General features: G+C 60.7%; 45 protein-coding genes (2 of these 45 cut by a window edge). 25 read left to right on the top strand and 20 right to left on the bottom strand.

Annotated elements, in window-relative coordinates; all coding sequences use genetic code 11:
• The 13 genes from WHX55_RS02290 to glnE all read right to left on the bottom strand — a co-directional run.
• Positions 1-163, bottom strand: partial view of a PIG-L family deacetylase gene (locus WHX55_RS02290; protein ID WP_353741968.1) — the 5' end (the start) only. 1,280 nt of this gene lie to the left of the window's left edge; 163 of the gene's 1,443 nt are visible here — the first part of the coding sequence; the start codon lies at positions 161-163; its stop codon lies off the left edge, out of view.
• An 8-nt stretch (positions 164-171) separates the two neighbouring features.
• Positions 172-1,068: an antimicrobial resistance protein Mig-14 gene (locus WHX55_RS02285; RefSeq protein ID WP_150756755.1), complete on the bottom strand. Its 897-nt coding sequence runs from the start codon at positions 1,066-1,068 to the stop codon at positions 172-174.
• Positions 1,068-2,198 (bottom strand): glycosyltransferase, encoded by a 1,131-nt coding sequence (locus WHX55_RS02280; RefSeq protein WP_150727925.1) that lies wholly within the window; start codon positions 2,196-2,198, stop codon positions 1,068-1,070. Before WHX55_RS02280 ends, WHX55_RS02285 begins: the two co-directional genes overlap by 1 nt.
• A complete protein-coding gene (locus tag WHX55_RS02275; RefSeq protein WP_150727926.1) occupies positions 2,182-3,939 on the bottom strand; it encodes a carbamoyltransferase in 1,758 nt (585 codons plus the stop codon). The genes WHX55_RS02280 and WHX55_RS02275 overlap by 17 nt, the downstream gene beginning before the upstream one ends.
• A 164-nt stretch (positions 3,940-4,103) precedes the next feature.
• Positions 4,104-4,439: a YceK/YidQ family lipoprotein gene (locus WHX55_RS02270; protein ID WP_150727927.1), complete on the bottom strand. Its 336-nt coding sequence runs from the start codon at positions 4,437-4,439 to the stop codon at positions 4,104-4,106.
• 227 nt (positions 4,440-4,666) lie between these two features.
• The gene (locus WHX55_RS02265; RefSeq protein ID WP_353741967.1) at positions 4,667-6,118 is read right to left on the bottom strand and encodes a lipopolysaccharide kinase InaA family protein; all 1,452 of its coding nucleotides are present in this window, start codon (positions 6,116-6,118) and stop codon (positions 4,667-4,669) included.
• On the bottom strand, positions 6,118-6,870 hold the full coding sequence (locus WHX55_RS02260; RefSeq protein WP_150754783.1) for a lipopolysaccharide kinase InaA family protein: 753 nt from the start codon (positions 6,868-6,870) through the stop codon (positions 6,118-6,120). Before WHX55_RS02260 ends, WHX55_RS02265 begins: the two co-directional genes overlap by 1 nt.
• Positions 6,867-7,601, bottom strand: coding sequence for a lipopolysaccharide kinase InaA family protein (locus WHX55_RS02255; protein ID WP_150754782.1), 735 nt, complete (start codon positions 7,599-7,601; stop codon positions 6,867-6,869). Before WHX55_RS02255 ends, WHX55_RS02260 begins: the two co-directional genes overlap by 4 nt.
• Complete coding sequence (gene rfaP, locus WHX55_RS02250) at positions 7,601-8,407, bottom strand: lipopolysaccharide core heptose(I) kinase RfaP (protein ID WP_150754781.1); 807 nt, start codon at positions 8,405-8,407, stop codon at positions 7,601-7,603. The genes WHX55_RS02255 and rfaP overlap by 1 nt, the downstream gene beginning before the upstream one ends.
• On the bottom strand, positions 8,408-9,529 hold the full coding sequence (locus WHX55_RS02245; RefSeq protein ID WP_150727932.1) for a glycosyltransferase family 4 protein: 1,122 nt from the start codon (positions 9,527-9,529) through the stop codon (positions 8,408-8,410).
• A complete protein-coding gene (waaC, locus tag WHX55_RS02240; protein ID WP_353741966.1) occupies positions 9,529-10,590 on the bottom strand; it encodes a lipopolysaccharide heptosyltransferase I in 1,062 nt (353 codons plus the stop codon). Before waaC ends, WHX55_RS02245 begins: the two co-directional genes overlap by 1 nt.
• Before the next feature lies 1 nt (position 10,591).
• Positions 10,592-11,626: a lipopolysaccharide heptosyltransferase II gene (gene waaF, locus WHX55_RS02235; protein ID WP_150727934.1), complete on the bottom strand. Its 1,035-nt coding sequence runs from the start codon at positions 11,624-11,626 to the stop codon at positions 10,592-10,594.
• 307 nt (positions 11,627-11,933) lie between these two features.
• Complete coding sequence (gene glnE / locus WHX55_RS02230) at positions 11,934-14,873, bottom strand: bifunctional [glutamate--ammonia ligase]-adenylyl-L-tyrosine phosphorylase/[glutamate--ammonia-ligase] adenylyltransferase (RefSeq protein WP_353741965.1); 2,940 nt, start codon at positions 14,871-14,873, stop codon at positions 11,934-11,936.
• 383 nt (positions 14,874-15,256) lie between these two features.
• On the opposite strand from glnE, the gene aceE reads away from it, so the two are divergent.
• From aceE to msrA, 5 genes are all read left to right on the top strand, one after another.
• Positions 15,257-17,902: a pyruvate dehydrogenase (acetyl-transferring), homodimeric type gene (gene aceE / locus WHX55_RS02225; protein ID WP_353741964.1), complete on the top strand. Its 2,646-nt coding sequence runs from the start codon at positions 15,257-15,259 to the stop codon at positions 17,900-17,902.
• 11 nt (positions 17,903-17,913) lie between these two features.
• Complete coding sequence (gene aceF, locus WHX55_RS02220) at positions 17,914-19,848, top strand: dihydrolipoyllysine-residue acetyltransferase (RefSeq protein WP_353741963.1); 1,935 nt, start codon at positions 17,914-17,916, stop codon at positions 19,846-19,848.
• Between the two features lie 272 nt (positions 19,849-20,120).
• Entirely contained in the window at positions 20,121-21,515 is a 1,395-nt protein-coding gene (locus WHX55_RS02215; protein ID WP_353741962.1) for an alkaline phosphatase D family protein, read from the top strand.
• A gap of 228 nt (positions 21,516-21,743) precedes the next feature.
• Complete coding sequence (locus WHX55_RS02210) at positions 21,744-24,437, top strand: EAL domain-containing protein (protein ID WP_353741961.1); 2,694 nt, start codon at positions 21,744-21,746, stop codon at positions 24,435-24,437.
• 199 nt (positions 24,438-24,636) lie between these two features.
• A complete protein-coding gene (gene msrA, locus WHX55_RS02205) occupies positions 24,637-25,302 on the top strand; it encodes a peptide-methionine (S)-S-oxide reductase MsrA (protein WP_353741960.1) in 666 nt (221 codons plus the stop codon).
• Between the two features lie 158 nt (positions 25,303-25,460).
• Here msrA and rlmJ read toward each other — a convergent pair whose 3' ends face one another.
• The 3 genes from rlmJ to putP all read right to left on the bottom strand — a co-directional run bounded on the left by rlmJ (position 25,461) and on the right by putP (position 28,777).
• A complete protein-coding gene (gene rlmJ, locus WHX55_RS02200) occupies positions 25,461-26,300 on the bottom strand; it encodes a 23S rRNA (adenine(2030)-N(6))-methyltransferase RlmJ (RefSeq protein WP_150714677.1) in 840 nt (279 codons plus the stop codon).
• 232 nt (positions 26,301-26,532) lie between these two features.
• A complete protein-coding gene (locus WHX55_RS02195; protein ID WP_353741959.1) occupies positions 26,533-26,856 on the bottom strand; it encodes a hypothetical protein in 324 nt (107 codons plus the stop codon).
• A 436-nt stretch (positions 26,857-27,292) separates the two neighbouring features.
• Entirely contained in the window at positions 27,293-28,777 is a 1,485-nt protein-coding gene (gene putP / locus WHX55_RS02190; protein ID WP_150754772.1) for a sodium/proline symporter PutP, read from the bottom strand.
• A gap of 461 nt (positions 28,778-29,238) precedes the next feature.
• On the opposite strand from putP, the gene putA reads away from it, so the two are divergent.
• Positions 29,239-33,189 carry a trifunctional transcriptional regulator/proline dehydrogenase/L-glutamate gamma-semialdehyde dehydrogenase gene (gene putA / locus WHX55_RS02185; RefSeq protein ID WP_353741958.1) on the top strand — a complete coding sequence of 1,317 codons (3,951 nt, stop codon included), beginning with the start codon at positions 29,239-29,241 and terminating at the stop codon, positions 33,187-33,189.
• 257 nt (positions 33,190-33,446) lie between these two features.
• The gene (locus WHX55_RS02180; protein WP_353741957.1) at positions 33,447-35,249 is read left to right on the top strand and encodes an acyl-CoA dehydrogenase; all 1,803 of its coding nucleotides are present in this window, start codon (positions 33,447-33,449) and stop codon (positions 35,247-35,249) included.
• A gap of 120 nt (positions 35,250-35,369) precedes the next feature.
• Here the strand turns inward: WHX55_RS02180 and WHX55_RS02175 are convergent, their stop codons facing one another.
• The 3 genes from WHX55_RS02175 to WHX55_RS02165 form a co-directional block, all read right to left on the bottom strand.
• The gene (locus WHX55_RS02175; protein WP_353741956.1) at positions 35,370-37,307 is read right to left on the bottom strand and encodes a methyl-accepting chemotaxis protein; all 1,938 of its coding nucleotides are present in this window, start codon (positions 37,305-37,307) and stop codon (positions 35,370-35,372) included.
• A gap of 100 nt (positions 37,308-37,407) precedes the next feature.
• Positions 37,408-37,710 carry a cell division protein ZapA gene (locus WHX55_RS02170; protein WP_353741955.1) on the bottom strand — a complete coding sequence of 101 codons (303 nt, stop codon included), beginning with the start codon at positions 37,708-37,710 and terminating at the stop codon, positions 37,408-37,410.
• Complete coding sequence (locus WHX55_RS02165) at positions 37,707-37,916, bottom strand: hypothetical protein (protein WP_095943263.1); 210 nt, start codon at positions 37,914-37,916, stop codon at positions 37,707-37,709. Before WHX55_RS02165 ends, WHX55_RS02170 begins: the two co-directional genes overlap by 4 nt.
• Before the next feature lie 130 nt (positions 37,917-38,046).
• Between WHX55_RS02165 and WHX55_RS02160 the strand changes: the two genes are divergently transcribed.
• From WHX55_RS02160 to trxC, 6 genes are all read left to right on the top strand, one after another.
• Positions 38,047-38,280: a hypothetical protein gene (locus tag WHX55_RS02160; RefSeq protein WP_353741954.1), complete on the top strand. Its 234-nt coding sequence runs from the start codon at positions 38,047-38,049 to the stop codon at positions 38,278-38,280.
• Positions 38,281-38,494: 214 nt separating this feature from the next.
• Positions 38,495-38,920 carry a M10 family metallopeptidase C-terminal domain-containing protein gene (locus WHX55_RS02155; protein WP_150754765.1) on the top strand — a complete coding sequence of 142 codons (426 nt, stop codon included), beginning with the start codon at positions 38,495-38,497 and terminating at the stop codon, positions 38,918-38,920.
• A 317-nt stretch (positions 38,921-39,237) separates the two neighbouring features.
• Positions 39,238-40,980 carry a potassium/proton antiporter gene (locus tag WHX55_RS02150; RefSeq protein ID WP_150726623.1) on the top strand — a complete coding sequence of 581 codons (1,743 nt, stop codon included), beginning with the start codon at positions 39,238-39,240 and terminating at the stop codon, positions 40,978-40,980.
• A gap of 34 nt (positions 40,981-41,014) precedes the next feature.
• The gene (gene mscK / locus WHX55_RS02145) at positions 41,015-44,365 is read left to right on the top strand and encodes a mechanosensitive channel MscK (RefSeq protein ID WP_353741953.1); all 3,351 of its coding nucleotides are present in this window, start codon (positions 41,015-41,017) and stop codon (positions 44,363-44,365) included.
• A 48-nt stretch (positions 44,366-44,413) separates the two neighbouring features.
• Positions 44,414-45,877 (top strand): protein adenylyltransferase SelO, encoded by a 1,464-nt coding sequence (gene selO, locus WHX55_RS02140; protein WP_353741952.1) that lies wholly within the window; start codon positions 44,414-44,416, stop codon positions 45,875-45,877.
• A 73-nt stretch (positions 45,878-45,950) separates the two neighbouring features.
• Positions 45,951-46,385, top strand: coding sequence for a thioredoxin TrxC (gene trxC / locus WHX55_RS02135; protein WP_077432334.1), 435 nt, complete (start codon positions 45,951-45,953; stop codon positions 46,383-46,385).
• Positions 46,386-46,513: 128 nt separating this feature from the next.
• On the opposite strand, the gene WHX55_RS02130 is transcribed toward trxC, so the two are convergent.
• Positions 46,514-47,284 (bottom strand): ParA family protein, encoded by a 771-nt coding sequence (locus WHX55_RS02130; RefSeq protein WP_116262928.1) that lies wholly within the window; start codon positions 47,282-47,284, stop codon positions 46,514-46,516.
• Between the two features lie 355 nt (positions 47,285-47,639).
• Here WHX55_RS02130 and WHX55_RS02125 point away from each other — a divergent pair, with 355 nt between their 5' ends.
• The 12 genes in view from WHX55_RS02125 to WHX55_RS02070 are tightly spaced (at most 9 nt apart) and all read left to right on the top strand, a layout consistent with a single transcriptional unit that may run on beyond the window.
• Positions 47,640-48,365, top strand: coding sequence for a beta-ketoacyl synthase chain length factor (locus WHX55_RS02125; RefSeq protein WP_353741951.1), 726 nt, complete (start codon positions 47,640-47,642; stop codon positions 48,363-48,365).
• Positions 48,341-49,150 (top strand): lysophospholipid acyltransferase family protein, encoded by an 810-nt coding sequence (locus tag WHX55_RS02120; protein WP_150754760.1) that lies wholly within the window; start codon positions 48,341-48,343, stop codon positions 49,148-49,150. Before WHX55_RS02125 ends, WHX55_RS02120 begins: the two co-directional genes overlap by 25 nt.
• Positions 49,131-49,391 (top strand): phosphopantetheine-binding protein, encoded by a 261-nt coding sequence (locus tag WHX55_RS02115; RefSeq protein ID WP_223447485.1) that lies wholly within the window; start codon positions 49,131-49,133, stop codon positions 49,389-49,391. Before WHX55_RS02120 ends, WHX55_RS02115 begins: the two co-directional genes overlap by 20 nt.
• A gap of 9 nt (positions 49,392-49,400) precedes the next feature.
• Positions 49,401-49,655: an acyl carrier protein gene (locus tag WHX55_RS02110; RefSeq protein ID WP_007992314.1), complete on the top strand. Its 255-nt coding sequence runs from the start codon at positions 49,401-49,403 to the stop codon at positions 49,653-49,655.
• Entirely contained in the window at positions 49,652-50,197 is a 546-nt protein-coding gene (locus WHX55_RS02105; protein ID WP_150754759.1) for a hypothetical protein, read from the top strand. Before WHX55_RS02110 ends, WHX55_RS02105 begins: the two co-directional genes overlap by 4 nt.
• On the top strand, positions 50,194-51,873 hold the full coding sequence (locus WHX55_RS02100; RefSeq protein ID WP_353741950.1) for an AMP-binding protein: 1,680 nt from the start codon (positions 50,194-50,196) through the stop codon (positions 51,871-51,873). The genes WHX55_RS02105 and WHX55_RS02100 overlap by 4 nt, the downstream gene beginning before the upstream one ends.
• A complete protein-coding gene (locus WHX55_RS02095; RefSeq protein WP_353741949.1) occupies positions 51,866-52,600 on the top strand; it encodes a glycosyltransferase family 2 protein in 735 nt (244 codons plus the stop codon). Before WHX55_RS02100 ends, WHX55_RS02095 begins: the two co-directional genes overlap by 8 nt.
• Positions 52,597-53,538: a glycosyl transferase gene (locus WHX55_RS02090; RefSeq protein ID WP_353741948.1), complete on the top strand. Its 942-nt coding sequence runs from the start codon at positions 52,597-52,599 to the stop codon at positions 53,536-53,538. The genes WHX55_RS02095 and WHX55_RS02090 overlap by 4 nt, the downstream gene beginning before the upstream one ends.
• Positions 53,519-55,063, top strand: a complete 1,545-nt coding sequence (locus WHX55_RS02085; protein ID WP_353741947.1) for an aromatic amino acid ammonia-lyase — start codon at positions 53,519-53,521, stop codon at positions 55,061-55,063. The genes WHX55_RS02090 and WHX55_RS02085 overlap by 20 nt, the downstream gene beginning before the upstream one ends.
• A complete protein-coding gene (locus WHX55_RS02080) occupies positions 55,056-55,481 on the top strand; it encodes an acyl-CoA thioesterase (RefSeq protein ID WP_150754754.1) in 426 nt (141 codons plus the stop codon). The genes WHX55_RS02085 and WHX55_RS02080 overlap by 8 nt, the downstream gene beginning before the upstream one ends.
• Positions 55,478-56,182, top strand: a complete 705-nt coding sequence (locus tag WHX55_RS02075; RefSeq protein WP_353741946.1) for an outer membrane lipoprotein carrier protein LolA — start codon at positions 55,478-55,480, stop codon at positions 56,180-56,182. Before WHX55_RS02080 ends, WHX55_RS02075 begins: the two co-directional genes overlap by 4 nt.
• Positions 56,166-57,671 carry the 5' portion of a hypothetical protein gene (locus tag WHX55_RS02070; RefSeq protein ID WP_353741945.1) on the top strand. The gene runs 834 nt beyond the window's last position, so 1,506 of the gene's 2,340 nt are visible here — the first part of the coding sequence; it begins with the start codon at positions 56,166-56,168; the stop codon falls past the right edge of the window. Before WHX55_RS02075 ends, WHX55_RS02070 begins: the two co-directional genes overlap by 17 nt.

The following is a 57,671-nucleotide window of genomic DNA, read 5'->3' as shown; positions in this document are numbered from 1 at the left end:
CGGCAAACCAGGCTTCATGGGCAATCCAGCCCAGAACCGCCAGCACCAGCGGCAACCACCAGGCCACCAGCACACCGATGACGATCAACAGCACCAACGCAATCAGCAGGCCGATACGTTTATTGCGCCGATGGCGCTTGAGCAGTTGCTGTTTGCGGCTCATGGCTTGGCTCATACGGTGAAGACCGGCACGGGGTTGCACCAGCGATCCTTGTATTCACGGTCGGCGCGACCGAAGGAAAAGCGCAACGGTTTGTCCTGCGCCCGGGCATGCTCCCAGGCGCTTTGCGTATTGAGGAAACTCAGCACGCTGCCGGGGCTGAACTCGCGAGTTTCGGGATCGACTCCGCCGTTGATGTACTCGACGCTGATCCACTGCGGGGTTTCGACGCGGTACACCAGTTGAATCGCAATCGGCGCATCGTTGAGGAAAATCACCGAGCCGATCAGCAACTCGCGCAGCAACTCGATGACCTCGGCCATGCGTTCGGCACCCGTCGCCGGGAAGCCCCAGCGGCGCTGGAACAGGTCGCAGTAAATCGCCGCCAGCTCAGTGCTGGAAAATTCGGACACCGGCCGCACCACGCCACCAGCCTCTTCCAGCAAGCGCAATTCGCGGCGTTGGTTATAGCGAAATTTTTTCGACAGTTCTTCGGGTGTGCGGGCCATGGCCAGTTGTTCGGTTTGCAACTTGATGCCAGTGAAACGGCCTTCGTTCAGCGCCGACAGATACCGCGCACGATGGCGCAAAGGCGCCTGGGTATCGGCAGCGGCCGGCAGGATGATCTCGGCGTTGCCCAGGTCGAACAGACCTTTCTTGCCGCGTCGCTTGAGCACGTCCTTGGACAAGGCCAGGTCGCGGCCCCAGGTCGGGATCGCCGCCTTGACCTCATCACCCTGCACCCAGGCCAGGTAACGCACCGGAATGTCGGCCAGTTGCGCCAGCCGCTCGACCACCACGGGATGAGTCGCGACGCTGCCGCCATAACGCTGCCAGGTTTCGGCGTAAGTCGAGGCGTCGACTACCGCCCAGCCACGCTCGCGCCAGCCTTGAAATCGGTTGAGCATCAGCCCCTCTGTGCCAGTTCGGTAACGTGCGGCAAGTGCCAGAAAGCATCGCGCACTGCGCGATCGGAGAAGCGTTCGCGCAAGCGCTCGAGCATCAACTCGGCACACTGCCGGCGCTGCTGATCATCCATGCCGACCAGATGTTGCAGCCCTTGGGCCAGACGCTCGGCATCGCCCAACGGGAACAGGATGCCCACGCCTTCGACCACCTCTTTCGCTCCACCGCACGCTGTGGCCAGCAAGGGAACGCCAGCGGCCATGGCCTCCAGCAGCACCATGCCGAACGGTTCGTGATCGGAACTCAAGGCGAATACGTCGAAGGCCCGGAAGTAGTTACGCGCATCCGGCACCTGACCGAGGAACAGAACCCGGTCTCCGATGCCCAGCTCCCGGGCCTGTGCCTTGAGGTTCTCCTCCAGGCGCCCCTTGCCGAGAATCACCAGCTGGCTGTTGGCCGGCAACCCCGGCAACGCCTCGGCGAAACCCTGCAGCAATGTGGCCTGGTCCTTATCCGGATGCAGTCGTCCGACGTTGCCGACGATCCACGCATCTGCCGCCAAACCGAGGGTTTCCCGGGCCTCGCGAGCCGACACCTGGGTCGCCTGCAAGGCGTCCACGTCGATACGGTTGTACAAGGTCTGGATCCGCGAAGCCGGCCACTTCGGCAGGCATTGGCGCATGTCGTCGCGCACGGCGTCGGACACGCCGAGCAAACTCAGACGCTTGCGGAATATATGCGCGAACAGTTTGCGGCTGCCACGTTTGTAATCGTCAAAAGCGTGATGCACGCCAATCACCGGCAACGACGTGCCGAGCAAGGCGATATAGATCGGCTTGAAGCGGTGGGCGACGCAGAAACTGAAGTTGCGCGACGCGGCGATCTTGCGCAGATCGCCGATGGCCCCCAGCTTCAGGCCACGAATGGCCTTGGAGCTGTACTCCATGAACAGCACTTCATCGGAAGCACAACCCGCGGCGACTTCGGCATCGGCAACCCCGGTGAGAAACACCGTGGTCACTCGATAACCGGTCCCCGCGAACAGGCTGGCGTACTGCCGTGCGCAGTCCAGGAACGGCCCGTCATAGCCGTGGCAGAACTGCAGCACATGACGTTCAGCCGAACGTGTCATAGGCGTTCGCGCCCTCTTTGACCACCAGAATGTCTTCCATGATCAGATACTGTAGATCCGAACCGAAGAACATGTTCAGCGCATCGGTCGGCGAGCAGATCATTGGTTCGCCGCGACGGTTGAGCGAGGTGTTGAGCGACACGCCGTTGCCGGTGAGCACTTCCAGCGCTTTCATCATGTCGTAGTAGCGCGGGTTGTATTCGCGCTTGAGCACCTGGGCGCGGGAGGTTCCGTCTTCATGGACAACTTCCGGCACGCGGGTCTTCCACTCTTCCGCCACTTCGAAGGTGAAGGTCATGAACGGAGCCGGGTGATCGATCTTGATCATCTGCGGCGCCACGGTGTCGAGCATCGACGGGCAGAAAGGCCTCCAGCGCTCGCGGAACTTGATCTGGTGGTTGATCCGGTCAGCCACGCCCGCAATGCTCGGGCAACCGATGATCGAACGACCGCCCAAGGCGCGCGGACCAAACTCCATGCGGCCCTGGAACCAGGCCACCGGGTTGCCATCGACCATGATTTTGGCGATCTGCTCCGGCATGTTGTCGAGCTTGCGCCAGGTCGGTTTATTCTCGTGACGGGCGCAGGCCGCGATCACGTCTTCGTTGCTGTACGACGGGCCGAGGTAGACGTGCTCCATCTTCTCGACCGGTACGCCACGGGCGTGGGACACATACGCCGCCGCGCCGACTGCGGTACCGGCGTCGCCGGACGCAGGCTGTACGAACAGCTCTTTGACGTCGTCACGGGCAATGATTTTCTGGTTGAGCTTGACGTTCAACGCACAGCCACCGGCGTAGGCCAGCTTGCCGGTTTCCTTGAGCACGTCGCCCAGGTAGTGGTCGATCATCTGCAGCGAAATTTTTTCGAACAGCGCTTGAATGCTGGCGGCATAGTGGATGTAAGGCTCATCGGCGATGTCGCCTTCGCGCTTGGGACCCAGCCACTCGATCAGCTTCGGCGAGAAGTAGTAACCCTTGCCCTTCTCTTTGTAGCGACGCAGGCCGATGACGTTGGCGTAGTCGGTGTTGATCACCAGCTCGCCGTTTTCGAACGAGGCCAGGCGCGAGAAATCGTATTTGCTGGCGTCGCCGTACGGCGCCATGCCCATGACCTTGAACTCACCGTCAAGCATATCGAAGCCGAGGAACTCGGTGATCGCACCATACAGGCCGCCGAGGGAGTCCGGATCGAAGAATTCCTTGATCTTGTGGATCTTGCCGTTTTCGCCATAACCGAAGAAAGTCGTGGCGTACTCGCCCTTGCCGTCGATGCCCAGGATCGCGGTTTTCTCTTTGAAACCGGAGCAGTGATAAGCGCTGGAGGCGTGGGCCAGGTGGTGTTCGACCGGCTCGATCTTGATCTTCTTCGGATCAAAACCCAGTTGCTCCAGGCACCAGACGATCTTGTTGCGATAGCGCTTGTAGCGACGGTTGCCCATCAGGATCGCGTCGAGTGCACGGTCCGGGGCGTACCAGTAACGCTTGGCGTACTGCCAGCGGGCCTTGCCGAACAGGCTGATCGGTGCGAATGGAATCGCTACCACGTCGACATCGGACGGCTTGATACCGGCCTGTTCCAGGCAGAATTTCGCCGATTCGTAGGGCATGCGGTTCTTTGCATGTTTATCGCGTACGAAGCGCTCCTCTTCAGCCGCCGCGACCAGCTTGCCGTCGATATACAGGGCTGCGGAAGGATCATGGCTAAGGGCGCCGGACAGGCCAAGAATCGTCAATGCCACAGGGGTCTAGCCTCTTTAGTCTGCATGCAGGCGCAAGCGCCTCAAAATTAATGTGCCCTCGCAAGGGGCGAGAGACAGCTAAAGGGCGGGATTATAGCGTAAAAGCAGCGGCAAGCCTCTAGCCGCAAGCGGCCAGCAACTGCGGCGGGAACCTCGCGGCATTTTTATCCGCGCGCAGGTCGCCAATAGATGGAAATATTGCCGTCCACGCTTTGCCGGTAAATCGTGTATGGCAAGACAACGGTATCCAGCGCGCCAGACAGGGCCAGGTCCACCAATATGAGTGGTACAAGGAAACCCGTAGGGTCTGGCGGCGCATTTAATACACAGAAGTCGTAAGCCAGGCCGCTGTAGACCCGGGGAATGGACTGGCAATAGGTCTTTTGCCGGCGCAGCCCCTGCGCTGCGTCGGCTTCATCCTGCAGGACGGTGGCGGCGGTTCCGCAGCCCATTAGCGACACTGATAAAACACCCAATGAAACTGCCATTTTGATCGTCACAGCCTGACCTCCGAGAACGTCAGGCAAACTAGCATCGGGGCGATTCGGGCCACAGGTCATGACTTCCGAAGATCGCGTAGGACGGTTCACAAGAACCTGTCTGCTTTTCTGGTTGGCCTTGCGGGCCTCTTCGCGAGCAGGCTCGCTCCCACATTTGGACTGAGGTGTTCACAGGTTTTGTGTTCACCACCAATCCCTGTGGGAGCGAGCCTGCTCGCGAAAAGGATTCAGCCAGCGCTGGAGATGTCCTTCGGCAACCGCCGATCAATGACCTGATAAAGGGCGCTGCCTTCAGGCCAATTGCGCATGAACCGCGCGCGATCCCTTGCATACGCCGGGGCGAAGCTGCCGAGGGAGCCGTGTTGGCACATCGAATCGAGGTCGATCAACGCCCAGCGATCCTGCTGCCAGAACAGGTTATGCCCCTTGAAGTCGCCATGGCTGATGCGTTCGCGAATCAACTCGGCAAACAGATGATCCAGCGCCACCAGCTCGGCTTCTGGTGCATCGCCACGCTCAACATACGGCGCAAAACGCTCAATGATGTCCGGCCCCGGCAGGTACTCGGTGATCAGGTAAGCCCGGCTGCGCAGCCATAGAAAACGCTTTTCCAACAATGCCAGCGGCTTGGGCGAGGCAATCCCGAGGAACGCCAGGCGATTGCCTTCGCGCCATGAATGCCAGGCCCGGCTCGGGCGCCAGAAACGCTTGAGCCAGTGGGCAAAACCCTTGATGTTGTAGCGTTTGATCACCAGCGTGCGGCCATCCACCTCGACCTTGCCGACACTCGCCGCACCGCCGGTTTTGTACAGATGCCCCTGATCGAGCAAGGCATCGGCCCGCTCCAGCACAGGCACCATTGACGACACTTCCTCGCGACGGATCGCCTGCAAGCCGAAGGCCCCGCGCTGGACGCTGAACAGCGTGCACTCGCGGCCGACCTTGATCAGGAAGTCCTTGAGACGCCAGCTGCGGACCTTGTCGATCTGCTTCTGCAACGCTTCCATGGGCAAGGCGTGCTCGCCGTTGCTCAGCAGGTAATACACCAGCAACTCTTCAATGAAGGGTTCGATCGACTTCGGCAACTGGGCGAAGAACACCCCGAGGTTTTCCAGAACTTTCTGCCGTGACAGCGGCTGGCCTGGCGTCTCACAGCAGATGCCCGCGCCATCGATCAGGTACAGACGACCGCCCTGGCGCAGCAAGTTGTCCAGGTGCAGGTCTTCCTGCCACAGGCCCTTGCGGTGCATCTGACCGATCGCGCCCAACGCTTCGGCCAGCACCGCCCCTTGTCCATCGGATAGTACGGGCTGCTGCTCAACCTGCTTCCAGGTGTCGCCCAGGCTTTCGGCATGCTCAAGGAAATCAAACAGCAGCCAGCCACCCTCGCCATCCTTCAGACCATCAGCCAACAGCTGCGGCGTGGTCAGCCCCTGGGCAGACAGCAGGCGCACGCCGTCCAGCTCACGCTGAAAATGCCGTGCGGCCTTGCTGCCGACCAGCAATTTGGCCAACACCGGCCGGCCACGCCAGACGCCAGCACCGACATAACGCTGCCCCGGCAACACCCGCAACAGGCTCAGCAGTTGCAAGTCGGCGGGGCCGGCGGCGTCGGCCAGCGAAACGTTCAACGGCAAGCTTGGGGTGCGGCCGGCAGACTTCAGTTCGGATAAACGCATCAGCGCGGCCTCTTCTGGCTGCGCCGCGCGGTCAAACGCTGCAGCCAGCTGTCGATCAGCGAGCTGTCCTGCGGTTGATCCAGATAGGCGGCCAGCAATTGCCGCAGTTGCGACTCGCCCCACTCGGGCGCGCGACGCGTCAGCGGTTCCAGGTCCTTGATTCGGTCACGCTGCCCGTACAGCAGCGGCCGGGTCTTTTCCAGATCTATCAATTGAGCCTGATAGCCATTGCCGGTGGCGCGCATGAAAATGTGCTTGGGATAGAAACAACCATGCACCTGGCGTGCGGCGTGCAGTTGCCTGGCCAGTTCGCCACTGGCCTTGAGGATTTCCGAGTGCTGCTCAGGGCTCAATTGAGTCCAGCGCTGCAACAGCGAGTCGAGGTCGTCCCAACCGTCCAGGGCGCGGGTCAGCAGGATCGCGCGGACCTCGCCATTGACCTTGCGCTCCCCGTAGAACACCGCTTGCAGCGCCGGAATGCCCATCTTCCGGTAACGGGAGATGTTGCGAAACTCGCGAGCGAAACTCGGCTCGCCGAACGGCGCGCGCAAGGTGCGGGTCAGGTAGTTGCTTTGACGCTTGAGGTAGAAACCATGACCTTCCAGATCCAGCCGAAACACGCTGCTCCAGCCGCCGCGACCGGTGTTGGGTTCGTCCACCGCATCGAGCTGTTTGGCCCAGAGCGCCTCGAACGTGCCGAGGCCATGGCGCTCAAGCAGCGCACGGTCTTCAGCGGCCAGAAAATCAGTCATTCGCGTCCCTCGAAAAATCTCACCACGTGCCGGATGCGTTTCTTGTCCGAAGCATTGAGCCGGGTCCGGTTGCGGTATTGCAGGTAAAAGCGCAGGCGCTGGGTAGCCGACAGTTGATACTTGGCGACCTTGTCCAGGCACGCCAGATCCTTGGTAATACGGTACTTGAGCCAGAAACCGCGCCAGAAATCGCCGTTGGGGCAATCGATCAAAAATACTCGAGCCTCATCGTCGATCAGCAGGTTGCGCCACTTCAAATCATTATGGGTGAAGCGGTGGTCGTGCATGGTCCGGGTGTATTGGGCCAGCTGACGACTGACGGTATCGACCCAGGCACGATCCGACAATTTCGGATCGCGCCGCTCGGCCAATGCCGACAAGTCTTCGGTACGCGGCAGCTCCCGGGTAATCATCGCGCCGCGAGCGTAGGCCGCACCGCGTCGTTCCAGTCCCCAGGCCACCACTTCGGCAGTGGGGATGCCCCACTTGGCGAAGCGCTTGAGGTTCTGCCATTCCATCTTCACCCGAGGCTTGCCCAGGTAACGCCGCAAGCCTTTGCCAGCGCCCACATACCGTTTGACGTAATAGTTGACGCCATTGCGCTCGACACGGATGACCTCCGAGAGCACGTCACTGGTCAAACGCTCGCCTTGCAGCGCAAACACAGCCTCAAGGCTGCCAAAGTCATCGGCCAGCTCGCTGTAGGCCGGATCCAGTTTCCAACCCGACATCAGAGCGCATCCCCGTATCGCTGTTTACGCTCGTAGAGCTTGTTGGCCTTGCCGTCGAGCCAGCTCAGCAGCCCAGCTTCTTCGCTCAGGATCTGACGCAGCGGCTGCTGGAAATAGCCCTTGAGGAAACGCAGCTTGTCGCGGCGGGTCAGGCCAATGTCCAGGGCCGAAAAGTACAGGGCCGCCAGATCCTTGTTACGCCAGCGCGAGGTGATCGTCGGGCGGGTCTGGGCGCGGTGCAGGTCGATTACCGAAAGCTTGAAGTCATCAAAGGTCACCGGCTTGTCGGTATGCAGCAGGAAATGGCAGATGTAGCAGTCGCGGTGGTTGACCCCGGCGCGGTGCATCATGCCGGTCATGCGTGCGACTTCGGCGATCAGCGCGCGCTTGAGTTTTGGCTCGGGCGGTTGCTGGGTCCAGTTGATACTGAAGTCTTCGAGGCTGACCGTGGGCGCCAGCTCTTCGGTGACGATGAACGAGTGCTGGTCGGCCGGGTTGCTGCCCTTTTCGCCATACGCGACGGCGGTCATGGTCGGCACTCCGGCTTCCTGCAGGCGCTGAATCGCCTTCCACTCCTGACCGGCACCCAGTACAGGAAGCTTGGCAGTGAGCAGGTTCTTGAAGATTTCGGCCCAGCCGATGCCACGGTGGATTTTCACGAAAAACCCGTTGCCGTCGACTTCCGTGCGTAATGTCCGGCGCGCTTCCAGTTCGCGGTACACCTCGCCCTTGAGCCCCTCGACTTCGGCGAACGGGTCGCGTCCGGCCCAGAGGCTTTTGAACGGTTCAGCCAGCATCAACTTCATTTAAGCGTGCTCCGCCAGAATCACATCGGCCGCGTGCTGCGGCATGCTGTAGAGGTCGGCCGTTTCGGCGAAGGCCAGACCATTGCGGCTCCAGGCCGCCCTTGCTTGAGCGTCGTTCAACATGCCGGTCAGGTACTGCGTCAGTTGTGCCTGATCGAACGGTTCGTCCAGCACCAGGCCCGCATCGGCCTCGGCGATGTAATGGGCGTAACCGCACACTGCACTCACCAGCACCGGCAGGCCGGCCACCAGGGCTTCGAGCAAAACCGTGCCGGTGTTTTCGTTGTACGCCGGGTGGATCAACAGGTCGGCACCCAACAGGAAACGCGGGATATCGCTGCGCCCCTTGAGGAAGGTGACGTTGTCGCCCAACCCCAATGTCGCGCTCTGCATCTGGAATAACTTGGGGTCGTCCTGGCCGATTACAAACAGGCGAGTGCGCTTCTTCAGATCAGCGGGCAATGCCGCCAATGCCTTGAGGCTGCGATCCACGCCCTTGGTCTTGAACCCGGAGCCGATCTGCACCAGCAGCAGTTCGTCGTCCTTGAGATCGAATTCAGAACGGAACCCTGCGCGAATTTCATCGGCATCGGCCGGCCGGCGACGATCCTGGGCAATGCCCGGCGGCAGCAGGTGGAAGCGTTCCAGCGGCGTGTCGTAATGCTTGATGAACAGCGGTTGCTGGACTTCGGAAATCATCAGTACTTCGGTCTTCGCCTCTTTGGCGAACACCGCCCGCTCGTATTCGGCGAAGTGGCGATAGCGACCCCAGCGGCGATACAGCGAGTTACGCAGGTTCTGCGCCTTGTCTTCGAAACAGCCGTCGGCGGCGTAGTAGACGTCCAGGCCCGGCATCTTGTTGAAGCCGATCAGGCGGTCCACCGGGCGCTTGGCCAGGTCCGCCTCCATCCATTCGCTGAGCTTCTCGTTGCGGCGATGGTTGAAGAACGCCTTGACCGGCGCCACCAGCACTTCGAAGCCCGGCGGTACGTCGCCTTCCCAGATCAGCGTGTAGACGCGAATCTGATGGCCGCGCTTCTGGCACTCCAGGGCAATGCGCATGAAATCGCGCTGCAAGCCACCAAAGGGAAAGTATTTGTACAGGACAAATGCCAATTGCATCAGCGCAGCTCCTCAGCCATTAACAACGTGCTCAGTCGGCTGGCGACACGCTCGGGATTCAGACGCGTGAAGCACAGGGGCCACTCGCGTTTCAGGTCAAACTGACGGCCATCTTCGGCCGTCGGTTGGTAAGTGCATTTCTTTTGCAGGCACGGCGCGCAAGGGAAGTCGCTGGCCATGTGAATCTGCACTTTGCCATAGGCGCCGGTCAGGCCCGGGTTGGTCGGGCCGAACAGCGACAGCGTCGGCACATCCAGTGCGGCGGCCAGATGGCCCAGTCCGGTGTCCACCGCCACGCAGGCCTGTGCACCCGCCAGCACCTTGCCGACACCGGCCAGGTTCAATTTTGGCAACACTTCGGCGTGTTTGAAACCGGCAGCGATGCGCTCGGCCCGGGCTTTCTCCAAGGCATTACCCCACGGCAACTTCACCCCGACGCCCAGGTAGCCGACCCGTTCGGTCAGCTCGCGCCAATAGGCTTCGGGCCAGTGCTTGGTGTCCCAGGTGGTGCCATGCAGAAACACCACGTACGGATTTTTGCGCGGCAATTCCACCAGGCGTTCGACATTCAAGCCGTAGTCACCCAGGCCTTTGGGCAAGTCATAGCCCAGCGCGATGGCGAACAACTGACGCACTCGCTCCACCGCGTGCTGCCCACGGGCAACGGCCAGGCGTCGATCGTAAAAGCGCGCAGCGATGGGCTCGCGCGCCGAGTTTTTATCGAGGCCGGCCACCGGGGCCTTGACGTAACGGGTCAGCCAGGCGCTTTTCAGCAAGCCCTGGGCGTCGATCACCAAGTCATATTGGGTGGCGCGAACGCTTTGCTTGAAGCGCTTCCACTCACCGCTCTTGATGGTCTGCCAGATGTTTTTGCGCCAGCGACGGATCGCCACCGGAATCACCTTGCCCACCGCCGGATGCCAGGTCGGGATCTCGGCAAAGCCTTCTTCCACCACCCAGTCGAATTTGATGCCGGGAATCGCCCGTGCCGCGTCGGTCAACGCCGGCAACGCGTGAATGACGTCGCCCAGCGAAGAAGTCTTGATCAACAGAACCCGCAAGCTATTTGACCTCGACCGGAGTGCCTTGCAACCGCTGCAAGGCTTCGTTCACCGCTTGCGGCATGAGTTGGCGCAGGCAGTTGTAATGGCCGAAACGGCAGGTGCGATCGAAGCACGGGCTGCACTCGATGCCCAGGCGTACGATTTCGACATGCTCGGCCAACGGTGGCGTGAAACCCGGCGACGTCGACCCGTAGACCGCGACCAGCGGGCGGTTCAGCGCGGCGGCGACGTGCATCAGGCCGGAGTCGTTGGACACCACCGAATCTGCACAGGACATCAGGTCGATGGCTTCGGCCAGCGAGGTGCCGCCACTGAGGTTCACTGACTCTTCACGCAGGCCGGGAATCAGCCGCGCGCGGATGTCTTCGCCCACGGCATGGTCGTTTTTCGAACCGAACAGCCAGACTTGCCAGCCTTCGCGGATCTTCGTTTCGGCAACCTTGGCGTAATGCTCGGACGGCCAGCGCTTGGACTCGCCGAACTCGGCGCCGGGGCACAGGGCCAACACCGGGCGGTCGAGGGCAAGGCCGAACTTGGCCAGTGCAGCTTCGCGGGTAACCGGGTCGATCTGCAGCGCCGGACGCGGATAGGGTTTTGGCAATTCAACGCCCGGCTCGCAAGCCAGGGCCATGAAGCGCTCGATCATCAGCGGATAACGATCCTTGTCCAGCGTGCGCACGTCATTGAGCAGGCCATAGCGAAACTCGCCACGCCAGCCGGTGCGTTTCGGGATGCCGGCAAAGAACGGCACCAGCGCCGACTTCAGGGAGTTGGGCAACAGGATCGCCTGGTCGTACTGGCCAGCCAGGGATTTGCCGATGCGCCGACGCGTTGCCAGTTCCAGGACACCGTGACCGAGCGGAAAGCTCAAGGCCTGGCGAACTTCGGGCATGCGCTCAAGAATCGGCCGGCTCCACTCGGGGGCCAGCACGTCGATTTCGCATTGCGGGTGGCGTTGTTTCAGACACTGGAAAAGTGTCTGCGCCATCACCATGTCACCGACCCAACTGGGCCCAACGATCAGAATTTTCATGTGGTTTCCATAAACGAACCGGGGAGGCCTACGCCTCCCCGCCTCGAGAATCTCTGCGGGAGCACGGCGGCTTGCGATGGGTCATCACCCTCAACATTGCTGTCGACTGTCACTCCGCTATCGCGAGCAGGCTCGCTCCCACATTGGGTATTGGTGTACCTCGATCCGCATGACACTGCAGATCTACTGTGGGAGCGGGCTTGCTCGCGAAGGGGCCGTCATATCCGACATTTCTATCGACTGACACACCGCCTTCGCGAGCAAGCCCGCTCCCACATTTGAATCTCTTCGCTCCAACCGGCGCGTTTCAGCTTAGCCCCAGCTCACGCCAGATCCGCATGACCTGCAGCCGTTCGTCCGCGAACTGGTCGCCCGGAATCACCCCCGGGTCCTTCTGCAAGGCCTGCCGGTGGGCGGCGGAGCGGTAAGCTTTATACGCTTCACGCAACAGGCTGGCATCTTCGACGGGCATCAGCCCTTCATGCTCCAACTCTTCCAGAATGCGGATATTGTCCGTCCAGCGCAGCAATGGCGGGTGTGTTTCGGACCACGCCAGAGCCGCGTATTGCACCATAAATTCAATATCGACGATACCTCCGGCGTCCTGCTTGATATCGAACGGCGCCGTGGCTTCGAAGGCATTTGCCCCGGTGCCGGCCGCGGTGCTCTTGCTGCCCAGGTTATCGCGCATCTTGGCGCGCATCTCGCTGACCTCCTGGCGCAGGGTCGGCAGATCACGCGTCTTGCCCAATATCGCAGCGCGGACTTTCTCGAAGGCCTGGCCGACATCCTGACTGCCCACCAACACCCGCGCCCGCACCAGCGCCTGGTGTTCCCAGGTCCAGGCTTCGTTCTCCTGATAACGGGCAAACGCCCCCAGGGAGCTCACCAGCAAGCCCGACGCACCGGACGGCCGCAGACGCATGTCCACTTCATACAGCTGCCCGGAGTTGGTCTGCGCCGTCAGCAAGTGAATGATCCGCTGCCCCAGCCGGGTGAAAAATTGCGCGCCATCGATGGGTTTGACGCCATCGGTTTCAGCCTGCGGATCGCCGTCGTGGATGAACACCAAGTCCAGGTCCGAACCATGCCCGAGTTCCAGGCCGCCGACTTTCCCATAACCGACAATGATGAAGCCGGGATCGCACAAGGTGCCATCGGTGCGCAGCGGCGTGCCGTACTTGGCCACGGTCTGACGCCAGGCCAGTGCCAGCACTTGCTCCAGGATCGCTTCGGCGAGCCAGGTCAGGTAATCGCTGACTTTCATCAGCGGCAGGCTGCCGGCGATTTCCGAGGCGGCCACCCGCAAGCGGTGCGCCAGCTTGAAATGACGCAGGGCTTCCATTTGCTGCTCGAGGTCGTCCTCGGGGATCCGCGTCAGGCGCTCGCGCAACTCGGCCGCCAGTTCTGGCGCCAGTGGCGGCTTGAACAGCCGGCCTTCGTTGAGCAATTCGTCGAGCAGCAGCGGGAAACGGGTGATTTGCTCGGCGATCCACGGGCTCGCCGCGCACAGCGTCAGTAACCGTCGTAACGCACTGGGGTTCTCGGTCAACAGCACCAGGTACGCGGAACGACGAGCCACGGCTTCGACCAGCGGCAGCACCCGTTCCAGTACCAGGTCCGGATTGTCATGTTCCACAGCCTGTGCCAGCAAACGCGGAATAAAAGCATCGAGACGTTCGCGCCCCAGACGCTGCATTGCCCTCAATTGCGGGCTACCGCGCAAGCCAGCCAGGGCTCTCAAGGCTTTGGGAGCATCCTTGAAACCGCCCTCCTCCAGTTGGCGGCAAGCGGCCTCATCGTCCTGGGCCTCTTCCCACAGCGGCAACCACTCGCCGCCAACCACCACTTCGCTTTCAGCGCCCTGCTCTTCATCGGGATCGGCGATCACCTGCCCGAAGTGCCAGGCCACGCGGCCGCGCCAATACATCAGTTGCTCGTGGAAGGCCGTCCAGTTGGCGAAACCCAGCATAAAGGCAATGCGCGCCTGATCCTGCTCGCCATTGGGCAACATTTGCGTCTGGCGATCGGCAATCGCCTGAATCGCGTGTTCGGTGTAACGCAGGAATTCGTAACCTTCACGCAGCTCGCTGATCACGGCCGGCGGCAGGTAACCCTGGCCTTCCAGCGTGCTCAGCACCTTTAATAGTGGACGCTGCTGCAAGCTCAGATCGCGGCCGCCGTGGATAAGCTGGAACGCTTGGGCAATAAACTCGACTTCGCGAATACCGCCGGAACCAAGCTTGATGTTGTCGGCCATGCCCTTGCGCCGCACTTCCTGCTGGATCAGCTGCTTCATGGTGCGCAGCGCTTCGATGGCCGAGAAGTCCAGGTAACGCCGGTAAACGAATGGCCGCAGCATGTCTTGCAGTTGCGCCCCGGCCACCTGATCGCCGGCCACCACCCGCGACTTGATCATCGCGTAGCGTTCCCAGTCGCGCCCCTGATCCTGGTAATACTGCTCCAGCGCATTGAAGCTCAGCACCAGTGCGCCCGCCGAACCGTAGGGACGCAAGCGCATGTCGACGCGGAATACAAAGCCGTCGACGGTCATCGGGTCCAGGGCCTTGATCAGCCGCTGCCCCAGACGAATGAAGAATTCCTGGTTATCCAGCGCGCGTTTGACGCCGACGGTTTCGCCACCCTCGGGATAGGCGAAAATCAGGTCGATGTCCGACGACAGGTTCAGCTCCACGGCACCGAGCTTGCCCATGCCGAGAATGACCATCTGCTGCGGCTCGCCACTGCGCCGGCCGGTCGGCACGCCGAACTGCTGGCAATGTCGCGTGTACAACCATTGATAGGCCTGATCGATGCTGGCATCGGCCATGTCCGAGAGGTCGCGGCAGGTCTGGATCAAATCAGCCTGGCGGGTCAGATCGCGCCAGATGATCCGCACTTGATGGCGTGCACGCTGGCGGCGCAAGGCGCGACCAAGCAGATCGTCGGTCTCGGCCACGCTCACGGCGGCCGCGATCTGCCCGCACAACTCACCGGGAGCGAAGCGACGGTCCAGTTCGCCGGACCGCACCAGTTCCAGCAACATCAAAGGGTCACGAACACACTGTTCAATCACGAAATCGCTGGCGGCGGTGACGCGGGCAAATTGTGCCCAGCGTTCCGGCGTCCAGGCAGACAGCCCGTGGTCATCGTCCAGAGCGGCGACGGCAGCCCGGAACGACTGCTCGGCGCGGGTGACAAACGGCAGGAGAATGGCGGGCAGTTCGGCAAGCGAAGGGAGGCTCATGGTCTATCCTTGATCGGCGTACAACAGACTGCATGTAGTGGTTTGCGAAAACCCACTACCTGAGGGAGTGTCGAACAAAAGTTAGAAATAGCTGAAATTTCTTTAATTTTGGCAGCCAGCATCAAGCTTTTACCTTCTGTAGTTGGAAAAAGACCAACCTTAACGATTATTCTCACAACGCAGCCGGTGGCCACAAGCCGCTCTTCTGTAGTTTTACTACTCGTATATACATTAGCCGGGCTGAAATGCCGGAAGATTTGTAGTAAAACTACACGCCGCCGGAACAACCTATCGGCAATCCAAGAATTTATATCGTCTGCCCACAAGGCCAGTCGCAAACTCAGGCAACCGATTCTGGAAGCCTTTCCGCCCTGGAGCAAGCCATGCAAGACCTCGATCCCGTCGAAACCCAGGAATGGCTGGACGCCCTGGAATCGGTTCTCGACAAAGAAGGCGAAGACCGTGCTCACTATCTGATGACCCGTATGGGTGAACTAGCGACCCGCAGCGGTTCGCAGTTGCCTTACGCCATCACCACGCCTTACCGCAACACCATCCCGGTAACCCACGAAGCACGCATGCCTGGCGACCTGTTCATGGAACGCCGCATTCGCTCGCTGGTACGCTGGAACGCGATGGCCATGGTAATGCGTACGAACCTGAAAGATTCTGACCTCGGCGGTCACATCTCCAGCTTCGCCTCCAGTGCGACCCTGTATGACATTGGCTTCAACTACTTCTTCCAGGCCCCGAGCGACGAACACGGCGGCGACCTGATCTACTTCCAGGGCCACACCTCGCCAGGCGTTTACGCCCGTGCATTCATGGAAGGCCGCATCACCGAAGACCAGATGAACAACTTCCGCCAGGAAGTCGACGGTCAGGGCCTGTCGTCCTACCCGCACCCTTGGCTGATGCCTGACTTCTGGCAGTTCCCGACCGTATCCATGGGTCTGGGCCCGATCCAGGCGATCTACCAGGCACGCTTCATGAAGTACCTGGAACACCGCGGCTTCATCCAGCCAGGCAAACAGAAAGTCTGGTGTTTCCTGGGCGACGGCGAGTGCGACGAGCCGGAATCCCTGGGCGCAATTTCCCTGGCCGGCCGCGAGAAGCTGGACAACCTGATCTTCGTCATCAACTGCAACCTGCAGCGCCTCGACGGCCCGGTTCGCGGCAACGGCAAGATCATCCAGGAACTCGAAGGCGTGTTCCGCGGTGCTCAGTGGAACGTGACCAAAGTCATCTGGGGCCGTTTCTGGGACCCACTGCTGGCCAAGGACGTCGACGGCATCCTGCAACGCCGTATGGACGAAGTCATCGACGGCGAGTACCAGAACTACAAAGCCAAAGACGGCGCGTTCGTGCGTGAACACTTCTTCAACACGCCTGAACTCAAGGCAATGGTCGAAGACCTGTCCGACGACGAGATCTGGAAACTCAACCGTGGCGGCCACGACCCGTACAAGGTCTACGCGGCGTACCACGAAGCGGTCAACCACAAAGAACAACCGACCGTTATCCTGGCCAAGACCATCAAAGGTTATGGCACCGGTGCCGGCGAAGCGAAAAACACCGCGCACAACACCAAGAAGGTCGATGTCGAAAGCCTGAAGTTGTTCCGCGACCGCTTCGACATCCCGGTCAAGGACGATGAACTGGAAAACCTGCCATTCTTCAAACCGGAAGAAGGCAGCGCCGAAGCCCGTTACCTGAGCGAGCGCCGTACCGCACTGGGCGGCTTCGTACCTCAGCGTCGCGCCAAGAGCTTCAACATCCCGACTCCGCCACTGGACACCCTCAAGGCGATCCTGGACGGCTCGGGCGACCGCGAAATCTCCACCACCATGGCCTTCGTGCGGATCCTCGCGCAACTGGTCAAGGACAAGGAAATCGGCCCGCGCATCGTGCCGATCATCCCGGACGAAGCCCGTACCTTCGGTATGGAAGGCATGTTCCGTCAGCTGGGCATCTACTCCTCCGTCGGCCAGCTCTACGAGCCAGTCGATAAAGACCAGGTGATGTTCTACAAGGAAGACCAGAAGGGCCAGATCCTCGAGGAAGGCATCAACGAAGCGGGCGCCATGAGCTCCTTCATCGCTGCCGGTACTTCGTACTCCAGCCACAACCAGCCGATGCTGCCGTTCTACATCTTCTACTCGATGTTCGGCTTCCAGCGTATCGGCGACTTGGCATGGGCCGCCGGCGACAGCCGCACCCGTGGCTTCCTGATCGGTGGCACCGCCGGCCGTACCACCCTGAACGGTGAAGGCCTGCAACACGAAGACGGTCACAGCCACCTGCTGGCCTCGACCATCCCGAACTGCCGCACCTACGATCCAACCTACGGCTACGAGCTGGCGGTGATCATTCAGGACGGCATGAAGAAGATGACCGAAGAGCAACAGGACGTCTTCTACTACATCACCGTGATGAACGAGTCGTACCAGCAGCCAGCCATGCCGGCCGGTGCCGAAGAAGGCATCAAGAAAGGCATGTACCTGCTCGAAGAAGACAACCGCGAAGCGGCGCACCACGTTCAGCTGATGGGCTCCGGCACCATCCTGCGTGAAGTCCGTGAAGCGGCGAAGATCCTGCGCGAAGAGTTCAACGTCGGCGCCGACGTGTGGAGCGTTACCAGCTTCAACGAACTGCGTCGCGACGGCCTGGCCGTTGAGCGCACCAACCGTCTGCACCCTGGCCAGAAGCCTAAGCTGAGCTACGTCGAAGAGTGCCTGAACGGCCGTAAAGGTCCGGTCATCGCGTCTACCGACTACATGAAACTGTTCGCCGAGCAGATCCGTCAGTGGGTACCGTCCAAGGAATTCAAAGTCCTGGGCACCGACGGTTTCGGCCGCAGCGACAGCCGCAAGAAACTGCGTCATTTCTTCGAAGTCGACCGTCATTTCGTGGTGTTGGCAGCCCTGGAAGCACTGGCTGACCGTGGCGACATCGAACCTAAGGTTGTGGCCGAGGCCATTGCCAAGTTCGGTATCAACCCGGAAAAACGCAACCCACTGGACTGCTGAGGAGAGATTCTGTGAGCGAACTCATTCGCGTACCTGACATCGGCAGCGGTGAAGGTGAAGTAATTGAACTGTTTGTGAAGGTCGGCGACCGTATCGAAGCCGACCAGAGCATCCTGACACTTGAGTCGGACAAGGCGAGCATGGAAGTGCCTGCGCCGAAGGCCGGTATCATCAAGAGCCTGAAAGTGAAGCTGGGCGATCGCCTGAAAGAAGGCGACGAACTGCTGGAGCTGGAAGTCGAAGGTGCCGCTGTTGCGGCCCCTGCGGCAGCTGCACCGGCGGCCAAGGCTGAAGCCAAACCGGCTGCAGCTCCTGCTGCTGCGCCGGCTGCTGCCAGCGTTCAGCAAGTGCACGTGCCGGACATCGGTTCGTCGGGCAAGGCCCAGATCATCGAGATCCAGGTCAAGGTCGGCGACACCGTCGCGGCTGATCAGTCGCTGATCACCCTGGAGTCGGACAAGGCGAGCATGGAAATCCCGTCGCCTGCCGCTGGCGTGGTCAAGGCCATCAGCGTCAAGCTCAATGACGAAGTCGGCACCGGCGACCTGATCCTGGATCTGGAAGTGGCAGGTGCTGCTGCACCGGCCGTTGCTCCGGCCCAGGCTGCCGCTCCAACTGCCGCCGCTGCGCCTGCTCCTGTAGCAGCTCCGGCTGCACCGGTTGCCGACAGCGTTCAGGACATCCACGTTCCGGACATCGGTTCGGCGGGCAAGGCCAAGATCATCGAAGTCCTGGTCAAGGCCGGCGACACCGTTGTGGCCGACCAGTCGCTGATCACCCTGGAATCCGACAAGGCGAGCATGGAAATCCCGTCGCCAGCCGCTGGCGTGGTGGAAAGCGTTTCCATCAAGCTCGATGACGAAGTCGGTACCGGCGACCTGATCCTCAAGCTGAAAGTCAAAGGCGCTGCACCGGCCGCCGCACCGGCACCTGCCGCTGCTGCTCCGAGCGCTCCGGCTCCAGCTGCTGCTCCTGCCGCCGCCGCACCTGTTGCTGCCCCGGTTGCTGCTCCAGCCAAGCCTGGCGCGAAAGTTCACGCCGGCCCTGCCGTGCGTCAACTGGCCCGTGAATTCGGCGTCGAGCTGAACGCAGTGGGTGCCAGCGGTCCGCACGGTCGCATCCTGAAAGAAGACGTGCAGGTTTACGTCAAGGCCATGATGCAGAAGGCCAAGGAAGCACCGGCCGCTGCTGCTGGCGCAACCGGTGGCGCGGGCATCCCGCCAATTCCGGTCGTGGACTTCAGCCGCTTCGGTGAAATCGAAGAAGTGCCGATGACCCGCCTGATGCAGGTCGGCGCCGCCAACCTGCACCGCAGCTGGCTGAACGTGCCGCACGTGACGCAATTCGACTCGGCGGATATCACTGAGCTCGAAGCGTTCCGTGTTGCCCAGAAAGCCGTTGCAGAGAAGGCCGGCGTCAAGCTGACCATCCTGCCGTTGCTGCTCAAGACCTGCGCGCACCTGCTCAAGGAACTGCCGGACTTCAACAGCTCGCTGGCGCCAAGCGGCAAAGCGATCATCCGCAAGAAATACGTGAACATCGGCTTCGCCGTCGACACCCCGGATGGCCTGCTGGTACCGGTCATCAAGAACGTCGACCAGAAGAGCCTGCTGCAACTGGCCGCCGAGGCTGCTTCCCTGGCTGAAAAAGCCCGGACCAAGAAGCTCTCGTCGGACGAGATGCAAGGTGCCTGCTTCACCATTTCCAGCCTCGGCCACATTGGCGGCACCGGCTTCACGCCGATCGTCAACGCGCCGGAAGTGGCGATCCTCGGTGTCTCCAAGGCAACCATCCAGCCAGTCTGGGACGGCAAAGCCTTCCAGCCGAAACTGATGCTGCCGCTGTCGCTGTCCTACGATCACCGCGTGATCAACGGCGCCGCTGCTGCACGCTTCACCAAGCGTCTGAGCGATCTGCTGGGCGACATCCGCACCATGCTCCTGTAACACCGATCGGCCCTCCTTCACCGGAGGGCCGATCGCGTTCCACGTTTCCGAGCGCCACGCTCGTACCTCAACCCCGCCAATTTGGCGGGGCTTTTTTTGCCTGCACGAAACGCAGGCAATGTCCTACATGCCTGGTTTGATTACCCCACACCCCCCATCCCTTTTTGCCCGATATTTTCCCGCCAGCAAACACTTAGCCTTAAAGCCCAAAACTACGATGGCAACGTTTAAAGCCACTGGTTGATTAGTTCATTATTCGAATGGATTCGAACATGCTAAAACTCTCTGTCGGCCCAATAGTTGGGCACACTACAACTGATCACGCGCGTATCTTTGTGCGCGGCAAAGCGCAAAAAGATGCACCCGTATTTGCCGGCATCCGTTATCGGCAGTCCGGGCATGAACAATGGCTTAAAACTACCTTTGCAAGGCTGACAAACCTGCAAGACATGTCCGATGTCATTACTCTCAATAACCTGGCGGCCGATACCGAATACGAATACCAGGCCGGCTGGTTCAGCACCACCAGTGCCGGGCACTCCGTGGATTCGCTGCAAGAACTGCCGCTGCAATGGCCGCAAGAACTCTATCGCTTGCGCACCCGATCCGGCACGCTCGGCACGCCACGAGCCTATTTCGTTGGCTCATGCCGTTACTTGCGGATGACCGCCGGCATCCCGTCGGCGCCACACCTGGGCGACCGGATATTTGCCTCGATTACACAACTGGCACAGCAAGCCGACCCGCCGGTCAGCGCGATGTTGATGACTGGCGATCAGATCTATGTCGATGATTTGAATTTTTTCGCGCCTGACCGCGAATATCAGCAAATTCTCGCAAAATACCGTGCAGCTTTCTCCCAGCCGCATATTTCCAGGTTAATGGCCAACCTATCGACTTACATGATCCTCGACGATCACGAAATTGAAGATAACTGGCCGGCCAAGAAAAGATCAGGCGATGATGCTCTATATAAAAACGCCATCACTGCTTATGAGTTATATCAAGCCAGCCACAGCCCGGCATTTGAATTACTTGACGATGGGCGGATCCGCCGGCATCCGAAGCACTATTGGTATCAGTTCACCGATGGCGATATCGAATGGTTTGTCACCGATAGTCGCACCCGGCGCAATCTATCCGCCGATGATCGCCGCCTGCTTGATACCGAACAGGAATATGCCCTGTGCCAATGGCTGATCCGCAGCCCGGCGCGGGTCAAACTGGTGGTCACCAGCGTGATGTTCTTCCCCGATGCCAGGCAAAACGGGTATGACGCCTGGGCCGGTTTTCCCGGGCAACGGCTGCGGTTGCTGGAGACCATTCGTTCGCACCGGCTGAAGAATGTCATTTTCGTTTCCGGTGACGTTCACGGCTCCTTGACCAGTCGACTGACCCACAGCGAAGACCCGGACTTTGAGGTGCACACCATCGTGTCGTCGCCATTGTGCAACATCAAACTGATGCCCTATGCCAGTCGATCCAGCTTTATCCTCGACCGGCCATTGGCACGCAACGATGCAGGTGAATATCGACAGGAATTGAATGGCAAAGTCATCAGTCGGGATAACTTCGCGCACCTGGTCATCGATGCAGAACGCATTCAGGTGAATTACCACGATCGGGATGGCAAGTTGCTGCAATCGACAGGCATCAATTTGCGCTGATGGCAAAAAATCACAGCCTTCGGCCCCCCCCCAAGGCTGCGATCTGATCAATAACAATACTTTCTGCCGCGAACTGCAGAAATCTTCACGCCTGCCGACATATTCTTATAGCACTTGGCCTTCATCTCTCTTGTCAGTCGGTGTCGCAATGATGCAACCTTGCCGCAGGCAACAGTCAAGAGGGCGAGAGCCCAGCGCGTTCAGCATATTCGAAGCGAGTTTCCCTCCATGAAAAGCCAACCCGATGCCGCCAGCCGTATGGTGGCCGAGGTAGTGACGCAGTTGCCTGTGCCCTCGCGGCTCGGCATGCTGCGTTTCGAACGGCTTAATGAACCCAGCTGGGCGCTGCTGTTTCTCGATCCCAATTGCGAACGCCAGTTCGGCCTGCCCGCCGTGGAGCTGTGTGCGCTGGTGGGCTCGCCCTACGCCAGCCTGATGGAGCCGCAAGCGCGCTATGAACTGCACGACGCGATCCAGCAGCAACTGAGCGAAAGCACGCACTACCTGATCCGCTACACCCTGCACACCGCCTCTGGTTCCCTGAATCTGCTGGAGCTGGGCGAAGCCTACAAACAACACAATCGACACCTGTTACGCGGCTACCTGCTGGTCATCGACGGCCTGTTCGAGGATGACCCGCTGCAACCGGCCCTGGATCTGGAAACCCAGAACTCGCGCCTGCAAATCGCCCTGGAACTCAATCAGCGTGCCCAGCAGGAACAACTGCTGCATCTGGACCGGGTGCGTGCCCAGCAGGACCTGATCCTGCTGCTCACCCGTCAACGCTACAGCAGCAACAACTCCTTGCGCGAAGCCGCCGAGCTGATCACCCGCAGCGCCTGCGACATTTACGAAATCGACTGCGCCAGCCTGTGGCACCTCGAAGGCTCGATGCTGGTGCCGATCTCGGCCTATCACCGCACGACTCAGGAATACCTGCTGCCGCAGCCAATCGACGTCAGTGTGTTCCCCGATTACCTCGACGCCTTGCACACCGGCCGCGCCATCGACGCCCATAACGCCATGCGTGACCCGCGCACCCGGGAGATGGCCGAAAGCCTGCGCCCGCGTGACGTCAACGCAATGCTCGACGCCAGTATCCGCGTCGATGGTCAGGTGGTCGGTGTCTTGTGCCTGGAGCAGACCGGTGCGACCCGCGCCTGGCAGTCAGATGAAATCGCCTTCGCCGGAGAGCTGGCAGACCAGTTTGCCCAGGTCATCAGCAACCACAACCGGCGAACCGCCACCAGCGCCCTGCACCTGTTCCAGCGGGCAGTCGAACAAAGTGCCAACGCCTTTTTGCTGGTCAACTGCGACGGCGTTGTCGAATACGTCAACCCGAGCTTCACTGCGATCACCCAATATTCCACCGAAGAAGTGCACGGCCAGCGCCTGTCAGAACTACCGGCCCTGGAGAACCTCAGCGAACTGCTGTTCGACGCGCCTTCAGCACTGGCCAAGAGCAACAGTTGGCAGGGCGAATTCAAGAGCCGCCGGAAAAACCTCGAACCCTATTGGGGCCAGTTGTCGATCTCCAAGGTTTACGGCGACAACCGCGAGCTGACCCACTACATCGGCATCTACGAAGACATCACCCAGACCAAGCTCGCTCAGCAACGCATCGAGCGCCTGGCCTACACCGACAACCTGACCAACCTTGGCAATCGCCCGGCGTTCATCCGCAACCTCGATGAACGCTTCGCCCGGGACAGCGACGCGCCGATCAGCCTGTTGCTGGTGGACATCGACAACTTCAAGCGGATCAACGACAGCCTCGGCCACCAGACCGGCGACAAACTGCTGATCAGCCTGGCCCGGCGCCTGCGCAACAGCCTGATCCCGAGCGGCAGCCTGGCGCGATTCGCCAGTAACGAATTCGCCGTATTGCTGGACAACAGCGACCTCACGGTCGGCCAGCAAGTGGCCAATCAATTGCTGGCGACCCTCGACAAACCGATGTTCGTCGACAACCAGTTGATCAGCGTCACCGGCTCTGTGGGCCTGGCCTGCGCGCCGCTGCACGGGCGCGACCCGCAAACCCTGATGCGCAACGCCGGGTTGGCGCTGCACAAGGCCAAGGCCAATGGCAAACATCAGGTGCAAGTGTTCACCGAAGCGCTGAATGCCGAGGCCAGCTACAAGCTGTTCGTCGAGAACAACCTGCGCCGCGCCCTGACCCAGAACGAACTCGACGTGTTCTATCAGCCAAAACTGTGCCTGCGCAGCGGGCGCCTATTGGGGATGGAAGCCCTGCTGCGCTGGGACCACCCGGAAAAGGGCATGATCCGCCCGGATCAGTTCATCAGCGTCGCCGAAGAAACCGGGCTGATCATTCCGATCGGCAAATGGATCGCCCGCCAGGCTTGCCGCATGAGCAAAGCGCTGACCGCCGCCGGCCTGGGCAACCTGCAAGTGGCGATCAACCTGTCGCCCAAGCAGTTCTCCGATCCGGACCTGGTGGCCTCCATTGCCAACATCCTCAAGGAAGAAGCCCTGCCAGCTCATTTGCTGGAGCTGGAGCTGACCGAAGGCCTGCTGCTGGAAGCCACCGAAGACACCCACTTGCAGCTCGACCAGCTCAAGCGCCTGGGCCTGACCCTGGCCATGGACGATTTCGGCACCGGTTACTCGTCGCTCAGTTACTTGAAGAAATTCCCCATCGACATCATCAAGATCGATCGAAGCTTCATCCACGAAATCCCGGACAACCAGGACGACATGGAAATCACCTCCGCGGTGATCGCCATGGCGCACAACCTGAAAATCAAGGTCGTGGCTGAAGGCATCGAAACCGCCGAGCAGTTGTCGTTCCTGCGCCGTCACCGCTGCGACGTCGGCCAGGGCTACTTGTTCGACCGTCCGATCCCGGGCAATGAGCTGATCGACAAGCTCAAACGCTACCCGCGTGGCCCAATCGCCTGACAGACACAGAACCTGTGGATGACACAAAACCTGTGGGAGCGGGCTTGCTCGCGAAGACGGTGTGTCAGAGCCGTGGTTACTGACTGACTCAACGCCTTCGCGAGCAAGCCCGCTCCCACAAGGTAGTGCGTATCGGGCAGGTATTGGGCACACTGACAGCCTGCTTATTTACAACCCAACCTGACTGAGAGGACTGATCATGGTTCTGCGCTCGGAAATTCTGGTGAACAAAAACGTGCTCCCTACTAAAGAACAAGCTCTGCCTGGCCGCGAAACCGCGATGACCCTGCCTGAAAAGCACTTTGTGTTTAAAGACACCCCCTTGCTCGGCCCGTTCTTCGAAGATGTCGACTTCGCGATCTTCGGCCTCGGCTGCTTCTGGGGCGCGGAACGCCGCTTCTGGCAGCGTGAAGGCGTGGTCAGCACCGTAGTCGGCTACGCCGGCGGTTTCACGCCGAACCCGACCTACGAAGAAGTCTGCTCGGGCCTGACCGGCCACACCGAAGTGGTGCTGGTGGTGTATGACAAGGCCAAGGTCAGCTACGAAGAACTGCTGGTGATGTTCTGGGAACTGCACAACCCGACGCAAGGCATGCGCCAGGGCAATGACATCGGCACCCAGTACCGTTCGGTGATCTACGCCACTAGCCAGGAACAACTGGACGCGGCGCTCAAGAGCAAGGAAACCTACCAGGCCGAGCTGTCCAAGGCCGGTCTCGGTGAAATCAGCACCGAAATCGACCAGGCTCCGACCGTCTACTTTGCCGAGACGTATCACCAGCAGTACCTGGCGAAAAACCCGGAAGGCTATTGCGGGATCGGCGGTACCGGCGTGTGCATGCCACCGAGCCTGGCGGGTAACTAACCCTGAACTGTGGCGAGGGAGCTTGCTCCCGCTCGGTTGCGCAGCAATCGCAAAACCGGAGAACCGGTTCTTACTGAAAGAACGCAGTTACCGGTTTCTAGGGGTGCTTCGCACCCCAGCGGGAGCAAGCTCCCTCGCCACAGGTTGTTGATTGCCGATCAACTCTCGGCAATCAACCAATCCATCCGCCACCCACCCTGGGTCTGCCCCAGCTTCTCAGACAACCACGGCAGCAGCTCACGCAACTCTTCCTCCAGCCCCCACGGCGGATTGGCAATCGCCAGCCCTGAGCCGTTCAGACTGTTCGGCGTATCCAGCGGATGCACCAGCAACTCCACCCGCAACAACTTCGGCGCGCCGGTACCGGCCAGGTCCTGATAGAAGCGGCGCAGCGCGCGCTGATCCTTCACCGGGTACCAGATAGCCGCCACGGTCTGGCGCATCCGGCCAATCGCTTCCTTCAACGACGCGGCACAGCGCTGCATCTCGTCGAGCTTCTCAAACGGCGGATCGATCAACATCACCGCACGCTTCTCCGGCACCGGCAGCAAGGCCCGGGGCACATGCCAGCCTTCACCCAAGTGCACCTTGACCCGGCGATCACCGGCCATGTTGTCCTTGAGCAGCACGCCGTCTTCCGGGTGTTTCTCGTTGAGCAACACACGGTCCTGCGGACGAGTCAGACGTCGCGCCAACTCCGGCGACCCCGGGTAATAGCGCAACTGGCCATCAGGGTTCATCTCGTGCAGCACTTGCATGTAATCAGCGGTCAGGATCGGCAGATCCGGCTGATCCCACAAACGCGCAATGCCTTCCAGGTACTCACCGGTACGGTTGGCCTGGTCACCCTGAAGGTCATACAGACCGATGCCAGCGTGGGTGTCGAGATAGGCAAACGGCTGCTCCTTGCGCGACATCAGGGCGATGAGGCGGGTCAAGGTCAGGTGTTTGAACACATCGGCGTGATTGCCGGCATGGAAGGCGTGACGATAATTCATGGTTGCTCCTGCGAAGGCCGGGGAGTTTACCTTTTACCGGCCGGCAAGTCAGGGGTTGGCGGCTGAGTGGCCGTAACCACTCCCCTGTGGCGAGGGAGCTTGCTCCCGCTGGACTGCGAAGCGGCCCCAAAACCTGAACCCCGGCTTGCTCTGACACACTGCACTCCCCTGTTCTACAACTGCTACGCAGTTGAACGGGAGCAAGCTCCCTCGCCACAAAAGCCGCCTAGCGCTACGCCAAAGGCCGCGCCCGCAACCGCCGCCCAACCACATCCAGCACATCACAGCCATCGCGCAACGTAATAGCGCAGAGCAAGGCGAAATCGCTGAGGATGAAGGACTCGCACTCGATCGAACCGCGCATGGACAGGTTCTCAAGCACTTGGGTGACTGCGCGGATTCTATAGTTGGCAGCGTCGGTGAGGATGTCGAGTGGCGCGTGGGTGTCGACGAACAGGGTGGGCATATCGGTGCAGTTGCTGGTCAATGCCATGAAGCGGTTGTCGGGATGGGGGATTGGTTTTTTGTAAGGTGGGTCAGGGTGAATTGTTTTCATTAGTAGCTCCCAAAGATGAATCGGAGCTGCCATCAGCCTTCCTACAGGCCAGGGTGGCAGCTAAGCGCGGGGTAGGAATATCGAGACCTTTGGGAAAACCCGACCACGCCGAAGCGTGCCCGCGCATAGCTGCCGCAACTGATCTTACGGGCGCATGTAAACGACCGCAAACCAAGTATTGACGCTAAGTGCTTCCCATCGGCCTTGAGAGGTTCCTACACCCCACCACTGAGTTGTCAGTGACCGCCAAAGACTATCGACGGAACTCACTTCGCACCACTTCATGAAAACCACTACGTTTTGAAGGAAACGTCCGAGGACCCTGCCCGGAAAATTCGCACCACGGATATCGGAGAAGCAAAAAAAAACAGCCCGCACTGTTAAAGCTGCGAGCCGTTCTTTTATCAGGGATGGGAAGAGTTCAACCCATCACTCATCACTTGTTCAGGCGGTAATCATTCTCGGCAGCAGCAAAACGCTGGAACATGCCGGCAGTCGGCGTGCCCATTTTGCTGACGAAGTAGATCGCCAGGCTGGCGAAGATGAAGCCAGGGATGATTTCGTACAGGCCCAGCAGTTCGAAGTGTTTCCAGACGATCACGGTGATCGCGCCGACCAGGATACCGGCCAGTGCGCCGTTGCGGGTCATGTCTTTCCAGATCACGGAGATCAGCACGACCGGACCGAATGCGGCACCGAAACCGGCCCAGGCGTAGCTCACCAGACCCAGTACACGGTTTTCCGGGTTGGACGCCAGGGCGATCGCAACCAGGGCAACCAACAGCACCATGGCACGGCCGACCCACACCAGTTCAACCTGGGAAGCGGATTTACGCAGGAAGGTCTTGTAGAAGTCTTCGGTCAGGGCGCTCGAGCACACCAGCAACTGGCAGCTCAGGGTGCTCATCACCGCAGCCAGAATGGCCGACAGCAGGATACCCGCGATCCATGGGTTGAAGAGGATCTTGGCCAGTTCGATGAACACACGCTCGTGGTTCTCGGAGACTGCGCCCGCCATGTCCGGGTGCGCCGAGAAGTAGGCGATACCGAAGAAGCCGACTGCCACGGTGCCGCCCAGGCACAGGATCATCCAGGTCATGGAGATGCGACGGGCCTTGGCGATCGATTTAACCGAATCGGCAGCCATGAAACGCGCCAGGATGTGCGGCTGGCCGAAGTAGCCCAGACCCCAGCCCATCAGCGAGATGATGCCGATGAAAGTGGTGCCCTTGAGCATGTCGAAGTTGCTTGGATCTTGCGCTTCGATGGCCAGGAACGTGGTGTCGACGCCGCCAGTGGCCAGCAGCACGATAACCGGCGTCAGGATCAACGCGAAGATCATCAGGGTGGCTTGTACGGTATCGGTCCAGCTCACGGCCAGGAATCCGCCGATAAAGGTGTAGGCAATCGTCGCCGCAGCACCGGCCCACAGCGCCGTCTCGTAGGACATGCCGAAGGTGCTTTCGAACAGACGGGCACCGGCCACGATGCCGGAAGCGCAGTAGATGGTGAAGAACACCAGGATCACGACCGCGGAGATGATCCGCAGCAGGCCGCTTTTGTCTTCGAAACGGCTGGCGAAGTAGTCCGGCAGGGTCAGTGCATCACCGTTGTGCTCGGTCTGCACCCGCAGACGGCCGGCGACGAACAGCCAGTTCAGGTAGGCGCCGACGATCAGGCCGATGGCGATCCAGCTTTCGGAAAGGCCGGACATGTAGATCGCGCCGGGCAAGCCCATCAACAACCAGCCGCTCATGTCGGAGGCACCGGCGGACAGTGCGGTCACAACGCTGCCCAGGCTACGGCCGCCCAGAATGTAGTCGGAAAGGTTGTTGGTGGAGCGATAGGCCATCAAGCCGATCAGCACCATTGCTGCGATGTAGATCACGAACGTGATCAGGGTTGGATTGCTTACGCTCATTAAGTTACGCCCTGGCTTTGTTTTTATGTAGCGGCGGCTGGTGAACCGCTCGCAAACGCATACGTTTGACAGACGATCCGGATTCCCGCGCATTTATGACTGATGTTTCCCCAGGAAAGCCATCAGCCGGAGCACCCGGATTTTGTCCTGGTTGCACCTTGGGCGCGAATGCTATTCAACAAAGCAAATAAGGTGCAACCAGTTTCTTGGGAATAAGTTGCACCTAGTCGGAAATAAACGTTAAAAATCGTTTTTTGCTCCTTTTCGGAGCAAAAACGAGTGTTAACTCACCAGAAAAGCACCAAGCAAATGCAGCGCAGCCGTACCAGAATTTATTTCCTGACGAGCTGCGTAATATTCCGACAAAAAAAGGGTTGCACCCGGTTGCACCTCAACAGTCGCACGGCTAATCTTGCCGCCAGCTGATGCCACGCAGTCGTGGCAAACATGAGGATAAAAACATGGCTACCACCACCCTTGGGGTCAAACTTGACGACCCGACCCGCGAACGCCTCAAGGCCGCCGCGACCTCGATTGATCGCACGCCGCACTGGCTGATCAAGCAGGCAATCTTCAATTACCTGGAAAAACTCGAGGGTGGTGCAACCCTGACCGAGCTGAGCGGTTTGACCAAGGATTCCGACGACAGCGTCGACGCGCCTCTGGATCACGCCCACCAGTGCTTCCTGGAATTCGCCGAAAGCATCCTGCCGCAATCGGTACTGCGCGCATCGATCACCGCCGCTTACCGTCGCCCTGAGCCGGAAGTCGTGCCGATGCTGATCGAGCAGGCACGCCTGCCAGCACCGATGGCCGAAGCCACCAACAAACTCGCCGCTTCGATTGCTGAAAAACTGCGCAACCAGAAGAGCGCTGGCGGCCGTGCCGGCATCGTTCAGGGCCTGCTGCAGGAATTCTCCCTGTCCTCCCAGGAAGGCGTGGCGCTGATGTGCCTGGCCGAGGCGCTGCTGCGCATCCCGGACAAAGGCACCCGCGACGCACTGATCCGCGACAAGATCAGCACCGGCAACTGGCACCCGCACCTGGGCAACAGCCCTTCGCTGTTCGTCAACGCTGCCACCTGGGGCTTGCTGCTGACCGGCAAACTGGTGTCCACGCACAACGAAGCGGGTTTGACTTCGTCCTTGAGCCGCATCATCGGCAAGAGCGGCGAGCCGATGATCCGCAAGGGCGTCGACATGGCCATGCGCCTGATGGGCGAGCAGTTCGTGACCGGCGAAACCATCGCCGAAGCCCTGGCCAACGCCAGCAAGTTCGAAACCAAGGGTTTCCGCTATTCCTACGACATGCTGGGTGAAGCCGCACTCACCGAGCACGACGCGCAGAAGTACCTGGCCTCGTACGAACAAGCCATCCACTCGATCGGCAAAGCCTCCCACGGTCGCGGGATCTATGAAGGCCCGGGCATCTCGATCAAGCTGTCCGCCCTGCACCCGCGTTACAGCCGCGCCCAATACGAGCGCGTGATGGACGAGCTGTACCCGCGCCTGCTGTCGCTGACCCTGCTGGCCAAGCAATACGACATCGGCCTGAACATCGACGCCGAAGAAGCCGACCGCATGGAGTTGTCGCTGGATCTGCTCGAGCGCCTGTGCTTCGAGCCGCAACTGACTGGCTGGAATGGCATCGGTTTCGTGATCCAGGCTTACCAGAAGCGTTGCCCGTACGTGATCGACTACGTGATCGACCTGGCTCGCCGCAGCCGTCATCGCCTGATGATCCGCCTGGTGAAAGGCGCGTACTGGGACAGCGAAATCAAGCGCGCCCAGGTCGAAGGCCTGGAAGGCTACCCGGTCTACACCCGCAAGGTGTACACCGACGTGTCCTACATCGCTTGCGCCCGCAAGCTGCTGTCGGTGCCGGAAGTCATCTACCCGCAGTTCGCCACGCACAACGCCCATACACTGTCGGCCATTTATCACATCGCCGGTCAGAACTATTACCCGGGTCAGTACGAGTTCCAGTGCCTGCACGGCATGGGCGAACCATTGTACGAACAAGTCGTAGGCAAAGTTTCCGAAGGCAAGCTGAACCGTCCGTGCCGCGTGTACGCTCCGGTCGGTACCCACGAAACCCTGCTGGCGTACCTGGTGCGTCGCCTGCTGGAAAACGGCGCGAACACCTCGTTCGTCAACCGCATTGCCGACCAGTCGATTTCGATCCAGGAACTGGTCGCCGACCCGGTGGCGAGCATCGAACAGATGGCGACCGTGGAAGGTGGTTTCGGCCTGCCGCACCCGCGCATTCCACTGCCGCGTGACCTGTATGGCTCCGAGCGCGCCAACTCCAGCGGCATCGACATGGCCAACGAACATCGTTTGGCTTCGCTGTCCTGCGCGCTTCTCGCTACTGCACACAACCACTGGAAAGCCGCGCCGATGCTCGGCTGCGTTTCCAGCAACGAAGCGCCCGCACCGGTCTTGAACCCATCCGATCTGCGTGATGTGGTCGGCCATGTGCAGGAAGCGACCGTCGAAGACGTCGACAACGCGATCCAGTGCGCCCTCAACGCTGCACCGATCTGGCAGGCCACCCCGCCCGCCGAGCGCGCCGCGATCCTGGAACGTGCTGCCGATCTGATGGAAGCCGAGATCCAGCCGCTGATGGGCCTTCTGGCTCGTGAAGCCGGCAAGACCTTCGCCAACGCTATCGCCGAAGTGCGTGAAGCCGTGGACTTCCTGCGTTATTACGCGGTGCAGGCTCGCAACGATTTCACCAATGACGCTCACCGTCCGCTAGGCCCAGTGGTGTGCATCAGCCCGTGGAACTTCCCGCTGGCGATTTTCAGTGGTCAAGTGGCTGCTGCCCTCGCCGCCGGTAACCCGGTATTGGCCAAGCCTGCGGAACAGACTCCACTGGTTGCAGCTCAAGCCGTGCGCCTGCTGCTCGAAGCCGGCATCCCGGAAGGCGTGCTGCAATTGCTGCCGGGTCGTGGCGAAACCGTCGGTGCCGGCCTGGTGGGTGATGATCGCGTCAAAGGCGTGATGTTCACCGGCTCAACCGAAGTCGCGCGCTTGCTGCAACGCAACATCGCCGGCCGTCTGGACAGCCAGGGCCGTCCGATCCCGCTGATCGCCGAAACCGGTGGCCAGAACGCAATGATCGTCGACTCGTCGGCACTGACCGAACAGGTTGTCATCGACGTGGTTTCCTCGGCATTCGACAGCGCCGGCCAGCGTTGCTCGGCCCTGCGTGTACTGTGCTTGCAGGAAGATTCCGCCGACCGCGTCATCGAAATGCTCAAGGGCGCGATGGCTGAAAGCCGTCTCGGCAACCCTGAGCGACTGTCCGTGGACATCGGCCCGGTGATCGACGCCGAAGCCAAGGCTGGTATCGAGAAGCACATCCAGGCCATGCGCGACAAAGGTCGCAGCGTGTACCAGGTGGCCATCGCCGACGCCGAAGAAGTCAAACGCGGCACCTTCGTGATGCCGACGCTGATCGAACTGGAAAGCTTCGACGAGTTGCAGCGGGAGATCTTCGGCCCGGTGCTGCACGTGGTCCGCTACAAGCGCAAGGACATCGATCAACTGATCGGACAGATCAACGCTTCCGGCTACGGCCTGACCCTGGGCGTGCACACCCGCATCGACGAGACCATTGCCAAGGTGATCGACAACGTCAACGCCGGTAACGTCTACGTCAACCGCAACATCGTCGGTGCCGTGGTCGGCGTTCAACCGTTCGGCGGCGAAGGCCTGTCGGGTACCGGCCCGAAAGCCGGTGGCCCGCTGTACCTGTACCGCCTGTTGTCGACCCGCCCTGCGGATGCGATCGAACAATCCTTCGCTCGCGGTGATGCTGCCGCAGCACCGGACGTTCGTCTGCGCGACGCCATGAGCAAGCCGCTGACCGCCCTGAAAGCCTGGGCCGACAGCCACAAGTTCGCCGACCTGAGCACCTTGTGCGTGCAGTTCGCCGCGCAATCGCAAAGCGGTATCACCCGCCTCCTGGCCGGCCCGACCGGCGAGCGCAACAGCTACGCGATCCTGCCACGGGAACACGTGCTGTGCCTGGCGGAAGTCGAAGGCGATCTGCTGACTCAACTGGCAGCGGTATTGGCAGTCGGTGGTTCGGCGGTGTGGCCGGAAGCTGACATGACCAAGGCCTTGTTCGCACGCCTGCCGAAGGACATTCAGGCACGCATCAAGCTGGTTTCCGACTGGAACAAGGACGAAGTGGTGTTTGATGCGGTTGTGCATCACGGCCATTCCGACCAGTTGCGTGCGGTGTGCCAGCAGGTTGCCAAGCGTGCCGGCGCCATCGTTGGCGTGCAGGGCCTGTCGCAAGGCGAATCCAACATTGCGCTGGAGCGCCTGGTGATCGAGCGGGCGTTGAGCGTTAACACCGCTGCGGCGGGTGGTAATGCCAGTTTGATGACGATCGGCTAAACCCGATAAACCGGGCTGCCGCAATGGTTGCCCGGTATGCAATCCCCCTGTGGGAGCGAGCCTGCTCGCGAAGACGGAGTGTCAGTCGACTTCAATGTTGTCTGACTCACCGCTTTCGCGAGCAAGCCCGCTCCCACATTTGTTTTGTGGTGCCTGCTAAGTCGCTGCTCTGCCCCACCATCACGCTCATCAATCATGCTATTCAGCATAAATTCACCAGACTAGACTCGGCCCATCCCAACAAAAGGTAGGCCGCCATGTCCGAGACGTTGCTCAGTTCCCGCAATCTGGCTTTCGAGCTGTATGAAGTCCTTGATGCCGAGGGCCTGACCCAGCGTGAGCGTTTCGCCGAGCACAACCGCGAAACCTTCGATGCGGCCATTGGCACCGCCCGCAGCATCGCCGAGAAGTTCTTCGCCCCGCACAACCGCAAGGGCGACGAGAACGAGCCGCGCTATGAGAACGGTCAGGCGATTCTGATTCCGGAAGTGAAACCGGCGGTGGACGCCTTCCTCGAAGCCGGCTTCCTCAACGCCGCGCGCAGTTTCGACGCTGGCGGCATGCAGCTTCCTACGCTGCTGTCCCAGGCCTGCTTCGCGCACTTTCAATCGGCCAACGCGGCTTCGACGTCGTATCCGTTCCTGACCATGGGCGCGGCGAACCTGATCGAAAGCTTCGGCACCGATGAGCAGAAACGCCGCTTCCTGCAGCCGATGATCGACGGCCGTTTCTTCGGCACCATGGCCCTGACCGAACCCCACGCGGGCTCGTCGCTGTCGGATATTCGTACCCGCGCGGAACCTGCGTCCGACGGCACTTATCGCCTCAAGGGCAACAAGATCTTCATCTCCGGCGGCGATCATCCGTTGTCGGAAAACATCGTGCACATGGTGCTGGCCAAACTGCCGGACGCGCCAGCCGGGGTGAAGGGCATTTCGCTGTTTATCGTGCCCAAGTTCCTGGTCAACGACGATGGCAGCCTCGGTCAGCGCAATGACGTGTTGCTGGCCGGGCTGTTCCACAAGATGGGCTGGCGTGGCACCACGTCCACGGCGCTGAACTTCGGCGATAACGGTAAGTGCGTCGGCTATCTGGTGGGCAAGCCGCACCAAGGCTTGAGTTACATGTTCCAGATGATGAACGAGGCGCGGATCGGCGTCGGCATGGGTGCCGTGATGCTTGGTTACGCGGGTTATCTGTATTCGCTGGAGTACGCCCGCGAACGTCCGCAGGGCCGCGTGCCGGACAGCAAGGACCCGAACACCGCGCCGGTGGCGATCATTCAGCACGCCGACGTTAAACGCATGCTGCTGACGCAAAAGGCCTACGTCGAAGGCTCGTTCGACCTCGGCCTGTACGCGGCACGCTTGTTCGATGACACCACGACGCTCGAGACCGAAGCCGAACGCAAGCAGGCCCATGAGCTGTTGGACTTGCTGACGCCGATCGTCAAATCCTGGCCGTCGGAGTTCTGCCTGAAGGCCAACGAACTGGCGATCCAGATCCTCGGCGGCCACGGCTACACCCGCGAGTACCCGGTGGAGCAGTACTACCGCGACAACCGCCTGAACCCGATCCACGAAGGCACCCACGGCATTCAGTCGCTGGACCTGCTGGGGCGCAAACTGGCGCAGAACGGCGGTGCGGGGCTCAAGCAACTGATCCGCCTGATCGCCGACACCGCCGAGCGCGCCCAGGCGTTTGATTCGTTGACGCCGCTGCGCGAACCGCTGGAGAAACTGGTGGCGCGCCTGCAAACCGTGACCATCGGCCTGCTGACTGATCTGGCCCAAGGCAAGGTCAACAGCAGCCTGGCGAACTCGGCGCTATACCTGAAGGTGTTTGGTCACACGGTGATCGGCTGGCGCTGGCTGGAGCAGGCGATCCGTGCCGAGGAAGGCCTGGCCAAAGGGAATGCGGCGGATGTGGCCTTCTATAAAGGCAAGTTGCAGGCGGCGCGGTATTTCCTGACGTGGGAAGTGCCGGGTTGTCACCATGAGCTGGCGATTCTTGAGGCTCGGGATGATGTTTGCCTGGGCATGCAGGATGAGTGGTTTTGATTCAGAAAGTTTGGTGTAGCTGAAATTCATTCGCGAGCAGGCTCGCTCCCACATTTGAATGCGTACACGCACTACTGTGGGAGCGAGCCTGCTCGCGAAGACGTCCGCGCAGACGCCACATCACCCCAGTTTGAACCCACCCATCTGCCGCGCCAAATCATCCGCCAACCGCTGCAACGTCTGGCAATCATCCCGACAAGCCCTGACCTCCCCCGCCGTCGCCCGCGCCAGATCGGAAATGCCCTGAACATTGCGGTTGATCTCTTCGGTCACCGCCGACTGCTCTTCCGTCGCCGTGGCCACCTGATGGTTCATGTCGCTGATGCGCTCAACCTGCCCGGTAATCGCAGTCAACGAGGCGCCGGTACGCTGGCTCGACTCGACACCCGTGCCCGTCGCGGCTTGCCCGGAATGCATCGACGACACCGCGTTTTCCGCACCTTGTTTGAGGCTGCCGATCATCTGCTGGATTTCATCGGTGGACGATTGCGTACGTCGCGCCAGGGTGCGCACTTCATCGGCAACCACGGCAAACCCACGGCCCATATCCCCGGCCCGCGCCGCTTCGATGGCGGCATTGAGCGCCAACAGATTGGTCTGCTCGGAAATCCCGCGGATCACCGCCAGCACCTGATCGATCGACGCCACCTGATGCGCCAATTCACCCACAGCGCTGGCGGCGACACCGATTTCGTCGGACATGCTTTCAATATGCCGGATCGAGCCACCCACCGCTTCCCGTGCCTGCATCGCCTCATCCCGAGCCGTTTGCGATGCGACCGCCGCATTACCGGCGTTCTGGGCGATTTCCTGAACAGTCAGGCCCATTTCATGGACAGCAGTGGCCACCATGTCGGTCATTTCCTGCTGGCGGCCGGAGCGTTCAGCGGTGTTGTCCACAACTCTGGCCACTTGCCCCACAGCCGTGCGCAAACGTTCGCTGGTGGTCAGCACTTCGCCGATCATGTCGCGCTGGCTATCCAGGAACCGATTGAAACCGCGAGCCAGATCGCCCAGCTCATCGGCGCGACTGGAATCTAACCGGCGGGTCAAATCTCCACCGCCGCTACCGATGGCAACCAGTGCCGCTGTTACCTCACGAATCGGTCGTACCAACCCACGGGCCAGCAACACCACCAGCAGCAGACACACAATCGCCACCGCCAGACCGATGCCACTGCTCATCCACATGGCGCGGCGAGCTTCGGCGTAGATCTGCGATTGCGGCACTTCGGCCACCAGGGTCCAGCCGAGATCACGCAATGGCAGGCTTAAGGCGAGGAAGTCTTCGCCGTCACGCTGGAAGCCGCTGCTGGCGGCAGCTTTTTGACTCATCACCGATTGTGCCGCCGTAGCACCAATCTGCTCGGTCAAAGTGCGTTTGCCACTGAATTGCGCCTCGGGATGAACCTGGATCAAACCGTCGGAACGCACGAGATAGACCTTGCCACGCTCCCCAAAGTTGAAGTTGTGAATCAGCTCCGACAGCTCTTTCATGCTCAGGCCAAGCCCGGCAACACCCACGACTTTACCGGCCTGCTCGACTTTGAAGTCGATGAAAAGCGCCAATTCTCCGGTCGCCGTGTCATTGTCGATATTGAGGGTGCGCGGCTGGTTGCTGTCGAGGAACGAGTAGAACCAGACGTCTTTCGGATTGGAACGACTGAGGGTCCGATCCAGGCCTTTTTCGGTGAAATAATGGTTGGACGCAGTGCCGACAATAATCGCGGTAAAGGCCTTGTGCTCGGCGCGAACACCTTCGAGATAGGTAGTAAACGTGCCGGCCTGGGCACTGTCTTCACCCCCGGCCAACCAGTCGCGCACCATGCTGTTGCTGGCGATGTCCTTGGCGGCGGTGAGGGGTTGAACGAGGATCCGTTCGATGTCGTTGCGCATCGCTTCGATGCTCGACGGCAAGGCTTGCTCGACCAGATAGCTCTGGGCGAGGCGGTTGAGCACCAGAGTATAAATGCCCACCACGATCAGGATACTGACGAGCAGGGCGGTGCCCATACTCAGGATCAACTGCCATTGAATACTGCGTCGCCAGAACTGCATGGAGCACCCCCAAAGAATAAGAGGCTGAAACACTGCAACAGCCGTGCCGATTGTATACAAACCAACCGACAATCTATTCTTTGGTTGTGCGCAAAGCCGATCAGGCCTGATTGATCGTCTTGGAGATCACTTCAACCGTGGCGCTGACTTGCTCTTGGTAACGGTCGAGGTCGAGCTTGTGCTGTTTCTGCATTTCGATCTGCTGGGAGCACAGATTCATCGCCGCCAGCACCAGCAGTCGGTCACCGATCAGCGTCGGGTACTTCCTCTTGGTTTCGGCCAGGGCTGCCTTCAACATCATCGCGGCGTCCAGCAGGGTTTGTTCTTCCCCGACCGGTGCCTTGATCGAATAGTCCTCCCCCAGGATCGAGACGACTTTTACCCCTGCGGCGTTGTAACTCATGCGCTGACAGGGCCTGCGCTGACGCGCTCAACCAGGGCCTGGATGCGAGCCGCCGTGGCGCCTTGCTTCTCTTCGTGTTCCATCAGGCTCAGTTGCAGGCTTTCGTTTTCATCTTTGGCCTGGGCCAGTTCCGCGGTCAGGTTCTGGTTCTGTTGCACCAGGTCGCTGACCAGTTGTTCCAATTGGCTTAGGGATGCTTCCAACATTTTGATTTTCCGGGCTTTTTCAAAGGGCGCGTACGATAAAGAAAAGTCACCCTGGATGCCAGGGTTATACAGGCGCAAAGCCTTGATTTTGCTGACGAGTGACCTTTCTCGCGAACTGTAGAGACTGTGATTGGCCGATCTGGTTCCTGCACTTCGTCGCCGTGACGTTTGTGCGATACCCCTGCTGCGGATTTCCGCCTCCCTCCATTTGGCCTCTCTGACCCGGCAGAACAATAAAATCGAACGGGACGCCACGGCGGACAACGAAATCAATAAATATACCCACACCCTCATTTCACCCCATCCAACTTACCTCTATTCGACGCCACAACGCCAATTCAATATAAAGAAAATAGCACACTGAAGAACTCCACACTTCAGACAAGCCCCGACAAACTTAAATAAGCATTCACACCACCCACTAACACAATAAAACAACCAAGAAACACCTCGAATAAAACCCGCGCTCGCAATGACAATTCAGACTATGGAATAATTTATTCACCGCCGGATAGCGGATCAAACTAAAAAATCATCAAAAAAACTTTATTTACATACCCAACGAGAGTTGATTCATCATGATAGACAATCAAAAAAACTTCACCCCTCCTACTTTAGTAACTGCAGACCCCGCTCCACAGCACACTGCTACCGCAACAAGCCCTGGCATTACCTTGACACCAAACGATAGAGGCGGCGTCACCTATGGCATCGTCGAATTTCTCGAAGGATCCAGAAAATCTCAATACATCTCTAACTTCGAAACAGGTAAAGACCGCATCGACATGTCAACAGCCCTAAAAAATGCTGGAGTTGGCTCTTTGAATTTTAATCTTTCGGACATCTCTGAATTCAAGAACCCAGGCGATGCATTTCTGGATTACTTACCTCACAACAACCAGAGCAATATTCTCGTAAAAAGTCAAAGCGCTAAATCAATGATGGTCATTTCGGTGACAGGCCTCGTACGCCTGGGAGATATCGTCGATTCTGGATGGTCCTGACACATCGTAGAAAACAACCTGCCAACACTTATCAAAAGCGGACTCAAAGATCCAGCAAGACAATCGCTTCATTCTTGAAAAACTATTGACTATCGCCAATTAGAAATCCAACTCAAATTAAATCCTGGGTGGAAAAACTATATCCCGCTCGAATGGAGCCTTCATCGACGCAACAGTAAGCCAATCAAGAGACAGCACCTGAGCAGGCGCCCTCAAAACCTTTTTTGACAGCGACGCAATTCAACAGGTTAGAATCGCTGGCACGCAGACTGCATGGTCAGTTTGCGCCCGCCTTTCAGCTTTCTGGAGTACTGCCTTTGAATGCGACGACCATCAACAGCCTGTTCTTGATCGGCGCGTTGCTGGTAGGTGCGAGCATTCTGGTGAGCTCACTGTCGTCCCGTCTCGGTATCCCGATTCTGGTGATCATCCTGGCCGTCGGTATGGCGGCCGGTGTCGATGGCGCCGGCATTCTTTTTGATAACTACCCCACGGCTTATCTGGTCGGCAACCTCGCACTGGCAGTGATCCTGCTCGACGGCGGCTTGCGCACCCGGGTGTCGAGTTTCCGCGTGGCGTTATGGCCGGCGTTGTCCCTGGCCACGGTCGGGGTACTGATTACCACCGGGCTGACCGGCATGGCGGCCGCGTGGCTGTTCGACTTGAACCTGATTCAGGGCCTGCTGATCGGCGCCATCGTCGGCTCCACCGACGCCGCGGCGGTGTTCTCGCTATTGGGTGGCAAAGGCCTGAACGAGCGGGTAACCGCCAGCCTTGAAATCGAATCCGGCAGCAACGACCCGATGGCGGTGTTCCTCACCGTCACCCTGATCGACATGCTCGCCAGCGGCCAGACCGGCCTGCACTGGAGCCTGCTGACACATCTGATCCGCGAGTTCGGTATCGGTGGCGTCATCGGCCTGGGCGGTGGCTGGCTGATGCTGCAACTGGTCAATCGCATCAATCTGGCCACCGGTTTGTATCCGATTCTGGTCATCGCTGGCGGGTTGGTCGTCTTTGCCCTGACCAACGCCCTGCACGGCAGCGGCTTCCTGGCGGTGTACATCTGCGGCCTGGTGATCGGCAACCGTCCGGTGCGCAGCCGCCACGGCATCCTGCACATGCTCGACGGCATGGCCTGGCTGGCGCAGATCGGCATGTTCCTGGTGCTGGGGCTGCTGGTGACGCCTCACGACCTGTTGCCAATCGCCTTGCCGGCACTGGCCCTGGCGCTGTGGATGATTCTGTTTGCCCGGCCACTGTCGGTGATGGTCGGCCTGCTGCCGTTCAAGGCATTCCATGGTCGCGAAAAGGCGTTCATCTCCTGGGTCGGCTTGCGCGGCGCGGTCCCGATCATTCTCGCGGTGTTCCCGCTGATGGCCGGCCTGCCCAACGCCCAGCTGTACTTCAACCTCGCGTTCTTTATCGTGCTGGTGTCGCTGCTGGTTCAGGGCACGAGCCTGCCGTGGGTCGCCAAGCTGCTGAAGGTGACGGTGCCCCCGGAGCCTGCGCCCATCTCCCGCTCGGCCCTGGAAGTGCACGTCACCAGCGAGTGGGAGCTGTTCGTTTATCGCCTCGGCGCGGAAAAATGGTGCATCGGCTCACCCCTGCGCGAGCTGAAAATGCCCGAAGGCACCCGTATCGCCGCCCTGTTTCGCGGCCAACAATTGCTCCATCCGTCGGGTAGTACGGTGCTGGAAGTCGATGATTTGCTGTGTGTTATCGGCCACGAACACAACCTGCCGGCCCTCGGAAAACTCTTCAGCCAGGCGCCACAACGGGGCCTCGATCTGCGCTTCTTCGGCGACTTCGTACTCGAAGGAGACGCCCAGCTGGCCGCAGTTGCGGCCCTGTATGGCCTGAAGGTCGAAGGCATCGATCCGGACATGTCCCTGGGCCACTTCATTGCCCAGAAGGTTGGCGGCGCGCCGGTGGTGGGTGACCAGGTGGAATGGAACAACACCATTTGGACCGTGGCGGTCATGGACGGGAACAAGATCGGTAAAGTGGGCGTCAGATTCCCCGAAGGAAGTCGCCCGGGTCCCGGACTCTTCCTCTAAACTGCTTCCACTATCACTTGCTTGACCGGTCTTTATGCCTAATCTGCGCTCCATTTTCGCCATCGCCCTGCTGGGTTTGAGTCTCTCTGTCAGTACTTTGCAAGCGGCCGAACCGCCTTCCAGCGAAGCCGTGCAAGCGAGCCTGGACAAGATTGCCGACCGCAAACTGCCGGAAGCCGATCAGAAGGCCCTGCAATCCGTCCTGCAAGGCACGCTGAGCCAGCTCAACAACAAGCGTGACTACGAGCAGAAGCTGGTCGCGCTCAAGCAGCAATTGAGCAGTGCACCCAAACAGACCATCGAAAACCAGCGTGAACTAACCCGCCTCAAGGCCAGTTCCGTGGTGCCGGTGGCGCAGCGTTTCGCCAAGGAACCGATCCAGCAGCTGGAACAATTGCTCACCGAGCGTTCCACCCAGCAAAGCGACCTGCAAAAAGCCCTGGCCGATGCCAACAGCCTGATCATCACCGCCCAGACCCGCCCCGAGCGCGCCCAGGCGGAGATCTCCAGCAGCCAGACGCGCATTCAGCAGATCAACACCATCCTCAAGAACGGCAAGGACGCCGGCAAGACCCTGAGCCCCGAGCAGCGCGACCAGCTCAATGCCGAGCTGACAGCGCTGAACGCCCTGATCCCACTGCGGCGCCAGGAGTTGGCCGGCAATACCCAATTGCAGGACCTCGGCAGCAGCCAGCATGACCTGTTGTCGGAGCGGTCCGACCGCCTGGATCGGGAAATCCAGGAACTGCAAACCCTGATCAACCAGAAGCGTCTGGCGTTGTCCCAGGAAACGGTCACCCAGCAATCGATCGAAGCGCAGAAAGCCGGCGGCAGCAGCCTTTTGGCCACCGAAAGCGCAGCCAACCTGAAGCTCTCGGACTACCTGCTCAAAAGCACCGACCGCCTGAACGAAGTCACCCAGCAGAACCTGCAGACCAAGCAACAGCTGGACAGCCTGACCCAGAGCGATTCGGCCCTGGACGAGCAAATCAACGTGCTCAAAGGCAGCCTGCTGCTCTCGAAGATTCTCTACAAACAGAAACAGGCGTTGCCGCGCCTGCGGCTCGACCGCAACCTGGCCGACCAGATCGCCGACATTCGCCTGTATCAGTTCGAAGTCAGCCAGCAACGGGAATTGCTGAGTAATCCGACCACCTACGTCGAAAACCTGCTGTCGACCCAACCCCCCGAGCAAGTCACGCCGCAGCTGCGCAAAAGCCTGATGGAACTGGCCACCACCCGCGCCGACCTGCTGGAGCGACTGAACCGCGAACTGAGCGCGGTGCTCAATGAATCCATCACCCTGCAACTGAACCAGAAGCAACTGCTCAGCACCGCGCAAAGCCTGCGGGCGACCCTCGATGAGCAGATGTTCTGGATTCCCAGCAACAAGCCGCTGGACCTGGAGTGGATTCACAGTGTGCCGGATCGCCTCGAGCGGCAACTCGATTCGCTGCCGGTACTTTCAAGCCTGAGCGAACTGACCGATGGCCTGACCCAGCGCCCTCTGCTGTTCCTGCCACTGGCCCTGCTGATCGGTGCGCTGCTGTGGCGGCGCAAGAATCTGTACACGCGACTGATCAAGGTTCACCAGGACATCGGTCACTTCAAGCGCGATAGCCAGTGGCATACGCCGCAGGCGATTCTGATCAATATTTTGCTGGCGATGCCGGTTTCCCTGGGCCTCGCATTGTGCGGGCTGGCCCTGCAAATCGACGCCCGTGGGCAGAACGCCAATATGGGCGCGGCGCTGCTGCAAATGGCCGGGGCCTGGCTGGTGTTCTACACCGCCTACCGGATCCTCGCGCCGGGTGGCGTGGCGGAACTGCATTTCCGCTGGGAAAAGCCCCAGGTGGAATTCCTGCGCAGATGGATCCGCCGCCTCGGCATCGTGGTCATGGCACTGGTGACTGTCGTCGCCGTTGCCGAACTGCAACCGGCGGCACTGGCTGATGACGTGCTCGGCATGCCGGTGGTGCTGATCTGCTACGCCTTGATGACCTTGCTGCTCAGCCGCCTGCTCATCAGCAGCCCGACCCACGAAAACGCTTCGCTGTTCCGCAAACTGGTAGGGATCCTGTTCACCGCCCTGCCTGTCGCGCTGTTCGTGGCGGTGTGCTTCGGCTACTACTACACCGCGCTGAAGCTCAGCGACCGTTTGATCAACACCCTGTACCTGCTGATGTTCTGGCTGGTGATCGAAGCCACCTTCGTGCGCGGCCTCAGTGTGGCGGCCCGGCGCCTGGCCTACCAGCGCGCCCTGGCCAAGCGGCTGGCCGCCAAAGAGGCCGGCGATGGCGAAGCGGTGATCGAAGAACCGACGATGGACATCGAGAAGGTCAACGAACAGTCCCTGCGCCTGATCCGCCTGGCACTGCTCGGCGGCTTCATGGCGGCACTGTATTGGGTCTGGGCCGACCTGATCACGGTGTTCTCGTACCTGGACAACGTCACCCTCTACGAATACACCAGCGGTACCGGCGCCAACATGAGCATGGTGCCGATCAGCATCGGCGACATGCTTGGCGCGTTGATCATCATCGGCATCACCTTCGCGCTGGCGCGCAACCTGCCGGGCTTGCTCGAAGTGTTCGTGCTGTCCAAGCTCAATCTTGCCCAGGGCAGCGCCTACGCGACCACCACGTTGCTGTCGTACGTGATCGCCGGCGTCGGTTTTGTCTCGACGCTGTCGACCCTCGGCGTAAGCTGGGACAAGTTGCAATGGCTGGTAGCGGCGCTGTCGGTCGGCCTCGGCTTCGGCATGCAGGAAATCTTCGCCAACTTCATTTCCGGCATCATGATCCTGTTCGAACGTCCGGTGCGGATCGGTGACACCATCACCATCGGCAACCTGTCGGGCACGGTGAGCAAGATTCGCATCCGTGCCACGACCATCACCGACTTCGATCGCAAGGACATCATCGTCCCGAACAAGACGTTCATTACCGGGCAACTGATCAACTGGTCGCTGACCGACACCATCACCCGGGTGACCCTCAAGCTCGGCGTCGACTACGGCTCGGACCTGGACCTGGTGAAAGAGCTGTTGCTCAAGGCCGCACGCGATAACCCGCGCGTGCTGAAAGACCCGGAACCGCACGTGTACTTCCTGAATTTCGGCGAAAGCACCCTCGACCACGAGTTGCGCATGCACGTGCGCGACCTCGGCGACCGCAACCCGGTGCTCGACGAGGTCAACCGCTTCATCAACCGCGAGTTCAAGAAGCAGCACATCAATATCTCGTTCCGGCAGATGGAGGTCTACCTCAAGAACCTGCACGGCCAGGAATACAAGATGGTGCCGATCGAGCCGGAAGCGAAAACCATCGTGCCGATCGTCGACGGCAAGTCGTCGCAACAACCGCCGGCCGCCAAACTCGACTAACCGGCCTTTCCCCAGCAGAATGCTCGGACATTCTGCTGGAGCCGGCCCTTGAAAGCCCTCGACGAACTCACCTTCGATAACCGCTTCGACCGCCTGGGCGATGCGTTTTCCGCCCATGTACTGCCTGAGCCCATCGATAATCCGCGCCTGGTCGTGGCCAGCCCCGCCGCCATGGCGTTGCTGGACCTCGACCCGGCCGTGGCCGAAACCCCGGAGTTCGCCGAACTGTTCAGCGGCCACAAGCTCTGGGCCGACGCGATTCCAAGGGCGATGGTCTATTCCGGGCATCAGTTCGGCTCCTACAACCCGCAACTGGGCGACGGTCGCGGCCTGTTGCTCGGCGAGGTGTACAACGAGGCCGGCGAACACTGGGACCTGCACCTCAAGGGCGCCGGCCAGACGCCGTTTTCACGCATGGGCGATGGCCGGGCGGTACTGCGCTCGTCGATCCGCGAATTCCTCGCTTCCGAAGCCCTGAATGCCCTGAACATCCCGACTACCCGCGCCCTGTGCGTGATCGGCTCCGATACCCCGGTGTGGCGTGAAAAACAGGAGCGCGCGGCCATGGTCCTGCGCCTGGCGCCGAGCCATGTGCGCTTCGGGCACTTCGAATATTTCTACTACACCAAGCGCCCCGAGCAGCAGAAAGAGCTGGGTGATCACGTGCTGGCCATGCACTTCCCGCAGTGCCTGGAACAACCGGAGCCTTACCTGGCGATGTTCCGCGAAGTGGTGGAGCGCAATGCCGAGCTGATTGCCAAGTGGCAGGCCTATGGCTTCTGCCACGGAGTGATGAACACCGACAACATGTCGATCCTGGGCATCACCTTCGATTTCGGCCCGTTCGCCTTCCTCGACGACTTCGACGCCAACTTCATCTGCAATCACTCAGACGACCAGGGCCGCTACTCCTTCAACAACCAGGTGCCGATTGGCCAGTGGAACCTCAGCGCGTTGGCCCAGGCACTGACGCCGTTCATCAGCGTCGAAGCCCTGCGCGAAACCCTCGGCCTGTACCTGCCGCTGTTCCAGGCTCATTACCTGGACCTGATGCGCCGCCGACTCGGCCTGACCACGGCGGAGGATGACGACCAGAAATTGCTGGAGAACCTGCTGCAACTGATGCAAAACAGCGGCGTCGACTACAGCCTGTTTTTTCGCCGCCTGGGTGATGAAGCACCGGAACAGGCCATCACCCGCTTGCGTGACGACTTTGTCGACCTCAAGGGCTTTGATGCCTGGGGCGAACTCTACGTCGCCCGGGTGGCCCGTGAAGGCACGCTTGATCAAGAGCAGCGCCGCCAGCGGATGCACGCGGTCAACCCGCTGTACATCCTGCGCAACTACCTGGCGCAAAAGGCTATCGAAGCGGCGCAGAGCGGCGACTACTCGGAAGTCCGCCGGCTACACGCAGTGCTGAGCAATCCGTTCGAGGAGCAACCGGGGATGGAGAGCTACGCCGAGCGACCACCGGAATGGGGCAAGCATCTGGAGATCAGTTGTTCGTCGTGAGGCACTGCACAATTGAAAATCTGGAGTGATGTCTCCAGATAAGGCTCATTCGCTTTCGACTGGACGATTTGTCATGACCGACCCACTCCTCATACCCTGCCCCCACTGCAACGGCCTCAACCGCATTCCCGCCGAGCGCCTCAACGACCACCCGAAATGCGGACGCTGCAAGGCCGAAGTCCTGCTGAGCAAACCGTTTGAGTTGAAGCAAGGCGACTACGCCAGCCAGATCAAGGGCGATCTGCCGTTGTTGGTGGATGTGTGGGCGGATTGGTGCGGGCCGTGCAAGTCGTTTGCACCGGTGTTCGAGCAGGCAGCCGGGCAACTGGCGGGCAAGTGTCGGCTGGCCAAACTGGACAGCGAGGCGAACCAGCAGTTGTCGGCGCAGTTGGGGATTCGCTCGATTCCGAGCCTGATCCTGTTCAAGAACGGCCGGGAAGTCGCCCGGCAGAGCGGGGCCTTTCCGTTACCGCAACTGATGAGCTGGTTGCGTAGCCAAGGCATCTGAAACCACCAACAATCAATGTGGGAGCGGGCTTGCTCGCGAAGAGGCCGTTACATTCAACATCTAAGTTGACTGACACGACGCCTTCGCGAGCAAGCCCGCTCCCACAGGGTTTTGTGTCGCCTGAAAGATCAGGCGTTTTCCAGCAGATTGTGCAGCTCAACGAATTGCTGGGTCAACTTGTGCCGCGGGTCGAGATGGATCAGCGGCGTGTTGGCCTGGTGGGATTCGCGCATGCGTACCGAGCTGGCCAGGTACACCGGCAACACCGGCAGGCCTTCGGCGATCAGTTCATCGAGAATTTGCTGGGGCAGGCTGGCGCGGGCCTGGAACTGGTTGACGACGATGCCTTCGACTTCCAGACCTTCGTTATGGTCTTCCTTCAACTCCTCGATTTCCGCCATCAGGCCGTACAGTGCCTGGCGTGAAAAGCTGTCGCAATCGAAGGGAATCAACACACGATCGGCGGCAATCAACGCTGAAACCGCATAGAAATTCAGCGCTGGCGGGGTATCGAGGTAAATCCGGTCGTAGTCTTCGCTCAGCTCTTCCAGCAACTTACGCAGCTTGTTGATCTTGTGCTTGGCTTCAAGCTTTGGCTGCAAGTCCGCCAGCTCGGCGGTGGCGGTAACAACATGGAGGTTATCGAAGGGGGTTTCGTAGATGTCGACCTGATTCTTTTTGGAGAACGGCCCGGAAGACAGCGTCTGCTTGAAGAAATCGGCGATGCCCATCGGGATATCGCTACCGGTGAGCCCCGTCAGGTACTGAGTGGAGTTGGCCTGGGCATCGAGATCCACCAACAAGGTGCGAAAGCCCTCGCTGGCACTGACTGCCGCCAGATTGCAGGCAATGCTCGATTTGCCAACACCACCTTTCTGATTGAACACCACGCGCCGCATGTCAAAACCTCCGTGTATCAAAGAATGACCGAGTGTAGTGGTCCACCGCGTTGCTTCGCTACCTTGTCGGCAAAGGGACTACACAGTCAGTTGCCTTCTCCTGCTTGAAAAGCCCTGAACGGCTCGGTGATTCAACGCCAGAACCGACAGACGGAGTAATAATTCTGTGAATAATTACCAATCGTTCAAATTTTGCGAGCCAGCCGCTTCATCTTGCTGAGCAAAATGTAACCAGCATTTGCTACACGTTCCCGGCACCGGGATAATGCGCGCCACTCGGCGCCAAACGCCACGCAGGGTAAGTCCCGGCTCCCGGCCACTCCCCGCGTCAAGTAAGCCCGTGAGGGTGGGATGAATGTCTGTGATCAACTTCAACATCGCCCAATGGCGCGCCTGGGCCCCGGGGCTTGATAGCGTGACCGATTGGCAGGCCTGGTGCCGACAACCGGTCGTGCTGCCGGACAGCGATGCCGTTCCCGACGTTTCCTTTCTGCCCGCCATGCAGCGTCGGCGGCTCAGCCGTCTGGCGCGCATGGCATTCAGTGTCGGCTGGCCATTGGCCGAAGGTCGGCAGGATTTGCCATTGGTCTTTGTGTCCCGTCATGGCGAAACGCCCCGCACGGTCGACATTCTTAGTGATCTGGCCGCCGACCAGCCACTATCTCCAACCCAGTTCAGCTTGTCCGTGCATAACGCGATCATTGGCTTGTGGTCGATCATGCGTGGTGAAACCAGCGAAATGACCGCCCTGGCCGCCGCAGGCGATGGCCTGGAACATGGCATGCTCGAAGCTGCCGCGCTGCTGGCTGACGGCGCTGGCGCGGTACTGCTGGTGGTCACCGAAGAGCAGCCGCCCGAGGCTTACTCGACCTGGATCGACGACGTGCCGTTCCCTTATGCCGTCGGCCTGCTGATCACACCCGGCACCGACTGGCAGTTGTCCCTGAACAGCCCCTCGGATGCGTTGTCCAAATCCCGCTGGCCCCACGCGCTGAATCTATTGTGTGCGCTGCTCGGCCAGCAAACCACCTGCCAACATGCCTGGAAAAATCGTGTATGGACCTGGCAACGCAACCCGTGACCGAGAAAAACCGCGACGCCTATTACTGGCGCTTGCTGGCCACCGCCGCGAGCTTTGCCCTGTTCGGGCTGGGCGGGCTGTGCCTGCGCCTGGTGATTTTCCCTTTGCTGAACTGCCTGCCGGGCGACGCCCGGACCCATCGACTGCGGGCCCGGCAAACGGTCAGCCGCTGTTTCTGGATTTTTGTGCGCTTCATGGCCCGTACCGGGGTGCTGACCTACAACATTGAAGGCGCGGAAAAACTCGGTCGTCCCGGGCAAATGATCATTGCCAACCACCCATCGCTGATCGACGTGGTCTTTCTGATCGGCCTGGTGCGTCACGCCAACTGCGTGGTCAAGCAAAGCCTCTGGGAAAATCCTTTCACCCGCGGACCACTGCGCTGCACCGAATACATCAGCAACGACGGCAGCATGGACATGCTCGACGCCGCTGCCGACGCGCTGAAAGACGGCCAGACCCTGATCATTTTCCCCGAAGGTACGCGCACCCAACCCGGCCAGGCACCGGCCTTTCATCGGGGAGGCGCGGCAATCGCCCTGCGTGGTGCGAAAATCCTCACCCCGGTCATTATCAAGGTCAGCCCGACCACATTGACCAAGGCCGAACCCTGGTATCGCATCCCCAAGCGGCGCGTGCACTTCAGTTTCCGGGTCGGGGCCGATATAGACCCACAGACCTTCGCCACGCAGGGGCCGGCTCCGCAGGCCTCGCGCAAGCTCAACGATTATCTACATTCTTACTTTATTAAGGAGCTCGCCGAAGATGAGCGATCTGCACCGTGATATCAAAATGCTTATCATCGACGCCCTTGGCCTGGAAGACATCAGTGCCGACGACATCGGCAATGACCAGATCCTGTTCGGCGAAGGCCTGGGCCTGGACTCGGTGGACGCCCTGGAACTGGGCCTGGCCATCCAGAAAAAATACGGCATCAAAATCGACGCCGATGCCAAGGACACACGTAATCACTTCAGTAACGTGGCGAGCCTTGCGGCGTTCGTCAGCGCAAAACAGGCAGCTTGAGACCGGACCATGCAAACTCGTGACGACATTTTCAACACCCTGCGCGATGCCTTGGTCGAGCTCTTCGAACTGGACCCGGAGCGTGTGAGCCTGGAATCCAACCTGTATCAGGACCTGGAAATCGACAGCATCGACGCGGTCGACCTGATTGATCACATCAAACGTCAGACCGGCAAGAAAATCGCCGCCGAAGAATTCAAATCGGTGCGTACCGTCAGTGACGTGGTCGAGGCGGTCTACCGTCTGGTTCAACCGGCCGCATGAATCGACTGATTGGCCTCGGCCTGCTGCTGGCGGGCCTTTTGTATCCCTTTGCGGTGTATTTCGGCATGGAGCATTTCGCCCCGTGGCAATTCGGGCTGCTGCTGGGCGGACTGTGGCTGGCCCGGGCGCTGACCGGCCAACGACGGCCTGGCAGCCTGTGGATGGCCACGGTGGCCATAGTGTTCTGTCTGTTGCTGGCGCTGTTCGACAGCCCGGCGCTGTTGCGCTGGTATCCGGTGTTGATCAGCAGCTTCATGCTGGTGCTGTTCGGATCGAGCCTGACATTCGGCCCACCGATCGTTGAACGCCTGGCCCGGGTACGCGAGCCGCAATTGCCGGCCGAGGGCATTCGCTATACCCGTCAGGTGACCATCGCCTGGAGCGTTTTTTTTCTATGCAACGGTTTGTGTGCCGCCGCCCTGACCCTCTGGGCGCCGCTGAGCTGGTGGACGCTGTACACCGGCCTGATTTCCTACGGATTGATAGGCCTGATGTTTGCCATTGAATGGCTCATACGACAAAGGGTACGAGGCCGCCCATGAATTGGATAAAACTTGAGCACCTGCTGCTCAAGGCTCAGCCTGAGCGCGCCGTAACGACCGCTCCGGCACTGGATCACGCCCGACTGTGCGAACAGGCGCTGCGCCTTGCCGCCGGCCTGCAAGCCCGGGGTGTGCGGCAGATGGCCGTGCACCTTGAGGATGCCGCCGACCTGGCGATTGCCCTGTTCGGCGCCTGGCGTGCCGGGGTCAGCGTGCTGCTGCCGTCTGACTTGCAACCGCAGACTCGCCAACGCTGGTCGAATGACGTCGACATGTGGCTGACCGATCAGCCCGACGACGCGCACCTTGGCGACTTCCAGCAGCCGCCGCTCAGTGCCGCTGCGCTGGATCTGGATAACTGTCGGTTGAGCCTGTGCACCTCTGGCTCCAGTGGCGAACCCAAGCGCATCGAAAAAAACCTGCGCCAACTGGCCAATGAAGTCGAAGCCCTGGAACAGCTGTGGGGCGCGGATCTTGGCCCGGCGTGCATCATTGGCAGCGTCGCCACCCAGCACATCTACGGCCTGCTGTTTCGGGTGCTGTGGCCGCTGTGCGCCGGGCGCCCGTTCGTACGTCGGCAGTTGGCCTTTCCGGAAGACCTGCAACGCGCCAGCCGCGAGTACCCGGCCTTCGCCTGGGTGGCCAGCCCGGCGCTACTCAAGCGCATGAGCGACAACCTCGACTGGCCGGCCTTGAGCTCCGTACGCCGGGTGTTTTCCTCCGGCGGCGCATTGCCGGTCGAGGCCGCACAGAGCCTGCATGAGCGTCTGGGGCAATGGCCAACGGAAATCTTTGGCAGTTCGGAAACCGGCGGCATCGCCTGGCGTCAGGGCGCGGAACTCTGGCAGCCCTTTGCCGATGTCACGCTGACCCAAGACAGTGAGGGCGCCCTGCTGATCGCTTCGCCGTATTTGCCCAATGACCATGTCGAACACACTGCCGATTCAGCACGCATCGCCGTCGATGGCCGCTTCGAATTGCTTGGGCGACTCGACCGGATCGTCAAGCTGGAAGAAAAACGCATCTCGCTGCCGATGCTGGAACAGGCGCTGACGGCCCATGAATGGGTCGTCGAAGCGCGGCTCGGCGTCGTTCAGGAAAACCGCGCCTCCCTGGGGGCTTTGTTGGTGTTGAGCGAGGCCGGTTTGCATGTGCTGCGCAATCAGGGCCGACGCAGCCTCACCGAGCAATTGCGCCAGCACCTGAGTCAACACTGCGAAGCCCTGGCCCTGCCAAGACGCTGGCGCCTGCTGCGACAACTACCGCTGAACACTCAAGGCAAACTGCCCCAGGCCGACGTCGACGCCCTGCTGTTGGCGGCGCGCCCCAAAGCGCCCGAGGTGCTGGAGCAGGTCGAAAGCAATGGCGAGTGGAGCCTGCAACTGGCCGTGCCACCGGACCTGGCCTATTTCAGCGGTCATTTCCCCAAGGCGCCGGTGTTGCCTGGCGTGGTGCAGGTGGACTGGGCGCTGAGCCTGGGCCAGCAACTGATGAACCTGCCGAAAAAATTCGCCGGCATGGAGGTCTTGAAGTTCCAGCAACTGGTGCGTCCGGGGGATGAAATCCAGCTGCACCTGCGCTTCGACCCGGCGCGTGGCAAACTGTATTTCGCCTATCGCAACGAAACCGCCACCTGCTCCAGCGGGCGGATCTTGCTGGAGGCGGCGCATGCATAGCCCCTGCGCCATCGTCCCGGTGTACAACCACGAAACAGCCATCACCACGGTGGTCGATGCGCTGATCGCCAGCCATCTGCCGTGCATTCTGGTGGACGATGCCAGCAGCCCGTCCTGCTCCCGGGTGCTGGATCGCCTGGCCCGACGTGACATGGTTTACCTGATCCGCCTCGCCGAAAACCAGGGCAAGGGCGGCGCGGTCATGACCGGTTTGCGCGAAGCTTCGCGCCTGGGTTTCAGCCATGCTTTGCAGGTGGATGCCGATGGCCAGCACGATTTGCAGGACGTCCAACGCTTCATCGAACAATCACGCCGCCACCCACAGGCGGTGATTTGCGGTTATCCGCAATATGACGCCAGCGTACCGAAAGGCCGTTTGTATGCGCGTTACCTGACTCACGTCATGGTCTGGATCAACACCTTGTCGTTGCAGATTCGCGACTCCATGTGCGGATTCCGGGTTTACCCGTTGCCGCCGGTTCTGGCGCTGATCGAGTCAGCGAAAATCGGCAAGCGCATGGACTTCGACTCGGACATCCTGGTGCGCCTGGCCTGGCGCAATCAGCCGATGCAATGGCTGCAAACCAAAGTCCATTACCCGTTGGATGGCGTTTCGCATTTTCGGATGTTCCACGACAACGTGCTGATTTCCAGCATGCACACGCGGCTGTTCTTCGGCATGTTGCTGCGTGCGCCAGTGATCCTCTGGCGACGGTGGCGGGCATGAGCGCAGACAAGCAACACTGGGCCGACCGCGAAGAACGGGGCAGTTTCTGGCTGATGAAGCTCACCGCGTTCGGCGCCAAAGTGCTGGGCCGTCGAGTACTGAGCCCAGTGTTGTACGGCATCGTCCTGTACTTTTTCCTGTTCGGCCGCAGCGCCCGACACAGTGCCTGGCAATACCAGCAACGCCTGACCGACTGGAGCGGGCGCAGCGAACTGCGCCCGAGCCATTGGCGAGTGTTCGGCCAGTTCATGGCTTTCGCCGATTCGATGCTCGACAAACTCGACGTATGGAACGGCAAGCTGAGCATCGAACAGATCGAGATCATCGACCCGGCGCTGCTGCGCGACCAGTTGCGCGGTACCCGCGGGCAGATGCTGGTGGGCGCACACCTTGGCAATCTGGAAGTCTGCCGCGCACTGGCGGAGATCGGCGAGAAAGTCACGATGAACGTGCTGGTGCACACCAAGCACGCCGAACAGTTCAACCGTTTGCTGGGCGAAGCCGGGGCGACCAATTTGCGCTTGATCCAGGTCAGCGAACTGGACCCCGGGATCATGCTGCAACTGAGCGAGCGCCTGGAACGTGGCGAGTGGCTGGCGATTGCCGGCGACCGCGTGCCGCTGCATGGCGGCCGCTGCGCGACCGTGGACTTCCTCGGCCATCCGGCCAGGTTCCCCCAGGGCCCGTGGCTGCTGGCCGGCCTGCTGAAATGCCCGGTCAACCTGCTGCTGTGCCTGAAAAAACCCGACGGCGACTATCGACTGACCATTGAGCCCTTCGCTGACGCAATCACCTGGAAGCGCAGCGACCGCGAACAGGTCATTCATCAGTGGGCCTCCCGCTACGCCGAACGCTTGGGTCACTATTGCCTTGAAGCGCCCCAACAATGGTTCAACTTTTACCCTTTCTGGAAGACCGATGACGACGCCAACGCTTGAGCCGGTAACCTTCGGCGAACGCCCTTTGCGCATTGAAGACGTGCTGGCACTGGCCAACCGCAAAGTGCCGACGCAGTTGCAAAGCGATCCCGCCTACCGCGAGCGCATCGCCAAGGGCGCGCGTTTTCTCGACTCTCTGCTGGACAAGGAAGGCGTGATCTACGGCGTGACCACCGGTTACGGCGATTCCTGCGTGGTCGCGGTGCCGCTGCATCACGTCGAGGCGCTGCCCCGTCATCTGTACACCTTCCACGGCTGTGGTCTGGGCAAACTGCTCGACGCCCAGGCCACCCGCGCGGTACTGGCGGCGCGTTTGCAGTCGTTGTGCCACGGTGTTTCCGGGGTGCGCGTGGAGCTACTGGAGCGCCTGCAGGCGTTCCTTGAACACGACATCCTGCCGCTGATTCCAGAGGAAGGTTCGGTGGGCGCCAGTGGTGATCTGACACCGCTTTCGTACGTGGCCGCCACCCTGTCCGGCGAACGCGAAGTGACGTTCCGTGGCGAACGCCGGCAAGCCGCCGATGTGCACCGCGAACTCGGCTGGCAGCCGCTGGTGCTGCGTCCGAAAGAAGCCCTGGCGCTGATGAACGGCACCGCGGTGATGACCGGTCTGGCTTGCCTGGCGTACGCCCGCGCCGATTACCTGCTGCATCTGGCTACGCGCATCACTGCATTGAACGTGGTCGCCCTGCAAGGCAACCCGGAGCACTTCGATGAGCGCCTGTTCGCCGCCAAGCCACACCCCGGGCAGATGCAGGTCGCCGCGTGGTTGCGCGAGGATCTGGCCATCGACGCGCCGACCGCCCCCCTGCATCGCCTGCAAGACCGCTATTCCCTGCGCTGCGCGCCCCATGTGCTGGGCGTGCTGGCCGACAGCCTGAACTGGCTGCGTTCGTTCATCGAGATCGAGCTCAACAGCGCCAACGACAACCCGATCATCGACGCCGAGGCCGAGCGCGTGCTGCACGGTGGGCACTTCTACGGCGGGCACATCGCCTTCGCCATGGACAGCCTGAAAAACCTCGTGGCCAACGTCGCCGACCTGTTGGATCGGCAACTCGCACTGCTGGTGGACGAGCGCTACAACCATGGCTTACCGAGCAACCTGTCCGGCGCCACGGCCGACCGTGCCATGCTCAACCACGGCTTCAAGGCGGTGCAGATCGGCACCAGTGCCTGGACCGCCGAAGCACTGAAGAACACCATGCCGGCCAGCGTCTTCTCGCGCTCCACCGAGTGCCACAACCAGGACAAGGTCAGCATGGGCACCATCGCCGCCCGGGATGCGATCCGCGTGCTGGAACTCACCGAACAGGTGGCGGCCGCCACGCTGCTGGCGGCCAATCAGGGCGTCTGGCTGCGCGGCCAGGCCGAAGATGCACGCCCCCTGCCACCCGCTTTGGCCGCCATGCATGAAGCCTTGGCCAAGGACTTCCCACCGGTCATCGAAGACCGCGCGCTGGAAGGCGAATTGCGCCTGTGCCTGCAACGCATCGCCGAACAACACTGGAGGCTGCATGCGTAGCAAGGGATTTCTCTACACCGACACGGAAATCGTCGTACCGTTCTTTGATGTCGACAGCATGCACGTGGTCTGGCACGGCCATTACGTCAAATACCTGGAAGTCGCTCGCTGTGCGCTGCTGGACAAGATCGGCCACAACTACACCGCGATGAACGAATCCGGCTATGCGTGGCCGGTGATCGACCTGCAATTGCGCTACGTGCGCGGTGCGGTGTTCGGCCAGAAACTCAATGTGCGCGCCAACTTGGTGGAGTGGGAGAACCGCCTGAAGATCAACTACCTGATCAGCGACCTGCAAACCGGTGAGCGCCTGACCCGGGCCATGTCGGTACAGGTCGCCGTCGACATCGCCAGCCGCGAGATGCAACTGGCCTCGCCGAAGGTGTTCACTGACGCCGTAGAGAGAGCTCTGCGATGATTTTCTGCCCCTCCCGCTCCCCTGTAGGAGCGAGCTTGCTCGCGATGGTCGTTAACGATGACATTGGGCACCTGACAGTCCGCGGCGCCCTCAGGTTTTTCGCGAGCAAGCTCGCTCCTACAGTGTTCTGCGTGCTACTGGGCATTCCAGGACTGGCCAAAGCCTTCGACCTGCAACAACTCAGCGATCAACTGGCCCGGCCCGAGGTGATCCACGGCAGTTTCATCCAGGAAAAACACCTGCGCGCCCTGCCCCAACCGCTGACCAGCAAGGGCACGTTCGTGCTGGCAAAAAACCACGGCCTGTTGTGGCTGCTGAAAACGCCGTTGCAACAGGACTATCGCATCACTTCCAAAGGCATTGCCCGGCGTGACGGCAGTGTCTGGCAAATGCTGCCGGGCAAAAGCGCCGGTGCCGAGCAGAACCGTTTGTTCCTCGCCGTGCTGCAAGGCGACAGCAGTGGCCTGCAACGGGATTTCGAACTGTCCCTGAGCGGCGACGCGCAGAACTGGAAACTCACGCTGCTGCCGCGCTCGATGCTGCTCAAGCAGGTGTTCAACCAGATCAACATTACCGGCGCAGAACTGGTGCACAGCATCGAACTGCTCGAGACCCAGGGCGACAGTACGTTGTTGCGCATGCAGGACAGCACCAGCGCCCAACCATTGAGCGACGCGGAGCAACATGACTTTGCCGAGTGAACGGTGGTTGCCACGGCTGTTTCTGCTCCTGCTACTGGCAGTACTGGCGCTCGCCGGTTGGCAATGGCGTGGCGCCGCGCCGCTGTCGGCCAACCTGATGGAGCTGGTGCCCGGTACGGCGCCCGATGCCCTGGAACTGCGCGCCGAACAACGCATGCAGGAACCGCTGAACCGCGAAATGCTGGTGCTGGTCGGCCACAGCGATCGCCAGCAGGCCGTCGTCATGGCGCAGACACTCGGCGAGCAATGGCAGGCCAGCGGCTTGTTCGAAAAGGTCCAGTGGACCCTGCAAGCCGACTTGCCGGCGTTGCGCACGCAATTGCTGCAAGGTCGCCTGGCGATGCTCCAGGCGGCGGACCGACAACTGCTGCTCGAGCACCCAGACACCTTTATCCAGCAACGGGTGCAGGCGTTGTTCGACCCGTTCAACGGTTACAACCTGGTGCCCAGCCAGGACGACTGGCTGGGCCTGACCGGGCGCATCCAGAACAGCCAGCCGCAACGCGGTTCGGTGCAACTGGACATCGGCAGCGGTACCTTGGTCGCCGATGCCGACGGCAAGAGCTGGGTGCTGCTGCGCGCGCGCACCACTGGCAACGCCTTCGACATGAACCTGCCGCTGCAAGTGGCCGACCTGCTCGAGCACAGCCGCGAAGAAGCCGCCCGGCACGACGTGCAACTGCTCGCCGCCAGCGGCCTGTTGTACGCAGCCAGCGGACAACAGCAGGCTGCCCGGGAGATGACCTGGGTCGGCGGCGGTGCCACCGTCGGGATTTTGCTGTTGCTGCTGTTGGCCTTCCGGCGCTGGCGCGTCTTGCTGGCGTTCGTGCCGGTGCTGGTGGGCATGCTCTTCGGTGCGGTGGCCTGCGTGGCGTTGTTCGGCCATATGCACGTGATGACGCTGGTGCTGGGTTCGAGCCTGATCGGTGTTGCGGTCGATTACCCGCTGCATTACCTGTCCAAGAGCTGGAGCCTGAAACCCTGGCACAGCTGGCCGGCCCTGCGCCTGACCCTGCCCGGCTTGACCCTGAGCCTGATCACCAGCGGCATCGGTTATCTGGCCCTGGCCTGGACCCCCTTCCCGGCGCTGACCCAGATTGCCGCATTCTCTGCCGCCGGTTTGCTCGGTGCCTATCTGTCCGCCGTGTGCCTGTTGCCGGCATTGCTCAAGGGCGTAGACCTGCGCCCGGCGCAGTGGCCATTGCGCATTTGCGAGCTTTTGCTGGACTGTCGTGAAGCGTTGCTCAAACAGCTGAAAACGCCTGTCTTGCTGGCGCTACTGATCGCCTTTTGCGTCGGCGGCCTGTTGCAACTGGGCAGCAAAAACGACATCCGCCAGTGGATCAGCGCGCCGCAACAATTGACCGACGAAGCCCAGGCCATTGCACGGATCACCGGCTATCAACCCACCAGCCAGTTCTTCCTGATACGCGCCGCCAATCAGCAGCAGTTGCTCGAACGCCAGACCACCCTGAGAGAGCGGCTGGAT

Origin of the sequence: Pseudomonas fluorescens (genome assembly GCF_040448305.1) — a bacterium.
Lineage (GTDB): Bacteria > Pseudomonadota > Gammaproteobacteria > Pseudomonadales > Pseudomonadaceae > Aquipseudomonas > Aquipseudomonas fluorescens_BH.
Note: the sequence above shows the minus strand (reverse complement) of the source record. Positions and strands in the feature narration are given on the sequence as shown.

What these genes read in the sequence shown, in the direction of transcription:
- WHX55_RS02120 (WP_150754760.1), top strand. Translation starts at nt 48,341, where the DNA reads ATGGACCTGGCAACGCAACCCGTGACCGAGAAAAACCGCGACGCCTAT.
- WHX55_RS02115 (WP_223447485.1), top strand. Translation starts at nt 49,131, where the DNA reads ATGAGCGATCTGCACCGTGATATCAAAATGCTTATCATCGACGCCCTT.
- aceE (WP_353741964.1), top strand. Translation starts at nt 15,257, where the DNA reads ATGCAAGACCTCGATCCCGTCGAAACCCAGGAATGGCTGGACGCCCTG.
- WHX55_RS02195 (WP_353741959.1), bottom strand. Translation starts at nt 26,856, where the DNA reads ATGAAAACAATTCACCCTGACCCACCTTACAAAAAACCAATCCCCCAT.
- WHX55_RS02165 (WP_095943263.1), bottom strand. Translation starts at nt 37,916, where the DNA reads ATGTTGGAAGCATCCCTAAGCCAATTGGAACAACTGGTCAGCGACCTG.
- WHX55_RS02080 (WP_150754754.1), top strand. Translation starts at nt 55,056, where the DNA reads ATGCGTAGCAAGGGATTTCTCTACACCGACACGGAAATCGTCGTACCG.
- WHX55_RS02285 (WP_150756755.1), bottom strand. Translation starts at nt 1,068, where the DNA reads ATGCTCAACCGATTTCAAGGCTGGCGCGAGCGTGGCTGGGCGGTAGTC.
- WHX55_RS02280 (WP_150727925.1), bottom strand. Translation starts at nt 2,198, where the DNA reads ATGACACGTTCGGCTGAACGTCATGTGCTGCAGTTCTGCCACGGCTAT.
- WHX55_RS02245 (WP_150727932.1), bottom strand. Translation starts at nt 9,529, where the DNA reads ATGCAATTGGCATTTGTCCTGTACAAATACTTTCCCTTTGGTGGCTTG.
- rfaP (WP_150754781.1), bottom strand. Translation starts at nt 8,407, where the DNA reads ATGAAGTTGATGCTGGCTGAACCGTTCAAAAGCCTCTGGGCCGGACGC.
- putP (WP_150754772.1), bottom strand. Translation starts at nt 28,777, where the DNA reads ATGAGCGTAAGCAATCCAACCCTGATCACGTTCGTGATCTACATCGCA.
- WHX55_RS02180 (WP_353741957.1), top strand. Translation starts at nt 33,447, where the DNA reads ATGTCCGAGACGTTGCTCAGTTCCCGCAATCTGGCTTTCGAGCTGTAT.
- WHX55_RS02260 (WP_150754783.1), bottom strand. Translation starts at nt 6,870, where the DNA reads ATGACTGATTTTCTGGCCGCTGAAGACCGTGCGCTGCTTGAGCGCCAT.
- putA (WP_353741958.1), top strand. Translation starts at nt 29,239, where the DNA reads ATGGCTACCACCACCCTTGGGGTCAAACTTGACGACCCGACCCGCGAA.
- WHX55_RS02155 (WP_150754765.1), top strand. Translation starts at nt 38,495, where the DNA reads ATGATAGACAATCAAAAAAACTTCACCCCTCCTACTTTAGTAACTGCA.
- WHX55_RS02215 (WP_353741962.1), top strand. Translation starts at nt 20,121, where the DNA reads ATGCTAAAACTCTCTGTCGGCCCAATAGTTGGGCACACTACAACTGAT.
- glnE (WP_353741965.1), bottom strand. Translation starts at nt 14,873, where the DNA reads ATGAGCCTCCCTTCGCTTGCCGAACTGCCCGCCATTCTCCTGCCGTTT.
- WHX55_RS02170 (WP_353741955.1), bottom strand. Translation starts at nt 37,710, where the DNA reads ATGAGTTACAACGCCGCAGGGGTAAAAGTCGTCTCGATCCTGGGGGAG.
- WHX55_RS02255 (WP_150754782.1), bottom strand. Translation starts at nt 7,601, where the DNA reads ATGTCGGGTTGGAAACTGGATCCGGCCTACAGCGAGCTGGCCGATGAC.
- trxC (WP_077432334.1), top strand. Translation starts at nt 45,951, where the DNA reads ATGACCGACCCACTCCTCATACCCTGCCCCCACTGCAACGGCCTCAAC.
- msrA (WP_353741960.1), top strand. Translation starts at nt 24,637, where the DNA reads ATGGTTCTGCGCTCGGAAATTCTGGTGAACAAAAACGTGCTCCCTACT.
- WHX55_RS02210 (WP_353741961.1), top strand. Translation starts at nt 21,744, where the DNA reads ATGAAAAGCCAACCCGATGCCGCCAGCCGTATGGTGGCCGAGGTAGTG.
- WHX55_RS02175 (WP_353741956.1), bottom strand. Translation starts at nt 37,307, where the DNA reads ATGCAGTTCTGGCGACGCAGTATTCAATGGCAGTTGATCCTGAGTATG.
- WHX55_RS02095 (WP_353741949.1), top strand. Translation starts at nt 51,866, where the DNA reads ATGCATAGCCCCTGCGCCATCGTCCCGGTGTACAACCACGAAACAGCC.
- WHX55_RS02110 (WP_007992314.1), top strand. Translation starts at nt 49,401, where the DNA reads ATGCAAACTCGTGACGACATTTTCAACACCCTGCGCGATGCCTTGGTC.
- WHX55_RS02090 (WP_353741948.1), top strand. Translation starts at nt 52,597, where the DNA reads ATGAGCGCAGACAAGCAACACTGGGCCGACCGCGAAGAACGGGGCAGT.
- WHX55_RS02100 (WP_353741950.1), top strand. Translation starts at nt 50,194, where the DNA reads ATGAATTGGATAAAACTTGAGCACCTGCTGCTCAAGGCTCAGCCTGAG.
- waaF (WP_150727934.1), bottom strand. Translation starts at nt 11,626, where the DNA reads ATGAAAATTCTGATCGTTGGGCCCAGTTGGGTCGGTGACATGGTGATG.
- mscK (WP_353741953.1), top strand. Translation starts at nt 41,015, where the DNA reads ATGCCTAATCTGCGCTCCATTTTCGCCATCGCCCTGCTGGGTTTGAGT.
- WHX55_RS02105 (WP_150754759.1), top strand. Translation starts at nt 49,652, where the DNA reads ATGAATCGACTGATTGGCCTCGGCCTGCTGCTGGCGGGCCTTTTGTAT.
- WHX55_RS02085 (WP_353741947.1), top strand. Translation starts at nt 53,519, where the DNA reads ATGACGACGCCAACGCTTGAGCCGGTAACCTTCGGCGAACGCCCTTTG.
- WHX55_RS02125 (WP_353741951.1), top strand. Translation starts at nt 47,640, where the DNA reads ATGTCTGTGATCAACTTCAACATCGCCCAATGGCGCGCCTGGGCCCCG.
- WHX55_RS02130 (WP_116262928.1), bottom strand. Translation starts at nt 47,284, where the DNA reads ATGCGGCGCGTGGTGTTCAATCAGAAAGGTGGTGTTGGCAAATCGAGC.
- WHX55_RS02075 (WP_353741946.1), top strand. Translation starts at nt 55,478, where the DNA reads ATGATTTTCTGCCCCTCCCGCTCCCCTGTAGGAGCGAGCTTGCTCGCG.
- rlmJ (WP_150714677.1), bottom strand. Translation starts at nt 26,300, where the DNA reads ATGAATTATCGTCACGCCTTCCATGCCGGCAATCACGCCGATGTGTTC.
- WHX55_RS02265 (WP_353741967.1), bottom strand. Translation starts at nt 6,118, where the DNA reads ATGCGTTTATCCGAACTGAAGTCTGCCGGCCGCACCCCAAGCTTGCCG.